Origin of the sequence: Staphylococcus simiae (assembly GCF_002902085.1) — a bacterium.
GTDB classification, from domain to species: domain Bacteria; phylum Bacillota; class Bacilli; order Staphylococcales; family Staphylococcaceae; genus Staphylococcus; species Staphylococcus simiae.
The window spans coordinates 1-57,671 of sequence record NZ_PPQR01000052.1 but is presented as its reverse complement, the minus strand read 5'-3'; the positions used below and the strand labels follow the sequence as shown (position 1 = coordinate 57,671).

Here is a 57,671-nt window from a genome sequence, read left to right as displayed (position 1 = left end):
TGAGTAATGTATTAAAACAAGCAGAATTAACTAAAGATGCAGATATAAGTAATATCAATTTGTCAGAGAAGTTAGTTGATCAAAAAATGATTGTTATACCTAAAAAAGGACAAAATAATAATTTAGTAGTAAATAATACTAGTAATAATAGTAGTTCAAAAGAAAAAGTTAATCTGAATTTAGCAACTGAAGAAAATCTCACACACATTCCAGGAATTGGTCAAACTAAGGCAAAGGCAATTATAGAATTTCGGACACAACATGGCTCTTTTAATAACATAGAACAATTACGTGATATTAAAGGATTCGGAAATAAAACCTATGATAAATTGAAAGAATATTTTACGCTTTGATTATTATTTTTCAGTTGAAATTCATTATAATATATTTAATCCTAATTAAGTTAGAATAAACAATCTTATGATTGTATGGAGGGTGAATCATTTGGAAAGAATTAAATGGGAAGAATACTTCATGGCTCAAAGTCACTTACTTGCACTTCGATCAACATGTCAAAGACTATCAGTTGGTGCAACTATAGTTAAGGATAATAGAATCATTGCCGGTGGATATAATGGTTCTGTAGCAGGGGAAGTTCATTGTATTGATGATGGTTGTTTAATCGAAGATGGACATTGTATCCGAACGATCCATGCTGAAATGAATGCTTTATTACAATGTGCTAAACAAGGTGTATCAACGGATGGCGCAACAATATACGTGACACACTTTCCTTGTTTGAATTGCACTAAATCAATCATACAGGCAGGAATAAAATATGTTTATTATGCACAAGACTACCATAATCATGAATATGCAATGAAATTACTAGAACAATCAGGGATAGTGTACAAAAAGATTCCTTTTTCACCAGAATATGTAGCTAAATATTTAACAAAAGGGTAAAGTTTATTGTGTTGTATATAATGATGTCAATATTGGTGGGAGTATTTTGGCAAACGTCTAAAATACTCTCGCTATTTATTTTATTACTAGTCATTCTATTGGTTTATAATAAGAGAAAATATATTTATATACCATGTATAGCAATAGTTATCATAACCTCATCTGAATATTATTATCACGCATCAATAAAACAAAAAGAGGAAGTCCAATATTATATAAATCATAAGGAATTTAAAAATCGAGTTAACTTTATATCAAGTCAAAAATATCAAGACGATACAATAAAGGGTAAGTTAAAGAGCGACAATAACAGTTTTGATTTCATTTATAAAGCTAACAACAAAGTTGTTTCAAACAAAATAGACGGTTTAAGTTGTTATGTGATAGGTCAATATTATAATCCTTATCCACAGCATGTTGCTTTAAGAATTACTCATATTGATTTTAAGAGTTGTACCACAACCCATCAATTCAATATATTAACGCAATATAGAGAGTATATTAATAACAAAATAAAATATTCTGGCATTAAATATCCTGAACGTATAATGAGTCTGATAAATGGTGATACCACTTTAATAGATGACAATTATAAAGATAATGTTAAAAATTTAGGAATATATCATTTATTAGCAGTCAGTGGATCACATATTGCGATTATTATTTTTTTAATTTATCAACCATTAGTTAGATTAAATGTTCCCATGATACTCATTAAGATGATAACGATCGTAATACTCATAGCTTTTGCATTTTATACAAATTTTGCTCCAAGTGCTTGTCGCGCAATCATTATGGCTATTATTGTTATGCTATTACCTAAAAATTATAAAGTGGCTCCCATCAATATTTTATCCACTGCCTTTGTGATCATGTTCTTAATCAATCCTTTAGCAACAAACGATATAGGCTTTCAATTTTCTTTTGTCATATCATTTTTTATTATCTTTTTATATCCGTATATTTCAAGTTTACCGAAATTTAAATCACTTATTGCATTAACTTTTATTGCTCAACTATCCTCATTAATTATTTCAATTCCTCATTTTAATCAACTACAATGGATTGGTTTCTTTTCTAACATCTTATTTGTACCATTTTACACCTTTATTTTATTTCCATGTACATTATTATTTTATATTATTTGCCATTTTATCCCACATATATCTCTGCTAAACGTATTTATAAATAAAATTTTTGATATTCATGATCATTTATTAAAACTACTACTAAAAATCAATAATTTTAATTGGTATATACCAAATATGAGTAATATTTTTTATATTGTTATTATAATATTGATAGTGCTAATTTTAATATTTTTGGCTCATCATTTATTTAAATATGTCATAATATTTTCGTTCATATTATTACTACTTTTAAATATTAATAGTTTTCAAAGTCATCACCGGCTAACTGCGTTAAATGTAGGACAAGGTGATAGTATTTTATTTGAAGGTGGAAGTAATCAGACTATGCTCATTGATACAGGAGGACAGTATGCCTCAAAACAGCATAAAAAACATTTGTCGATAGCAAAATATCATACTTTACCAGTGTTAAAGCAACGCGGTATTAATAAATTGAATTATTTAGTATTAACTCATCCTCATCAAGATCATATAGGTGAGTTACCTTTTATTAGTAGTCATATAAAAATTGAAAAGATTATCATAAATAGTAGAGGTTATCCAAAAGAAACTTTAAAAAATATCATGAGTTTATGTGATAAATATAATATCCAATTATTAGATGTTGAGAATGTGACGAATATAAATTTTAAGGATGCTACTATTCATTTTTTAAATGGTTATATTTATAGAAGTGACGATAAAAATGAATATTCTATAGTAACATTAATTAAGTACCATAATATTAATATTTTATTAATGGGGGATGCTACAAAGAATAATGAAAAGCTATTATTAAAAAAATATAATTTACCTAAAATTGATATTTTAAAAGTAGGTCATCATGGTAGTAAAACGAGTAGCAGTGAAAGTTTTATTAGAAAGATACAACCTACTATTAGCTTAATATCATCTGGTAAACATAATAGGTATCATTTGCCTAATAAAGAAGTGATAATGCTATTGAAAAGTATTAAAAGTAAAATTTATAATACTCAACAATCTGGTCAAATCACGATTGATTTAGATAAAAATTTTGAAATACAACAACAAGCATCTTAAAATCATTGTAGAGCATTAAACAGATATCATGATATAATCTACTAATGTCTAAGTGAATGAAAGGGTGTCATTAATGAGTGACAATATTGTAACTATATATGGAGATGTACCTGAATTAGTAGAAAAACAAAGCTCAGAGTTAATAGATCAGTATTTACAAGAAGAGAAAGATGATTTTAATTTCGTAAAGTATAATTTATTAGAAACAGAAATATCTCCAATTATAGAAGAAACGTTAACTTTACCTTTCTTTTCAGATAAAAAAGTAATTTTAGTCAAAAATGCATTTGTTTTTACAGGTGAAAAAGCTCCAAAAGAAATGAACCACAATATTGAACAATTAATAGAGTTCATTGAAAAGTATGATGGGGATAATTTAATCATATTTGAAGTATATCAAGCAAAATTGGACGAGAGAAAAAAATTAACTAAAACATTAAAAAAATATGCAAAAATAAAAAAAATCGAACAGATGTCAGAAGAAGATATAAAACATTGGATTCAAAGTAAATTAAATGACAATTTTAAAGATATCAAAAAGGATGCTTTAGATTTGTTTATTGAATTGACAGGCATTAATTATAATATTGTTTCTCAAGAAATTGACAAATTAATGTTATTTCTAGGAGATCGTCCAACAATAAATAAAAATGATGTAAATCAAATTATTAATAGAAGTTTAGAGCAAAATGTGTTTTTATTAACAGAATATATTCAAAAAGGACAAAAAGAAAAAGCTATTCACCTTGTTAAAGATTTAATAACTATGAAAGAAGAACCAATAAAATTATTAGCATTAATAACAAGTAATTATAGATTATTTTATCAGTGTAAAATTCTTAGTCAAAAAGGGTACAGTGGTCAACAAATTGCTAAAACAATTGGTGTACACCCCTATAGAGTTAAATTAGCATTAGGGCAAGTACGACATTATCAATTAGAACAACTATTAAATATTATTGACGCCTGTGCTGAAACCGATTATAAATTAAAATCTTCATACATGGATAAGCAATTAATTCTAGAACTATTTATCTTATCATTATAAAAAAGGTTGAGACAAAAGCATTCTATACTTCATAAAGTGCTATTGGCAGTAAATAGTTGGAAGTACGACAGAAATAATTATACAAAAAAAGTTCAAGCAGATGCTTGAACTTTTTTTAATAAAGACTATTTATTTGCAGTCATTAATTGTGATTTAATACGGTCAGCTTTGTTTGAATGTATTAAATTGCTTTGAGCAGCTTTATCAACTAATTTAGTTGCATAGCTTACTAATTCATTTTTATTGTCAGCGTTGTTTGAAACAGCTGTTTTTGCATTTTTAACTGCTGTACGCATAGCACTCTTTTGTGAAATGTTACGAGCTTCAGCTTTTTCAGTTGTTTTAACACGTTTAATTGCAGATTTGATATTTGCCATTTCTGTCACCTCCTAAAAGTGAGTTCATCTTATCAAATTTTTATTTGATTACAACAAGAAATATTTTATCAAAAGTCTATCCTTTGTGCAATCATTTATTTAATAGGTCTAATTAAAAGCAGAGTAATTCGTAAATTATGTTGGAAACACAAATAATACATTCTATAATTATAAGTACGTAATATACATCTTAACATACAGCTTGTTTGTATTTAAATAAAATTCAAGACAAATAATCAATTAATATACGATAATGCTGTTTGCATTTAATTACTAAAAACGTTATTATATCAAAGATACGAAAGATAATACGGGTTTATTTTATGAAAGTGAGAAGGATAACATGGATAAGCAGGAGCGTTTAAAAAGAAGAGAAAATATAAGGAATTTCTCGATCATTGCACATATAGATCACGGGAAGTCAACATTGGCTGATAGAATTTTAGAAAATACTAAATCTGTGGAAACAAGAGATATGCAAAATCAGTTACTTGATTCAATGGATTTAGAACGAGAACGAGGCATTACTATAAAATTAAATGCAGTGCGTTTAAAATATGAAGCTAAAGATGGAGAAACATATACATTTCATTTAATTGATACACCAGGACACGTCGATTTTACATATGAAGTTTCTAGATCATTAGCCGCTTGTGAAGGTGCTATTTTAGTAGTTGATGCTGCTCAAGGCATCGAAGCCCAAACATTAGCAAATGTTTATTTAGCTTTAGACAACGACTTAGAGTTATTACCAGTGATAAACAAAATAGATTTACCTGCAGCAGAGCCTGAGAGAGTAAAACAGGAATTAGAAGATATGATTGGTTTAGATCAAGATGATGTTGTGTTAGCTAGTGCTAAATCAAATATCGGAATTGAAGACATTTTAGAGAAAATTGTTGAAGTTGTTCCTGCGCCACAAGGTGACCCTGAAGCACCATTAAAAGCTTTGATATTTGATTCAGAATATGATCCCTATAGAGGTGTAATATCCTCAATTAGAATTGTTGATGGAATCGTCAAAGCAGGCGATAAAATTCGAATGATGGCCACTGGAAAAGAATTCGAAGTAACTGAAGTTGGAATTAATACACCAAAACAATTACCAGTTGAGGAATTAACTGTTGGTGATGTTGGTTATATTATTGCAAGTATTAAAAATGTTGATGATTCACGAGTTGGTGACACCATTACTCATGCTAATAGACCTGCAAGCGAGCCATTACAGGGCTATAAAAAAATGAATCCAATGGTTTATTGTGGTTTGTTCCCGATAGACAATAAAAATTATAATGATTTAAGAGAAGCACTTGAAAAATTACAATTAAATGACGCTTCACTTGAATTTGAGCCAGAGTCATCACAAGCGTTAGGTTTTGGATATAGAACTGGTTTCTTAGGTATGTTACACATGGAAATTATTCAAGAGCGTATTGAACGTGAGTTTGGTATAGAATTAATAGCTACTGCACCATCAGTTATATATCAATGTATATTAAAAGATGGTTCAGAAGTAACTGTTGATAACCCTGCTCAAATGCCTGAGAGAGATAAAATTGAAAAAATCTATGAACCTTATGTTCGCGCTTCTATGATGGTACCAAATGATTATGTTGGAGCAGTTATGGAATTGTGCCAACGTAAACGTGGTCAATTTATAAATATGGATTATTTAGATGATATACGTGTCAACATAGTCTATGAACTTCCATTAGCAGAAGTAGTATTTGATTTCTTCGACCAATTAAAATCTAACACTAAAGGTTATGCATCATTTGATTATGAATTTATCGATAATAAAGAAAGTAATCTTGTTAAAATGGATATTTTACTAAATGGTGATAAAGTAGATGCCTTGAGTTTTATAGTTCATAGAGACTTTGCTTATGAAAGAGGTAAAGCATTAGTAGAAAAATTAAAAACGTTAATTCCAAGACAACAATTTGAAGTACCTGTTCAAGCTGCAATTGGTCAAAAAATAGTTGCTCGTACAAACATAAAATCTATGGGGAAAAATGTTTTAGCTAAATGTTACGGAGGCGATATAAGTCGTAAACGTAAACTATTGGAAAAACAAAAAGCTGGTAAAGCGAAAATGAAATCTGTAGGTAATGTTGAAATTCCACAGGATGCCTTTTTAGCAGTGCTAAAAATGGACGACGAATAAAGCCTTTTTTTGTAAGGTTTTATAGTATACATTAATGAGTCCAGGACATTTACAAGTCCTGGATTCTCTTTTATTTTACGAATTAAAATGAAAACTTTAATAAAACCTGCAAAAATATGACACATAAGTGATAATAAAAATAGATTTCACAAAATATAGATATAGATAGAATCTGGAACAAAAAAGTATTATACACTCAAAATTAAACACTTGGCAGTATCTGTCTGTTTTTTAAAATGATGATAAATCTACATTTTAAAAACCTATTCAGTCTTGCTAAGGTGGGATTACGACATAATTTTGTAGACAATTTATGTCTGTTCGACTCCCGGATGTTTGCGAATTTTATCATGGAGGAATGATGATGGTAGTAAAAAGTGCATATATACATATTCCGTTTTGCGTACGAATATGTACCTATTGTGACTTTAATAAATATTTTATACAAAATCAGCCAGTAGATGATTATATTGATGCACTTATCAACGAAATGTCTCTAGCAAAAACTCGAAATTTAGAAACAATGTATGTTGGTGGTGGTACTCCTACAGCACTTTCAATAAAACAATTGGAAAAATTACTAAAAGCTATAAATGAAATGTTTAATATTAACGGAGAGTATACGTTTGAAGCTAATCCAGATGAACTAACTGCAGAAAAAGTTCAATTATTAAAAAACTATGGTGTGAATAGGATTTCAATGGGTGTACAGACCTTTAATCCTGAATTATTAAAACTTTTAGGACGTACACACCAAACATCAGATATATATCAAGCAGTTGATAATGCCACAACTGCTGGAATTGAATCAATTAGTTTAGACTTAATGTACCATCTTCCAAAGCAATCTCTTGAAGATTTTGCGGACAGTTTAGAAATGGCTTTAAAAATGAATATCAATCATATTTCTAGTTATGGACTAATCCTTGAACCTAAAACACAATTTTATAATATGTATAGAAAAGGTAACTTAAAATTACCTAATGAAGATTTAGGAGCAGAAATGTATCAATTTTTAATGTCACGCATGAATGCGTCTTCATTCCATCAATATGAGATTTCGAATTTTGCTAAAGATGGTTTTGAATCAGAACATAATAAGGTGTATTGGTTAAATGAAGAATATTATGGTTTCGGTGCAGGTGCTAGTGGTTATGTTAATGGAGAAAGATACACGAATATCAATCCTGTAAATCATTATATTAAAGCAATAAAAAATGATGGAAAAGCAATTTTGACTTCTAATGTTCCAACCTTAAACGAAAAAATGGAAGAAGAAATGTTTTTAGGTCTAAGAATGAATCAAGGAGTTAATGGTCAAAGATTTGCAGAAAAGTTTAATCAATCTATGGATAATATTTTTGGTCAAACAATTGAAAGATTAAAAAATAATGGTTTATTAGTCGAAGAGGGTAATTTTATTAAATTGACAAATCGAGGTAAAGTCATTGGTAACGAGGTTTTCGAAGCTTTTTTATTAAATGAATAAAAATTTTAAATTTCTGAGGCTTTAACATTGACTTACTTTGACCAATTTGTTAAATTATAATTAGCACTTGAAAGAAGTGAGTGCTAATGAGGTGGAAACATGATTACAGATAGACAATTAAGCATATTAAATGCAATTGTTGAAGATTATGTTGATTACGGACAACCTATTGGCTCTAAAACTTTAATTGAAAGACATAATTTAAATGTTAGTCCAGCAACTATCAGAAATGAAATGAAACAGCTTGAAGAGGCTAAATTTATAGAAAAGGTGCACAGTTCATCTGGAAGATCACCTTCACAGTTAGGTTTTAGATATTATGTAAATCGTCTTTTAGAAGAAACATCTCATCAAAATACAAATAAATTACGACGGTTAAACCAGTTGTTAATTGAGAACCAATATGATATGTCATCTGCCTTGTCATATTTTGCAGATGAGATATCTAGTTTATCTCAGTATACTACGTTGGTTGTCCATCCTAATCACGGACAAGATATAATTAAAGATATTCATTTGATTCGTGCAAATCGTAACTTAATCATTATGATAATTGTTTTTTCATCGGGATATGTTGAACATGTCCATCTTGTAGCTGATATATCATTTACTAATGATAAGTTAACTACTATATCTAATTTTGTAACTGAGAAATTTACTGAATATAATCATATAGTAAATGAAGAAATTGCTACCTTTGTACAATCAGAACAAGAGCGATTATTTATCGAACAGCTTATTGAAGCAATGAAAGAACAACTATCCAATCAAAGTAATAGCATTTATATGGGTGGAAAGGTTAAACTTATTGATGCATTAAATGAATCAAACGTTTCATCAATACAACCTATACTTCAGTATATAGAATCGAATAGAATTACTGATTTGCTTCGAGATATTTCATCCCCAAATATAAATGTGAAAATAGGAAATGAAATTGATGAAAGTTTAAGTGATATTTCTATTATTACTAGTCAATATCATTTTGATGAATCATTAAAAGGTCAAATTGCAGTAATAGGTCCTACTGCAATGCATTATCAAAATGTCATTCAATTGCTAAATAGAATTTGGTAATGATGATAAGAATTGTATTGGAGGGCAAAAAATGACAGAAAAAGATGAATCAGTTCAACAACCAACTGAAGATACTATAGATGAGAATCAAACAACATCAAATAGTGAAGATGAATCAGTTGATGAAACTGAACAAACAAATAACATAAATAATGACAATAATGAGTCATCACAAGACGACATCAGTGAAGACATTGATCCGAAAGATCAAAAAATAGAAGAATTACAACAATTAGCTGATGATAATGAAGAAAAATATTTAAGGCTTTATGCAGAATTTGAAAATTATAAACGAAGAATTCAAAAAGAAACTGAAACTAATAAAAAATATCAGGCACAAAGTGTGTTAACTGATATTTTACCAGCAATTGACAACATCGAAAGAGCGTTACAAATTGAGGGTGATGATGAAACATTTAAATCTTTACAAAAAGGTGTCCAAATGGTTCATGAAAGTTTAATTAATGCCTTAAAAGATAATGGTCTAGAAGTAATCGCTTCAGAAGGCGAATCTTTTGATCCAAATGTACATCAAGCAGTGATGCAAGATGATAATCCTGATTTGGAGTCTGGAGTAGTCACTCAAGAATTACAAAAGGGATATCGTCTTAAAGATAGAGTATTAAGACCATCAATGGTTAAAGTAAACCAATAATTTGGTTGAAAAAACATTGAACATTTAATTTTTAAAACAAATGGAGGAATTTTATTATGAGTAAAGTAATCGGTATAGACTTAGGTACAACAAATTCATGTGTAACAGTTTTAGAAGGAGATGAACCTAAAGTTATTCAAAATCCTGAAGGTGCACGTACAACACCATCAGTAGTTGCATTCAAAAATGGAGAAACTCAAGTAGGTGAAGTTGCTAAACGTCAAGCAATTACAAACCCTAATACAGTACAATCTATTAAACGTCATATGGGTACAGATTATAAAGTAGACATCGAAGGTAAATCATATACACCACAAGAAATTTCAGCTATGATTTTACAAAACTTAAAAAATACTGCTGAAAGTTATTTAGGTGACAAAGTTGACAAAGCAGTTATCACAGTTCCAGCTTATTTCAATGATGCTGAACGTCAAGCAACTAAAGATGCAGGTAAAATTGCTGGTTTAGAAGTTGAACGTATTATTAACGAACCAACTGCTGCTGCATTAGCATATGGTTTAGACAAAACTGAACAAGATGAAAAAGTATTAGTATTTGACTTAGGTGGAGGTACTTTCGACGTATCTATCCTTGAATTAGGTGATGGTGTCTTTGAAGTGCTTTCAACAGCAGGTGACAACAAACTTGGTGGTGACGACTTTGACCAAGTAATTATTGACTATCTTGTAGCTGAATTCAAAAAAGAAAATGGTGTAGATTTATCTCAAGATAAAATGGCATTACAACGTTTGAAAGATGCAGCTGAAAAAGCTAAAAAAGATTTATCTGGTGTATCTCAAACTCAAATTTCATTACCGTTTATTTCTGCAGGAGAAAATGGTCCATTACACTTAGAAATTAGCTTAACTCGTTCTAAATTTGAAGAATTAGCTGATTCATTAATTAAAAGAACTATGGAACCAACTCGTCAAGCATTAAAAGATGCTGGATTATCAAGTTCTGACATTGATGAAGTTATCTTAGTTGGTGGTTCTACTCGTATCCCAGCTGTACAAGAAGCTGTTAAAAAAGAAATTGGTAAAGAACCTAATAAAGGAGTTAACCCTGATGAAGTAGTTGCTATGGGTGCAGCAATTCAAGGTGGCGTTATCACTGGTGATGTTAAAGACGTTGTATTACTTGACGTAACTCCATTATCATTAGGTATTGAAATTATGGGTGGTCGTATGAATACGTTAATTGAACGTAATACAACTATTCCAACTTCAAAATCACAAGTTTACTCAACTGCAGCTGATAATCAACCAGCAGTAGACATTCATGTATTACAAGGTGAACGCCCAATGGCGGCTGACAACAAAACACTTGGTAGATTCCAATTAACTGATATTCCACCAGCTCCACGTGGAGTACCACAAATTGAAGTTACATTTGATATTGATAAAAACGGTATTGTAAATGTAACTGCAAAAGACTTAGGAACTAATAAAGAACAAAAAATTACAATTCAATCTAGCTCTGCACTTTCAGACGAAGAAATCGATCGTATGGTTAAAGATGCAGAAGAAAATGCTGAAGCTGACAAAAAACGTCGTGAAGAAGTAGACTTGAGAAATGAAGCTGACAGCTTAGTATTCCAAGTTGAAAAAACATTAACTGATTTAGGCGAAAATATTAGTGAAGAAGATAAAAAAGGTGCAGAAGATAAAAAAGATGCACTTAAAACAGCATTAGAAGGCCAAGATATAGATGAAATCAAAGCTAAAAAAGAAGAACTTGAAAAAGTAATTCAAGAATTATCTGCAAAAGTTTACGAACAAGCAGCGCAACAACAAGCTCAAGGATCAGAAGCTGGCCAAGATAATGGTAGCACAGTTGAAGATGCTGAATTTAAAGAAGTTAAAGATGACGACAAAAAATAATTGGTTAAAATACCAATAAGCTTTAAAGATTAGTTAAAAAGTCAAAGTCAATAGTGCATTGGCTTTGGCTTTTTATTTGGATAGTGTTAAATATTACGTTAAACTATAAAAGTTAATTGGAAAAGGAGAGATAGTTGTGGCCAAAAGAGACTATTATGAAGTCTTAGGGGTTAATAAAGAAGCCTCAAAAGATGAAATCAAAAAAGCTTATCGTAAACTTTCAAAAAAATATCATCCTGATATTAATAAAGAAGAAGGTGCAGATGAGAAATTTAAAGAGATTTCAGAAGCGTATGAAGTATTAAGTGATGATAACAAACGAGCAAACTATGATCAGTTTGGCCATGATGGTCCACAAGGATTCGGTGGTCAAGGATTTAGTGGCTCTGACTTTGGTGGATTTAGTAGCTTTGGTGGTGGCGGTTTCGAAGATATCTTTAGTTCATTCTTTGGTGGAGGTAGACAACGAGATCCTAACGCTCCACAAAAAGGTGACGATCTTCAATATACTATGACATTGACTTTTGAAGAAGCAGTTTTCGGAACTACAAAAGAAATTTCAATACGAAAAGATGTAACTTGTCATACATGTGATGGCGAAGGTGCTAAACCTGGCACAAGCAAAAAAACATGTAGTTATTGTAATGGTGCAGGACACGTTGCCGTTGAACAAAATACAATTTTAGGTAGAGTGAGAACAGAACAAGTATGTCCAAAATGTCAAGGAAGTGGTCAAGAATTTGAAGAACCTTGTCCAACTTGTCATGGTAAAGGAACAGAAAATAAAACAGTTAAGTTAGAAGTTACGGTACCAGAAGGTGTTGACAACGAACAACAAATTAGATTAGCTGGTGAGGGCTCACCTGGCGTGAATGGCGGACCTAGTGGAGACTTGTACGTCGTATTTAGAGTGAAACCGTCAGATACATTTAAACGTGATGGTGATGATATTTATTACAAATTAAACATTAGCTTCCCACAAGCTGCATTAGGTGATGAGGTTAAAATCCCAACACTTAACAATGAAGTTATGCTAACAATACCTGCTGGCACGCAAACTGGTAAACAATTCCGTTTGAAAGAAAAAGGAATTAAAAATGTTCATGGGTATGGACACGGAGATTTATATGTAGATATCAAAGTAGTAACACCTACTAAATTAACAGATAGACAAAAAGAATTAATGCAAGAATTTGCACAAATTAGTGGGGAAGACATTAATGAACAACCTACAAATTTTAAAGATAGAGCAAAACGATTCTTTAAGGGAGAATAATTTATGAATTGGACAGAGCTTTCAATTATAGTAAACCATGAAGTTGTAGATTTAGTTACCAATATATTAGAGAATAATGGGTCAAATGGTGTGGTCATTGAAGACTCTGACGACTTAGTAAATCAACCTGAAGATAAATTTGGAGAAATATATGCGTTAAAACAAGAAGATTATCCGACTAGTGGTGTTAGATTAAAAGCGTATTTTAATGAATTAAAATTTAATAACCATTTACGCCAAACGATTCAACAAGCTATTTTAGATTTACCGCAAATAAATAAAGACATGTTACAGCTTTCTGAGACTATATTGGAGGAATCAGACTGGGAAAATGAATGGAAAAATTATTTTCATCCCTTTAGAGCTTCTGAAAAATTCACTATTGTACCTAGTTGGGAAACATATTCAAAAGAATCAAATGAAGAACTATGTATTGAATTAGATCCAGGTATGGCATTTGGAACTGGTGACCATCCAACTACAAGTATGTGTTTAAAGGCAATTGAACAATATGTCAAACCAACCGATGCAGTAATAGATGTTGGAACTGGCTCAGGTATATTAAGTATTGCTTGTCATTTATTAGGAGTAAAACGCATCAAAGCATTGGATATTGATGACATGGCAGTGAATGTTGCTAAAGAGAACTTTGCAAAAAATCATTGTCAAAATGATATTGAAGCAGTTCCTGGGAATTTATTACAAGATGAAACTGAACAGTTTGATGTAGTAATTGCTAATATATTAGCGCACATTATTGATGAAATGATAGAAGATGCTTATAATACACTAAATAATGGTGGCTATTTTATTACTTCTGGTATCATAAAAGAGAAGTACGAAGAAATTGAATCACATATGAAGCGTGTAGGTTTTAGCATTATTTCAGTGCAACATGACAACGGTTGGGTTTGTCTAGTAGGCCAGAAAGTGAGTGAATAAAGTGCAACGTTATTTTATAAACCAAGACGCTGATGAAAATCAGCGTTTTTTTATTACTAAAAAAGAAGATATTCATCATATTACTAATGTTATGAGAAATGTAATTGGCGATAACATAATTTTGACATTTGAAAATCAACAAGTATATAAGTGTGAAATAATGTCAATGTCAAATGACAGCATCGAAGTTAAATTAAGTGAAAAACAAAATATTGATACAGAATTACCTGTAGATATCACTATATGTAGTGGATTAATTAAAGCAGATAAATATGAGTGGTTAATTCAAAAAGCAACAGAATTAGGTGCACACTCATTTATTGCAGTAGGTATGGACCGTTCTATTGTTAAATTAAACAATACTAAAATTGAAAAGAAATTAGAACGTTGGCAAAAGATTATTAAAGAAGCAGCAGAACAAAGTTATCGTTTGACTATTCCCTCAATAAAATATCAGTCGAATTTAAAAAATATTTATGATACTATAGATTATTATGACTATGTTCTTGTAGCTTATGAAGAACAGGCAAAAAATGGTGAAATAAGTCATTTTAAACAAGCCTTACAACAATTCAAACCACAGGATAAAGTATTAGTGATATTTGGTCCTGAAGGTGGATTATCAGAACAAGAGATAGCATTATTAAGTGATGTAAGTTCATTAATAGGTTTAGGACCTAGAATTTTACGGGCAGAAACTGCACCACTGTATGTATTAAGTGCACTAAGTTATGAAAAAGAATTATTGGGGTGAATATTATGTCAACAGTTGCGTTTCACACATTAGGTTGTAAAGTGAATCATTATGAAACTGAAGCAATTTGGCAACTATTTAAAGAAGAGGATTATGAACGAGTAGATTTTGAAACAAATGCTGATGTCTTTGTTATCAATACTTGTACAGTGACAAACACTGGAGATAAGAAAAGTCGTCAAATTATCCGTAGAGCAATTAGAAAAAATCCTGATGCTGTCATTTGTGTCACAGGTTGTTATGCACAGACATCATCTGCTGAAATTATGGAAATTCCAGGTGTAGACGTAGTAGTGGGGACACAGGATAGACATAAGCTTTTAGGTTATATTGAAGAATTTAGAAAAGAGCGTCAACCTATCAACGGTGTTGGTAACATTATGAAAAATCGTAAATACGAAGAACTTGATGTTCCATATTTCACAGATAGAACTCGTGCTTCATTAAAAATACAAGAAGGATGTAATAATTTCTGTACATTCTGTATTATTCCATGGGCACGTGGATTGATGAGATCTAGAGATCCTGAAAAAGTTGTAGAACAAGCTACACAATTAGTTAATTCTGGCTATAAAGAAATCGTATTGACTGGTATCCATACTGGTGGATATGGACAAGATTTGAAAGATTATAATTTAGCTCAGTTATTACGTGATTTAGAGACTATAGATGGTTTAGAAAGAATTCGAATTTCATCAATTGAAGCAAGTCAACTTACAGATGAAGTCATCGATGTGTTAGAACATTCTACTAAAGTAGTTCGTCATCTACATATACCTTTACAATCTGGCTCAGATACAGTATTAAAACGTATGAGACGTAAATATACTATGGAACGTTTTTCAGAAAGATTAACAAAATTACATCATGCATTACCTGATTTAGCAGTAACAAGTGATGTTATAGTTGGATTCCCTGGTGAAACGGAGGAAGAATTCCAAGAAACTTATGATTTCATCGTTAAGCATAAATTTTCAGAATTACATGTATTTCCATATTCACCAAGAATTGGAACACCAGCAGCAAGAATGGACGATCAAATAGATGAAGAAATCAAAAATGAACGCGTTCATAAATTGATTACCCTTAGTAATCAATTAGGAAAAGAATATGCTTCTAAATTTGATCAAGAAGTTCTTGAAGTTATTCCTGAAGAAGCAGGTGAAATTGATGGAACATTAGTTGGTTATGCAGATAATTATATGAAAGTTCAGTTTGAAGGTGATGAATCACTCATTGGACAAATTGTTAAAGTGAAAATTACTAAAGCTGATTATCCTATTAACATAGGCCAAGTGATTAAAGTAGTTGACCATGCATCAAATAAATCTGAGAGAGAAGTATTAGTATAAATTTGATTGCTATAATGGACCATTACAATCACTTAATATGAATACTGTCTAATAGATATAAATAAATAATCATAATTAAACAAAATAGATATTAATAAAAGCTGAATCAGTTGTTTTAAATGATTACATGTCTCTATTGTGAAATATGTTTCAAATAAAAAAGAATTTACTAATTGACCACAAATTGCATATATATTATACTTATTAATGCATAGTTTTACTATGCAAATGACTATAAAGTTCCGTTGATATTTGGAGGGAGGGAAATACAGATGTCTAAAACAGTAGTACGTAAAAATGAATCACTTGAAGATGCATTACGTAGATTTAAACGTTCAGTTTCTAAAAGTGGAACAATCCAAGAAGTACGTAAACGTGAGTTTTACGAAAAACCAAGCGTAAAACGTAAAAAGAAATCAGAAGCTGCGCGTAAGCGTAAATTCAAATAATTAATACCTCTGTTGACTCCCTCAACACGAATATTAATTATATAATTGAAGACACTATAGGCTAGTAAGTACTAGTTTATAGTGTCTTTTTCTTTGTTTGTAAAATGATATTGAAATCAAATGGTTAATTGGTATTTGTATCTAATAACTGTGTTAAGTTTAAAATTTTGAAATATTTATTTAGTTATATTTAAGTTTAAAGGTGTTACTAGTTTAATCATCGCTTTATAAATCTCATGGTTAAGCCAATTATAGCTTTATTATGCATAAGATGTTTGTCATCCATGACTTTTTAATAGCAAGTGTTAAGATCCATTAATAAATCAAGATATATAATAATAATTAAAATATTTAATGATATTTTTATATGTTTCTTTTTACTATTATATGTTTACGGTTTCATGTATAATATTATTGAGGGCGAGGTGAGATTTTGGATTATATCAATGTAATAAAAATGACTAAATTTTTGGCATTTACTATTGATAACGATTGGATTAAACAATTAAGCGAGGCGATTGTTAATCCAGTAATATCATTACTTCTTACATGTATAGTATTTTTAGGTTTTGTATACCAACTATATTCTAAACATATCAATGCTGCAGGAATTTTATCTTCAATTGCATTACTTCTTTTATTTTTTGGCTTTTTAGTTCAAGGGGACGTAAATCTTCATTCAGTTTTATTATTTTCTATAGGAGTAATATTGGTTGTTATTGAACTATTTGTTGTTGGAGCTGTCATCGGACTAATTGGAATGACTTTAATAACAATAAGTATTATAACATTAGGAGATAACTTACTTTTAATGCTTGGCAACGTAATAGTAGCTTTGATATTCACAATTATAGAATGGGTGATATTAGTGAAAATATTCAATAGAAAAATTCCATTTTTAGATAAAGTTATTTTAAAAGACTCAACTAGCTCTGAGGCAGGTTACATATCTCAAGATAATCGTTCGCACCTCGTTGGTAAGAAAGCTCAAACAGTTACTGACCTTCGACCTGCTGGCATTATTTTTTGTGAAAATGAAAGAATTGATGCTGTGTCTGATGGGAATTTTATTCTTCGTAATAAGACAGTTGAAATTTTAGAAGTTGAAGGTAGTAGAGTTGTTGTAAGAGAAACCAACTAAAAATAAGGAGAGATTATATGTTAAGTGTTAGCTTTATCGTTATTGCGGTTATCATCATAGTCGCATTATTAATTTTATTTTCATTTGTACCTATTGGGTTGTGGATTTCAGCATTAGCAGCAGGAGTTCATGTAGGAATTGGTACATTAGTAGGTATGCGTTTACGTCGTGTATCTCCAAGAAAGGTCATTGCACCTTTAATTAAAGCTCATAAAGCTGGCTTGGTACTTACTACAAATCAATTAGAATCACATTATTTAGCTGGTGGTAATGTTGATAGAGTAGTAGATGCTAATATTGCAGCTCAACGTGCTGATATAGATTTACCATTTGAACGCGCGGCTGCAATAGATCTTGCCGGAAGAGATGTATTAGAAGCAGTACAAATGTCAGTTAACCCAAAAGTGATTGAAACACCATTTATCGCTGGTGTTGCAATGAACGGTATTGAAGTTAAAGCGAAAGCACGTATTACAGTAAGAGCTAATATTGCACGTTTAGTAGGTGGTGCTGGTGAAGAAACTATCATTGCTCGTGTTGGTGAAGGTATCGTTTCTACTATTGGTTCAAGTGAGCATCATACACAAGTTCTTGAAAATCCAGACAATATCTCTAAAACTGTGTTAAGTAAAGGTCTAGACTCTGGTACTGCATTTGAAATTTTATCAATAGATATTGCTGACGTAGACATAAGTAAAAATATTGGTGCAGATTTACAAACAGAACAAGCATTGGCTGACAAGAATATTGCACAAGCTAAAGCTGAAGAGAGAAGAGCGATGGCTGTTGCAACTGAACAAGAAATGAAAGCACGTGTGCAAGAAATGCATGCCAAAGTTGTTGAAGCCGAATCAGAAGTACCTCTTGCAATGGCTGAAGCATTGAGATCAGGAAATATTTCAGTTAAGGATTATTACAATTTAAAAAATATTGAAGCAGATACTGGTATGAGAAACGCTATTAATAAGCGAACTGATCAAAATGATGATGAAACACCTGAACAATAAAAACGAGGTGGTTAAATGAATATCGGTATTATAATTTTTGTCATATCGGTAATCATTTCTATCATTACTACGATGCGTGAAAATAGTCATAAAGATAGACAAAATCAAAAACCACCTCAAAAAACACCTGAAGAAAAACGACCTGAAAAAGGTGGTTTCTTTGAACAAATTGAGCGTACATTTAAAGAAATTAGTGATGAGTTAAATGATGGGGAAGATAAAAAGAAATCAAAGCGTAAAATTGATGATACGTTACCCCCATTATTTGATAATGAATCAACAAAAGATTCAACAAAAGAACGTAAAGTTTTTACAGAGTCATCTAAACCTAGTCCAGAATATCAACCTACTATGACACAAAGTAAACCGAGTCATAAAGATAATCATAATAATCCAAGACAGTCTATGACTAGAGATGAAAATTCTGATGAAATCAAACGTCAATTAGAACAATCACTAAAAGATGACATTAAAATGATACGAAGCGACATTGATAAAGAGAAAGAAAAACAACTTGCTTTAATGGAAAAAAGAGCGCGTCATATCATTGAAGATAAATATTTATCTGAACGTACAAAACGCATAAAGTTAAAGCAATTATTAAATTCTCAAAATGTCGAAAAAAATATGACGCATTCACCATTCCAATTTGATAGTGATGAAATTATTAATGGCATGATATGGTCAGAAGTTCTTAATAAACCAAAACAATTATAATAGTGAAACTAATGAGGGGCTAAAGCTAATTTAGCTCCTTATTTTTTGACTGAAATTGTTGCTTTAATTCACAATTAAATTTAGTTAACTAACAATATGAGTAGTTATAATTGATAGAGTTTTAACATTTGTGAAACGATTCAGTCTCTAGTAGACTTTTAAATATAAAGAAATAATAATAACTAAAGTTAAAGACGTTAATTTACATACATTGCATGATATAATTAATAAGATATGACAATAATTAAAATAGTAGTTTAATAGAAAAGGAGCGCATGTATGCCTGGAATTATACAAATAGACAATATGAATCAATCTCAAGCTTTAATTGGTAATAACGATGAACATTTAAAAGCTATCGAGGAAAGTTTCGATGTTGTCATCCATGCAAGAGGTCAAGAAATTGCTGTAAAAGGTGCTAATGTCGAAAATGTTGAAAAAGCAGAATCAGTATTAAGGAATTTATTGAAAGTAATAGAGTTAGGTAATAATATTACTTTGAAAGATGTAGAAGCAGCTATTCAAATGGCTCATAACAATACGATACAACATTTAATAGATTTGTATGAGGAAGAAATCACAAAAGATGCCTATGGTAAAACTATAAGAGCCAAGACAATGGGTCAACGCATGTATATTAATGCCATGAAAAATAATGATTTGGTATTCGGTATTGGACCAGCAGGTACAGGTAAAACATTCTTAGCTGTAGTATATGCAGCACAACAATTAAGAAAAGGTAATGTTAAACGAATTGTATTGACTAGACCTGCAGTAGAAGCTGGTGAGTCATTAGGATTCTTACCTGGAGATTTAAAAGAAAAAGTAGATCCATACTTAAGACCTTTATATGATGGTTTAAACACAGTTTTAGGTAGAGAACAAACAGAACGTTTTATTGAACGTGGAATTATTGAAATTGCACCATTAGCTTATATGAGAGGACGTACATTAGATGATGCGTTTGTTATATTAGATGAAGCCCAAAATACAACACATGCCCAAATGAAAATGTTCTTAACACGACTTGGGTTTGGTTCTAAGATGGTTGTGACTGGGGATCAAACACAAATAGATTTACCTAAAGGTGTTAAAAGTGGTTTGAAAGAAGCTGTGAATAAATTACACGGTGTTAAAGGTATTAGTATTTTAAAACTAGATCAAAGCGATGTAGTGAGACATCCATTAGTAAGTAAAATAATTGAACAATATGAAGGAGAGGGCTAAATGTTTACTATTGATTTTAGTGACCATACTAACCTAGTAAAAGAAGAGTGGTATCATCAAATTGAAGAGCTATTGAATTTTGCTAAACAACAAGAACAAATTGATGAAGAAGCTGAATTATCAGTAACTTTTGTAGATAAAGAAGAAATACAAACAATCAATCGCACTTATCGTGATAAAGATAAAGTGACTGATGTCATTTCATTTGCGTTAGAAGAAGATGAACCAGAAATTGATTTTAATGATTTTGATATTCCTCGAGTACTTGGGGATATTATTATTTGTACAGACGTTGCTCAAGAACAAGCTGATAATTATGGACACTCATTCGAACGAGAATTAGGATTTTTAGCACTTCATGGATTTCTGCATTTATTGGGATATGATCACATGACTACCGAAGACGAACAACAAATGTTTGGTCGCCAAGATGCTATATTAAACGCTTATGGTTTAACGAGAGATGTATAATGAAACGCTTTAAATACGCTCTTGATGGATTGAAAGTATTATTGCAGAAAGATCACAAATTTTTATTGCATATATTTGTCATGATTGTTGCTATTGTATTTGGTTTTATTTTTAAAATTGATTCACATGAGTGGATATTTATTCTTATAGCCATTGCATTGGTATTAACTGTTGAAGCACTAAATACGTCAATTGAATATGTTGTTGATTTAGTAACAACTGAATATCATGAGTTTGCTAAATTTGCTAAAGATATTGCAGCCTTCAGTGTGCTAATTGTTTCTATTTTGGCTTTAATTATCGGTTTAATTGTATTTGTACCATATTTTATTGCGCTATTTTAGGAGGAGAATTGAATGAGTTACCAACCACATTATTTTCAAGAAGTTAGAAAAGCCCAACAAGAAGCTTATGCGCCATATAGTAATTTTAAAGTAGGTGCTTACTTAAAAGCTAAAGATGGTAGAACATTTTATGGTGTTAATGTCGAAAATGCATCATACCCATTATCAATTTGTGCAGAGAGATCAAGTTTAGTTGCAGCGATATCGCAAGGTTATCGACCAGGTGATTTTGAATCTATGACAGTAACCGTTGATGCTGATGAGCCGTCTTCACCATGTGGGGCATGTAGACAAGTGTTGAAAGAATTATGTGATGATGATATGCCTATCTATATGACTAATCATAACGGCGATGTAGTAACAATGACTGTAGAAGAATTATTACCATTTGGATTTTCAGGAAAGGATTTAAAATAGATGACAGAACATAAATCAGGATTTGTATCAATTATCGGTAGACCTAATGTTGGAAAATCAACATTTGTAAATAGAGTAATTGGTCATAAAATTGCAATCATGTCTGATAAAGCTCAGACTACTAGAAATAAAATTCAAGGTGTCATGACACGAGATGATGCGCAAATCATCTTTATTGATACACCGGGAATCCATAAACCTAAGCATAAATTAGGAGACTATATGATGAGAGTAGCTAAAAATACACTTTCTGAAATAGATGCTATCATGTTTATGGTTAATGCCAATGAAGATATCGGACGTGGCGATGAGTATATTATAGAAATGTTGAAAAATGTTAAAACACCTGTCTTTTTAGTCTTAAACAAAATAGATTTAGTCCATCCTGATGAGCTTATGCCTAAAATAGAAGCCTATCAAAAATATATGGACTTTACAGAAATTGTTCCTATTTCTGCCCTAGAAGGTTTAAATGTCGATCATTTTATAGACGTATTAAAAACATATTTACCTGAAGGTCCTAAATATTATCCAGATGATCAAATTTCTGATCATCCTGAACAATTTGTCGTAAGTGAAATTATAAGAGAAAAGATTTTACATTTAACTAGTGAAGAAATTCCGCATGCTATTGGTGTTAATGTTGATCGTATGGTTAAAGAAAGTGAAGATCGTGTACATATTGAAGCGACAATTTATGTTGAACGAGATTCACAAAAAGGAATTGTCATAGGTAAAGGTGGTAAAAAACTTAAAGAAGTGGGTAAACGTGCAAGACGAGATATTGAAATGTTACTTGGTTCAAAAGTTTATCTAGAGTTATGGGTTAAGGTTCAAAAAGATTGGAGAAATAAAGTAAACTTCATTCGCCAAATTGGATATATTGAAGATCAAGATTAATCTTGAGAGTGGTGAAGTGCAATGCTAATGCGACAAAAAGGCATTATAATAAAAGCTATTGATTATGGAGAATCTGATAAAGTAATTACTATATTAAATGAACATGGTGCTAAAGTACCCTTAATGGCAAGAAGAGCTAAAAAAGTTAAAACTGGCTTGCAAGCACAGACGCAAATGTTTGTGGATGGTTTGTTTATATATAATCAATGGCGGGGCATGGGAACTCTTAATTCTGTAGATGTAATCAATCAGCACTATAAACTACAAATGGATTTATATGTAAGTAGTTATGCTTCTTTAGCTGCTGAAACGATTGATCGTTCTATGGATGAAGGCGATATTTCTCCTTATAATTATCAATTACTACAATTTGTGTTAACAAAAATTGAACAAGACACGTCAGCACAATTATTATCTATTATTGTATTGTTGAAATGTATGAATCGATTTGGTTTCACAGCGTCATTTGACCATTGTATTGTTACTGGTAATGAAGATCAATCACAATTAGTTGGTTATAGTTTCAAATTTGATGGGACAATATCTAAAAACGTAGCTTATCAAGACCCACATGCAGTTATGATATCTAATAAAACATTATACTTATTAGACATACTACAAAAGTTACCAATCGACAAAATGAATTCTCTAAATATCGCCCAAGATATATTAGATGAAATGTCGGATTTGTTAATCATGCTTTATAGAGAATATGCAGGCATGTTTTTTAAAAGTCAAAAATTAATTAATCAATTAAAAAGATTAGAAAATCAATAAAAGCGTAAGACTTACCACGAAGGTGTATCTTACGCTTTTAATTATGCTATAACTTAAAATTTAATTTTTTCAGCTAAGAATGTTTCTAATTCTGAAATTGGCATACGTACTTGTTCCATTGAATCTCTATCACGAACTGTAACTTGGTTGTCTTCTAATGAATCGAAGTCAAAAGTAATACAGTATGGCGTACCGATTTCGTCTTGTCGACGATATCTTTTACCAATTGATTGTGACTCATCAAAATCGATTGAGAATTTAGAGCTTAACTCTTCAAAAATTTTAATCGCTTCACCAGATAATTTTTTGCTTAATGGTAATATAGCAGCTTTATATGGCGCTATTGCAGGGTGGAAGTGTAAGACTGTACGAGCATCTTTGCTACCTTCTACACCTTCTTCGTCATATGCATCACATAGGAATGCTAAAGTAACACGATCAGCACCTAATGATGGTTCAATACAATATGGGATGTATTTTTCATTTGTTTCAGGATCATGGTATCTGAAATCTTCACCTGAATGTTCTGCATGTTGGCGTAGGTCAAAGTCCGTACGACTTGCGATACCCCATAGTTCACCCCAACCAAATGGGAATTTATATTCGATATCAGTTGTTGCATTTGAGTAGTGTGATAATTCATCTTCATCATGATCACGTAATCTCATATTTTCACTGTTCATATTTAAATTTGTTAACCAATCACTTGCAAATGTTTTCCAATAATTTTGCCATTCGATTTCTTCACCTGGTTTACAGAAAAATTCAAGTTCCATTTGTTCAAACTCACGTGTTCTAAAGATGAAGTTGCCTGGTGTAATTTCATTACGGAATGATTTACCAACTTGTCCAATACCAAATGGTAATTTTTTACGCATTGAACGTTGAACGTTTTTATAGTTGACAAAAATACCTTGTGCAGTTTCTGGGCGTAAGAAAATTTCATTTGTTGAATCTTCAGTAACACCTTGGAATGTCTTGAACATTAAGTTAAATTGGCGAATGTCAGTCCAATTGGCAGTTTTACTTACAGGACATACGATATTTTCTTCATCAATAATACGTTTCATTTCGTCAAAGCTTAAACCATCAGCGATAAAGTTTTCATCACCTTTGACATCTTGCATATAATCTTCAATTAGTTTGTCAGCTCTGTAACGAATCTTACTATCTTTATTATCAATCATTGGGTCATTAAAGTTATTTAAATGTCCAGATGCTTCCCAAACTTTTGGATTCATTAGAATAGCGGCATCAATACCAACATTATAAGGTGATTGAGTAATAAATTTTTGCCACCAAGCTCTCTTAATATTATTTTTTAATTCAACACCTAATGGACCATAATCCCAAGTGTTTGATAAACCGCCATAGATATCACTACCTGGAAATACAAAACCTCTGTGCTTAGCTAGTGAAACAATTGTATCCATATCTTTTGTCATCATTTTCTCTCCTTATACATAAAAACGTCCCATGGAAAATAACAGTATTATTGCAAATACTTTACTTCCATGGGACGAGTTATTATTTTATTTGTATTAAATACAAAATAATTTACATTTTTTAACCCGCGGTTCCACCCAAATTAGTGAATACACTCGCTTTTAATTTATTATATATAGTATGCCAAAATAGTTGTTAAGCTTACACTATCCTTAACTCGCTGTACATATATTCTAATTGAAAGATATTTTAAAGGCAAGTAAAATTAATGTGATTGAGACAATCTCCAAATATAGGTATAATAATATGTGAATATAAGAGGGGTGAGGACCTATAGAACTTAATCAAAGACAAGAACGCATCATTGAAATTGTAAAAGATCAAGGACCTATTACAGGGGAACATATTGCTGAAAAGTTAAATCTCACTAGAGCTACATTACGACCAGATTTAGCTATATTAACGATGTCAGGATTTCTCGAAGCACGCCCGCGCGTTGGCTATTATTATTCTGGTAAATCAAAGGATAAATTATTTAATGACAAACTAAGACAATTTGAAGTTAAAGACTATATGTCTCACCCTGTAGTGTTAAAAGAAAGTACGACAGTATACGATGCAATATGTACTATTTTTTTAGAAGATGTCAGTACATTATTTATTATTAATGATAATAATGATTTTATAGGTGTCTGTTCTAGAAAAGATTTATTGCGCGCATCTATGATTGGTTCAGATATTCATCAACTTCCAATAAGTATAAATATGACACGTATGCCTAATGTGACATTTTTAGAAGAAAGTGAATTACTTATCTATGCAGCAGATCAGATGATTGAAAAAGAAATCGATTCAATTCCGATTGTTCGTAGAAAAGAGAATCATAAATATGAAGTGATTGGTAGAATATCAAAAACTACTATAACTAAATTAATCGTATCATTATATAAAGAATAGGTGGGGAATAATGGAAAATATTAAAATTTTAGTAGCTTCTGATTCTATTGGAGAGACTGCTGAATTAGTTGCTAGAGCAGGTATATCACAATTTAATCCAAAACAATGTAAAAATGAATTTTTAAGATATCCGTATATAGAATCCACCGATGATATAGATGAAGTAATTCAAGTAGCTAGAGATAAGAATGCAATTATTGTCTATACACTTATTAAACCTGAAATAAAGCAATATATGCTAGAAAAAGTAGCATTATATAAATTAAAATCAGTAGATATTATGGGTCCTTTAATGGATTTGTTATCACAATCAGTGGAAGAGGAACCTTATAATGAACCAGGTATTGTCCATCGCTTAGATGATGCCTATTTCAAAAAAATAGACGCTATAGAATTTGCAGTTAAATACGATGATGGTAAAGACCCTAAAGGTTTACCTAAAGCAGATATAGTATTATTGGGTATTTCTAGAACATCTAAGACACCTTTATCGCAATATCTTGCTCATAAAAGCTATAAAGTAATGAACGTTCCAATTGTTCCCGAAGTCACACCACCTGATGGTTTGTATGATATTGACCCTTCAAAATGTATTGCTTTAAAAATTAGTGAAGAAAAGTTGAATAGAATTCGTAAAGAAAGACTGAAACAACTTGGTTTAGGTGATTCAGCACGATATGCAACGGATGCACGTATTAAAGAAGAACTAGAATATTTTGAAAGTATCGTTAAAGATATTGGTTGCCCTGTTATAGATGTAACGGAAAAAGCTATAGAAGAAACAGCAAATGATATTATTCACTATATTGAAGAAAATAAATCGAAATGATTTCTTTTTCGCCATTAATTTTGTATAATATTATAACTACTGTGTAATGGGTGATTTAACGTGCGAATAGAACAATCGGTTATAAATGAGATTAAAGATAAGACAGATATTTTAGATTTGGTAAGTGAATATGTGAAATTAGAAAAAAGAGGACGCAATTATATCGGTTTGTGTCCTTTTCATGATGAAAAAACACCTTCATTTACTGTGTCTGAAGATAAACAAATTTGTCATTGTTTTGGTTGTAAAAAAGGTGGTAATGTATTTCAATTCACACAAGAAATTAAAGATATTTCATTTGTTGAAGCGGTCAAAGAATTAGGAGACAGAGTTAATGTTCATGTTGATATCAATGATAACGCTGAACAATCGCAAATACAAATAGCTTCTGATGATTTGAAGATGATAGAAATGCATGAATTAATGCAAGAATTCTATCAATATGCATTAATGAAATCTGTTGAAGGTGAAAAAGCTTTAGAATATCTCCAACAACGCGGATTTACTGATGACTTGATCAAAGAGAGAGGAATTGGCTTTGCACCTGATAACTCACATTTTTGTCATGACTTTTTACAAAAAAAAGGTTATGACACAGAATTGGCGTACGAAGCTGGTTTGCTTTCTCGTAATGAAGAAAACTTTAGTTATTATGATAGATTTAGAAATAGAATCATGTTTCCACTTAAAAATGCGCAAGGCAGAATAGTTGGATATTCAGGTAGAACCTATACAAATCAAAAACCTAAATATTTGAATAGTCCTGAAACACCAATATTTCAAAAAAGAAAATTACTTTATAATTTGGATAAAGCCCGTAAAGTAATTAGAAAAAATGACGAAATTGTATTATTAGAAGGTTTTATGGATGTGATAAAAGCAGATCAAGCTGGCGTAAAAAATGTCGTAGCAACGATGGGTACGCAATTATCCGATGAGCATATAACTTTCATAAAGAAATTGACTTCAAATATTACAATCATGTTTGACGGCGATTTTGCAGGTAGCGAAGCAACACTTAAAACTGGTCAACATTTACTTCAGCAAGGTATCAATGTCTTTGCAATCCAATTGCCAACTGGAATGGATCCAGATGAATATATTGGAAAATATGGTAGTGACACGTTCCAAGCGTTTATTACAAATGACAAAAAATCTTTTGTAAACTATAAGGCTAACATCCTTAAAGATGAAATTGAGCATAATGATTTGTCATATGAACGTTATCTAAAAGAACTATCTCAAGATATATCTTTAATGAAATCTTCAATTTTGAGACAAAAAGCATTAAATGATATAGCACCATTTTTTAATATTAGCCCTGAGCAACTAGCTAATGAAGTACAATTTAATCATTCATTTACTTCAGAATATCCAGACGTTTATTATGATTATAATTCTGCAAATATGCCTGTTGGGATGGCACAATTTGATAATTTAAGCCGACAAGAAAAAGCTGAACGCGCATTTATAAAACATCTTATGAATGATAAAGATATCTTTTTAAATTATTATCAACGTGTTGATTCAAATGACTTTACAAATGCACACTTTAAGTATATATTTAATCTCATGCATGATTATTATGCTGAGAATGATCGTTATGATATTAGTAATATTGTTCAAAATGTAGATTCGAGTGAGGTTAGAGAAACACTTATTAGTTTTGAACAGTATCATTTGAATGAAGAACCATTTGAAAATGAAATAGAAGATTATATTAATATTATTAATGAATCAAACGCAGAAACGGTAGAATCGTTGCAACAAAAATTAAGGGAAGCATCAAGAATAGGTGACTTAGAACTACAAAAATATTATTTAGAGCAAATTGTTGCTTTGAATAAGTCGCGAATGTAATTGAACAGTAATGTTGAATTATGATTAAGCCAATCGTATACGGGTAAAGTACTATTACCAAATTTGTATAATTGACATTAATTAAATAATTAATAAAGTAGTTCAAATTGTTAAATAAAATTTAAAATATGGATGAATAAATTAAGAATATAGTTTAGAATAGTAATATTGAATACATTTTAACTATTCATATTCAAAATCGGGAGGCCGTTTCATGTCTGATAATACAGTTAAAATTAAAAAACAAACAATTGATCCGACTTTAACATTAGAAGATGTTAAAAAACAATTAATTGAAAAAGGTAAAAAAGAAGGTCATTTGAGTCATGAAGAAATTGCTGAAAAACTTCAGAATTTTGATATAGATTCTGACCAAATGGATGATTTCTTTGATCAATTGAATGATAATGATATTTCATTGGTCAATGAGAAAGATAGTTCAGATACGGATGAGAAACTAAATCCTAATGACCTTAGTGCCCCTCCAGGTGTGAAAATTAACGATCCAGTTCGTATGTATCTTAAAGAAATTGGACGTGTAAATTTATTAAGTGCCCAAGAAGAAATCGAATTGGCAAAACGAATTGAACAAGGCGATGAAGTAGCTAAGTCAAGATTAGCTGAAGCAAACTTACGACTAGTTGTAAGTATAGCTAAACGTTATGTTGGTCGTGGCATGTTATTCTTAGATTTGATTCAAGAAGGAAATATGGGTCTAATTAAAGCTGTTGAGAAATTTGACTTTAATAAAGGATTTAAATTTTCAACATATGCGACATGGTGGATTCGCCAAGCAATTACACGTGCAATTGCAGACCAAGCACGTACAATTCGTATTCCAGTACACATGGTAGAAACAATTAATAAATTGATACGTGTTCAACGTCAATTATTACAAGATTTAGGTAGAGATCCAGCTCCAGAAGAAATTGGAGAAGAAATGGATTTACCTGCTGAAAAGGTTAGAGAAATTTTGAAAATTGCACAAGAACCAGTATCTTTAGAAACACCAATTGGTGAAGAAGATGATAGTCATTTAGGTGACTTTATTGAAGATCAGGAAGCTCAAAGTCCTTCTGATCATGCAGCATATGAATTATTAAAAGAACAACTTGAAGATGTTTTAGATACATTAACTGATAGAGAGGAAAATGTATTACGCTTAAGATTTGGTTTAGATGATGGTCGAACAAGAACACTAGAAGAAGTAGGTAAAGTTTTCGGTGTCACACGTGAACGTATTCGTCAAATAGAAGCTAAAGCACTTAGAAAATTAAGACATCCAAGTCGAAGCAAACGTCTTAAAGATTTTATGGATTAATAAGTCATAGATTAAAGGTTTTATTTTATAACTGAGGTTGATACATTTTACGATGTTTCAACCTCATTTTTATACATACGAAGGAGAGTCAGATGATTACTTTAAATGAACGATTAAAAATTGTCAGTAACTATATAACTCCAGGTAAACTAGTTGATGTTGGTTCAGATCATGCTTATTTACCAATTTATGCGATTCAACAACATATTTGTGATACAGCTATAGCTGGAGAAGTCATCAAAGGGCCGTTTCAGGCTGCACAAAAGAATGTTGCAGCTAATGAATTACGCGATGTTATAGATGTAAGGTTAGGCGATGGATTAAGTGTCATTAACAGTGATGATAAAGTAAATTCTATAACTATTTGTGGTATGGGTGGACCCTTAATTGCTAAAATTTTAAATGAAGGCCAGTCTAAATTAAATACACATCCACGATTAATTTTACAAAGTAATATTCAAACGCAAAGTATAAGAACCATGTTACAACAATTGAAATATGAAATTATAGATGAAATAATTATGGAAGAAAAGGGACATATATATGAAATCGTAGTTGCAGAATTCAACGAAAACTTGAGGCAATTAACTTGTGAAGAATTACAATTCGGTCCAATTTTATTAACAACAAAAAATGCCTATTTTTATAAAAAATGGCAACGTGAACTATCAGCGTTAGTTAAAATTAAATCACATCTAAATGAGCAACAACATAAAGAACGATTAAATGAATTAAATGCAGATATTGCTGTTATTGAAAGGGTGTTGAAGAATGACAATTAAAGAACTAATGATGCTATTAGATAGTAAAGTTCCTTTTAACACTGCAGAATCATGGGATAATGTGGGGTTATTAATTGGTGATGAAACGGAAAAAGTAAGAGGTATACTTACAGCATTAGATTGTACTGAAGCAGTTGTAGATGAAGCCATTGAGTTAAACTATAATACCATTATTAGTCATCATCCTCTCATTTTTAAAGGAGTTCAAAGTATAGAGAATAAAGGTTATGGTAAAATCATTCGCAAATTAATACAACATAATATTAATTTAATTGCGATGCATACTAATTTAGATGTTAATCCTGTTGGTGTTAATTATATGTTAGTCAATACATTAAAATTAAAGCACATTCGTCAAATTAACCAGCAACAACATCGTTATTTTAAAGTGCAAACTTATATACCTAAAGTAGATGTTAAAGCGTTTAAAGATCGTTTATCACAGGCAGGTTTAGCACAAGAAGGTAATTATGAGTATTGCTTCTTTGAAACTGAAGGATTAGGACAATTTAAACCTGTGGGAGATGCCAATCCACATATTGGCGACATAGACAAAATAGAATGTGTTGAAGAAGTAAAAGTGGAATTTATGATTGATTATGGACAACAAGATTTAACTGAACAATTGATTAAAGCATATCATCCTTATGAAACGCCAGTTTATGATTTTATTGAGATAGTTGATAAATCAGATTATGGATTAGGCATAATGGGAGAACTTACTAATCCTATGTCAATTCAACAATTTTCAGAATATGCTAAAAATCAACTTCAAATTCCTAGTGTTCGATTTGTTGGTCCCTATGATCAACAAATTAAATCAATTGCAATTATTGGAGGCAGTGGCATTGGCTTTGAATATAAAGCTAAATGCCAAGGTGCAGATATTTTTGTTACTGGTGATATCAAACATCACGATGCACTAGATGCTGCTATTCAAGGTGTTAATTTGTTAGATATTAATCATTATAGTGAATATATTATGAAACAAGGTTTAAAAGCTTTATTAGATAGTTGGCTTGAAGATTTGAATATAGACGTTAAAGTAAAAGCATCACAAATAAACACTGATCCATTTCATTATGTTTAATCATTCATTGCTTGTGATTTCGTGTATCTGAACAATCGATATAAGTCAAATTTATAGAGTTAGTATCATCTAATTAGCTTATATATTACTGTATAGTTCTAACAACGTCATTGTCACTAAAAATAAGTTTCAATGACTCAAGTGTACAAATATCAACACAATCAGTTAAATTTAACCATCCTTTGATTGATTAATCTAGTACTACAAACTCGAGATTTCTAATTGTTGAAATTTCGAGTTTTTTATTGTTTTTATTTAAAATAGTAGATATATACTTTATAATAGTTAAGATGAACTTATAAGGAGGCCAAATCATGGCAAAACATCCATTTGAACAATTTAATCTAGATTCTAGTTTAATTGACGCTGTGAAAGACCTTAATTTTGATAAACCAACAGAAATTCAAAATCGTATCATTCCAAGAATTTTAAAAAGAACTAATCTAATTGGTCAATCTCAAACAGGTACAGGAAAATCTCATGCATTTTTATTACCATTAATGCAATTAATAGATAGCGACATTAAAGAACCACAAGCCGTCGTAGTAGCACCAACACGTGAATTAGCACAACAATTATATGATGCTGCTAACCATTTAAGTAGCTTTAATAAAGATATCTCAGTTAAATTATTTATTGGTGGAACTGATATTGAAAAAGATAAGCAAAAAACGACAAATCAACCACAATTAATTATTGGTACTCCAACTAGAATTAATGATCTAGCTAAAAGTGGTCATTTACACGTCCATTTAGCTAGTTATTTAGTAATAGATGAAGCGGATTTAATGATAGATTTAGGTTTAATTGAAGATGTAGACTATATTGCATCTAGATTAGATGACAATGCTAATATTGCTGTCTTTAGTGCTACAATTCCACAACAATTACAACCATTTTTAAGAAAATATTTAAATCAACCAGAATTTGTTGAAGTTGATAGCAAACAGCAAAATAAAAAGAACATAGAATTCTTTTTGATACCAACTAAAGGTACAGCTAAAGTTGATAAAACGTTGAAATTAATTGATATTTTAAATCCATATTTATGTATTATCTTTTGTAATAGTCGCGATAATGCAGATGAACTTGCTCGTAATCTTAACGAAGCTGGGGTTAAAGTAGGCATGATTCATGGTGGTTTAACTCCTCGTGAACGTAAACAACAAATGAAGAGAATTAGAAATTTAGAATTTCTATATGTCATTGCCAGTGATTTAGCGTCAAGAGGTATAGATATAGAAGGTGTTAGTCATGTCATTAATTTTGATGTACCTAATGACATTGATTTCTTCACACATCGCGTTGGTAGAACTGGAAGAGGTAATTATAAAGGTGTAGCAATTACACTATATAGTCCAGACGAAGAGCATAATATCGCATTAATAGAAGATCGAGGTTATAGTTTTAAAAATGTCGATATTAAGAATGATGAACTAACAGAAATTAAAGCGCATAATGCAAGACAACGTCGTACGCGTAAAGATGATCATTTAACAAATCAAGTTAAGAATAAAGTGCGTAGTAAAACTAAAAATAAAGTTAAACCAGGATATAAAAAGAAATTCAAACAAGAAGTCGATCGTATGAAACGTCAAGAGCGTAAACAATTCAGCAAACAGCAGAATAGACAAAAACGTAAACAAAATAAAAAAGGTTAGGTGTAGTTAATGTTATTAGGATCACATGTTTCAATGAGTGGTAAGAAAATGTTAGAAGGTTCTGCTGAAGAGGCACATAAATTTGGCGAATCAACATTTATGATTTATACAGGAGCACCACAGAATACAAGACGAAAAAGTATTGAGGATTTAAATATTGAAAAAGGTCATGAAGTAATGGATAAGTACGGCTTATCGAATATTGTCGTACATGCACCTTATATCATTAATATTGCCAATACTACTAAACCCGAAACGTTTAACCTTGGTGTTGATTTCTTACAACAAGAAATTGAAAGAACACAAGCAATAGGTGCAAAAGATATTGTACTTCATCCTGGTGCGCATGTTGGTGCTGGTGTTGACGCAGGAATCAATAAAATTATCGAAGGTTTAAATGAAGTTTTAACTAATGATAATAATGTTAGAATTGCGCTTGAAACTATGGCTGGTAAAGGAACAGAAATTGGTCGTTCATTTGAAGAATTAGCTAGAATCATTGATGGAGTGCAAAATAACGAACGTTTATCAGTATGCTTTGATACATGTCATACACATGATGCTGGTTATAACGTTAAAGAAGATTTTGATGGTGTTTTAGCAGAATTCGATAAAATTATTGGTGTCGATCGAATAAAAGTAGTTCATGTTAATGACTCTAAAAACGAGTGTGGAGCTCATAAAGACCGCCATGAAAATATTGGCTTTGGTTATATCGGCTTTGATGCATTAAACGATATCGTTCATCATAATCAATTTAAAGATATACCAAAGATATTAGAAACACCATATGTAGGTGTTGACAAAAAAGATAAAAAACCACCTTATAAATTTGAAATTGAAATGCTCAAATCACAACAATTTGATCCACAACTTAAAGAAAAAATTATGGCGCAATAATTTTTTATGCTCTCGATTAGATACAATACTCAATGTATTTATCTATTAGGGAGTATTTTTTGGGATTTTTTACAGGCGAAAACATTACTATTTACATAATTAACTATGCATTGTATAGTTAAATGCGAGGTGAAAATACAAATGACACCAGTCTTTGAATTGAAAAATGTAAATTATTATTATGATGATAAGCAAGTATTGGAAAATATAAATATTAAAATAAATAAAGGTGAATTTTTAGCTATTGTGGGACCAAACGGAGCAGGTAAATCTACATTGTTAAAATTAATATTAGGTTTATTGCCCTTACAAAACGGCGAAATATATGTTGATGGAATCAATTATAAAAATAAAAAATCATCAATAAAACTAAGTTATGTTTCCCAAAAAGCAAATGCCTTTAATTCAGGCTTTCCAGCAAGTGTCAAAGAAGTCGTTTTAAGTGGATTAACTAAAACTAAGAGATTATTTCAAAAATTTAATAGACAAGATATTGATAAGGTCGAACAGGTATTACATAGGTTAAACATTGCTAATTTGATGAATAAGAACATTGCAGAATTATCTGGAGGTCAACAACAAAGAGTGATGATAGCGAGAGCATTAATTTCTGAGCCTACAGTGTTAGTTCTAGACGAACCTACGAATGGTATAGATGCTAAACATGTCAATGAATTCTATGATACTTTAGAACAATTGAAACAAGAAGGTATCACAATAATACTTGTTACTCATGATATTGGAGTAGTTGCAGATACCGCTACTGAAGTAGCATGTTTAAATAAACATTTACATTTCCACGGTACAACAGAGGATTTTAAATCACTTGATGAAGTTGAAATATCAAAAATATATGGTCATCCTGTTAGATTTGTTGACCATCAACATAATCGTGAATGTTGTAGTTAAAATAAATTAGTATTAGCGAAGGAGTGGCATTATTGATTGATGCATTATTAAATTTTGATTTTATGAGGTACTCCTTGATTAGTGGTATCTTAATAGGTTTTATTGCGCCTTTGATTGGTGCTTTTATTGTGGTTAGGCGTCTATCTTTAATTGCTGACGCACTTAGTCATGTGACCTTAGGTGGTATATCATTTGGCATGTTTTTATTAACTATTTTACCTGCTGCATCATTTATCAACCCGATGTGGTTTGGTATCTTGTTTGCTATAATTGGTGCGTTGTTAATTGAAGAACTAAGAACATCTTATAAATCCTATCAAGAAATTGCTATACCAATCATTATGAGTGCAGGCATTGCATTAAGTGCAATTTTTATTTCGTTAGCAGATGGATTTAATCAAGAAATTGTTGGACTACTCTTTGGTTCGATTAGTGCTGTTAACTTGAGTGACTTAACTACAATCATCATAATTACAGTGCTAGTATTACTATTTATTGCATTCTTTTATAAAGAATTATTTATTTTGTCGTTTGACGAAGAATACAGTAAAGTTATTGGAATTCCTAAATGGATTCAATTTTTATTTATTGCAATAGTAGCTATGGTGATTTCTGCATCTATGAGAGTAGTGGGAATATTATTAGTAAGTGCACTAATTACATTACCTATAGCTATAGCTATGCGATTGACAAAAAGTTTCAAACAATTAATTATATTAAGTGTTATTTTAGGTGAATTTGCTGTAATTGTAGGTTTAGTTTTAGCATTTTATATGAATATTTCACCTGGTGGTGTTATTGTAGTATTATTAGTTATTCTATTAATATTAACGATGATGTATCAAAAGGTTAGAGTTAAGTTGAAAAAGGGAGTAAGTAGTAATGAATACAAATGATGCAATTAAAATTTTAAAAGATAATGGACTAAAATATACTGATAAACGTAATGATATGGTAAATTTATTTGTCAAAGAAGATAAATATATCAATGCAAAATTTATTCAACAAGAAATGGATAAAGATTATCCGGGTATATCATTTGATACAATTTATAGAAATTTACATCTATTTAAAGATTTAGGCATTATTGAAAGTACTGAATTAGACGGGGAAATGAAGTTTAGAATTGCTTGTACGAATCATCACCATCATCACTTTATTTGTGAAATATGCGGTGATACAAAAGTTATTGAGTACTGCCCAATCGAACAAATAAAATCTTCATTACCAGGTGTGGACATTCATCAACATAAATTAGAAGTTTATGGTGTTTGTGAAAGTTGTCAACAATAATTTATTAAGACTCATACAAAGATTTTCAATTGTATGAGTCTTTATTTTTTGGCTCTATAATATTTTTTACATAAGATACATAAAACAAAGAGAATTACAATTGATAAAACTATTGCATAAATCCTACTAAATTTTATTTTCACATTATAAAATTCATTAAAGGATTACATTTGTTTAAACAAATGCATAAGATGGGAGGGGGATAAAAATAATTATTTCATAACAAATTATTTCATAATCCTCCCAGCAAGACTGACTAGTGTTATAAAACGTTGATTTATCACCATTTTATAACACAGACAGATACTGTCATATGAATAATTTGAAGTGTAAAATACTTATTATCTCAGCCACTTCTTTATACTCCATTGGTATGATTTATTTATTAATTATGACTTTTTTACTAATAAAATGTTTAAAAATTTGTCATTTGAGTTATATTAAAGATATAGGAATAATAATAAGTTACTAATAAGCATAAACTTTGTTGTTAATATTAGAGCTTGTTATTATAGTTATATAGACATTTTAGGAGGATGATTATTTATGGCTTTTGAATTACCAAAATTACCATATGCATATGATGCATTAGAACCACATATTGACAAACAAACTATGGAAATTCACCATGACAAACATCATAATACGTATGTAACAAAATTAAATGCAGCAGTAGAAGGAACTGATTTAGAATCTAAATCAATCGAAGAAATCGTAGCTAACTTAGATAGCGTACCTTCTGATATCCAAACAGCAGTACGTAATAATGGTGGAGGTCACTTAAACCATTCATTATTCTGGGAAATGTTATCTCCAAACTCAGAAGAAAAAGGTACAGTTGTTGAAAAAATTAAAGAACAATGGGGTTCTTTAGATGAATTCAAAAAAGAATTCGCAGACAAAGCAGCTGCACGCTTCGGTTCTGGATGGGCATGGTTAGTAGTAAATAACGGTAACTTAGAGATCGTTACTACTCCAAACCAAGATAACCCATTAACTGAAGGTAAAACACCTATCTTAGGTTTAGATGTTTGGGAACATGCATACTACCTAAAATATCAAAACAAACGTCCTGATTATATCAGTGCATTTTGGAATGTTGTTAACTGGGAAAAAGTTGACGAATTATACAATGCAGCTAAATAATAGATGTTTTTCAGCGGTCTCTTTGTGAGACCGTTATTTTTTTGTTTAAAAAGATAGAAAAATTGAGCAAATTCATATATCATTTAAGATGAAAGACTTTGAATAGAGGTATGTTGCTTTGCTAAAAAGACTAAAAGAAAAATCAAATGATGAAATTGTTCAAAACACAATCAATAAAAGAATTAACTTTATATTTGGCGTAATTATCTTTATATTTGCAATAATGATCTTGAGGTTAGGTTATTTGCAAATTGCACAAGGCAGCCATTATAAGCAAATTATAAAAAGTGATGAAAATATAACAGTAAATGAATCTGTTCCACGTGGACGCATATTAGATCGTAACGGGAAAGTACTTGTAGATAATGCATCTAAAATGGCGATTACATATACTAGAGGTAGAAAAACAAGTCAAAGTGAAATGTTAGATACAGCTGAGAAACTATCAAAATTAATTAAAATGGATACCAAAAATATAACTGACAGAGATAAAAAAGATTTTTGGATTCAACTTCATCCCAAAAAAGCTAAACAATTGATGACGAAAGAGCAGTCATTACTTTTAGATGGAAGTATTAGTCAAGAACAGTATGATAAGCAATTACGCTCAAAAATTAGCAAAAAACAACTTGATGACTTATCTAAAAAAGACCTTCAAGTTTTAGCCATTTATCGTCAAATGAATGCTGGATCTGTTTTGGATCCACAGATGATAAAAAATGAGGATGTTAGCGAGAAAGAATATGCTGCTGTATCTCAACAATTATCTAAATTACCAGGTGTAAACACATCTATGGATTGGGATAGAAAATATCCATATAAAGATACTTTACGTGGTATTTTTGGAGATGTGTCTACACCATCAGAAGGTCTTCCTAAAGAATTAACCGAGCAATATTTATCAAAAGGCTACTCTAGAAATGATAGAGTAGGTAAATCTTATCTTGAATATCAATATGAAGATGTATTAAGAGGTAAGAAAAAAGAAATGAAATATACTACAGATAAATCAGGTAAAGTGATTTCGTCCGAAGTAATTAATCCAGGTGCTCGTGGTAATGATTTACAACTAACGATTGATATAGACTTACAAAAAGAAGTTGAATCATTGTTAGACAAACAAATTAGCAGACTTCGAAGTATGGGTGCTAAAAATATGGATAACGCTATGATCGTTGTGCAAAATCCCAAAAATGGTGACATCTTAGCAATGGCAGGTAAGCAAATAAGCAAAAGCGGCAAGTTAACTGATTATGACATAGGCACATTTGCTTCTCAATTTACTGTTGGTTCATCTGTAAAAGGTGGAACATTACTTGCTGGTTATCAAAATAAAGCTATCAAAGTTGGAGAGCAGATGGTTGATGAACCATTACATTTCCAAGGTGGTTTAACAAAACGTTCATATTTCAATAAGAATGGACACATAACAATTAATGATAAAGAAGCATTAATGCATTCTTCTAACGTTTATATGTTTAAAACGGCATTAAAATTAGCTGATAGTTCATATTATTCTGGTATGCCTCTACCAACCGACATTACAGAAGCTGCACAAAAATTAAGAAAAGGTTTAAATCAAGTTGGTTTAGGTGTTAAGACTGGTATAGATTTACCAAATGAAACTAAAGGGCAAATTGAGCCATTAACAAATAATCCAGGTAATTATTTAGATTTATCTATAGGACAATATGATACTTATACACCGTTACAACTTTCTCAATATGTTTCAACAATCGCTAATAATGGTTATAGAATTCAGCCACATTTAGGAATGACAATACATGATTCTACTAACAAAGATGAACTTGGACCAGTGAAACGTAAAATTAAAGGACATGTATTAAATAAAGTAAACAATTCTGAAGATGAAATTAAAGAAGTTCAAGAAGGATTCAAGATGGCTTTCAATAATAAAGATGGAACTGGCTATGCTAGCTTTAAAGATACTGTTGTGCCATCAGCAGGAAAAACTGGTACTGCTGAAGTTTTCCAAGATGGAGAGCCAAGAGTAAACTCAACTTATATTGGTTATGCACCAATCGATAATCCAAAGCTTGCATTTTCAATTGTCTATACTAACCAACCTGTTCCACCACCTTGGTTACCGGGTGGAGATTTAGGTAAAGATGTGATTAATTATTATTTTAAACATCAAGGTAAAGATAGCGCACAAAAAGATAATAATAAATAGTAAAAATAATAAATTATACTAAACTGTCTGTATAAAATTTTAACTTTGCAAATATTATAGTTATTGGTATAATGATAAAGTCGTATTTAGAAATGGTAAGGAGGAATAATCATGCGCGTAAACGTTACATTAGCTTGTACAGAATGTGGTGACAGAAACTACATTACAACTAAAAACAAAAGAAACAATCCAGAACGTATTGAAATGAAAAAGTTCTGTTCACGTGAAAACAAACAAACTTTACATCGTGAAACTAAATAATTTTTAATTATATTTAATAACAGTTAAAAGTGGAATCTCTTAATTAAGAGGTTTCACTTTTTTTATACAATAGACAATTAAAATGAATCAAAAACAAGTTATTGTTTAAATAATTTCACAAGACAACATAGTTCAACACGTAATTTTATAAATTATTAAAATGGCGTATTATTTTTTATAATTTATTACATAAGTATTAAATACAAAAAAACTTCTTGCTATTAAAATAGCAGATTAGAGGATTACAATTAGCTGCTTAGGTACTAATTGCATAAGAGCTTCCAGCTATTAAAATAGCAGATTAGAGGATTACAATTAGCTGCTTACGAACTAATTGCATAAGAGCTTCTAGCTATTAAAATAGCAGAAGCTCTAAAATTTCAACTTAATGACATTAAAAGGTATAAACGTTATAATAATATTGAACAAAGTGGGTGTTTAAATGAATAAGAAGGAAATAAGGCAACAAATTTTACGGCGGTTGAAAGAATTTAATGGTAATAAAAAAAGGCAGGCTGATAAATATTTAGCAGATCAGTTATTTGCAACAAGTGAATATCAACATGCACAAACTATTGCTTTAGTTTTATCGTTCAATCATGAAGTAAATACTTTTCCAATTATTGAGCAAGCATTACAAGATGGAAAAAGTGTTTATGTTCCAGAAATGGATTATAAAAGTCGTCTAATGACATTCAAAGAAATAGATAATATAAATGAAATAGCAAAAGATAAAAAAGGCATATATTATGCAACATCAAATGGTCAGACAACAAATGAACTTGATTTAATTGTTGTTCCAGGTGTGGGTTTTCAACAGGATGGCTATAGAATTGGTTATGGTGGAGGCTATTATGATAAGTTTTTAAGTGCTTTTCCAACTAGTACTATTAGTCTCTTATATGATTTTCAATTGACAACTTTTGATCCAGAATCATTTGATCAAGTTGTTGATAAATTAATAATTTACAGAACTTCTTAACGGAGGAACAAATGGATATTGATAAACAATTTTGGAAGACGATATATTATTGGATTAGGTATTTAAAATTTGATGTGGTAAGTTCTGAAAAAGAAGATAGTGAAGTATGGTTAGCAAATAAAAGGAAGAAACAAATTGCTATATTTAAAAAGTCAGAAATAACTACACAAGAAATAAGATTTGATAAAGCAAGAGTATTAGAACATACACAAGAAATAAATCAATTTATAGATTTTGAGCTTCAAAGCGTTGATATCTATTATTTTACAGATACAGATATTATGCCCGAGCAATATAATGAAAATGGACCATTAAAAATAAAGTTTAAGGTTATAAAAAATAAAGTTGATTTACAAAAGTTAATGCCCAATATTTTCATGTCTAAGTTAATTGCCGAAGATAACGATAAGAAGACCTATATGTTTTATAAAAAGAAAGTGTTATCGACCAACTTTTTAGATACATATATGCAAAAATTCACGCCAGCAACGTATTTATTAATTTTAATTAATGTTTTTATATGGCTATGTATGATTCTCTATTTGAACAACTTTTCAAATGTAAAGTTATTAGAAGTTGGCGGATTAGTTCATTTTAATGTTGTACATGGAGAATGGTATAGATTAATTACATCTATGTTTCTACATTTTAATTTCGAACATATTTTAATGAATTTATTGTCACTTTTTATTTTTGGTAAGATTGTCGAAGCAATATTAGGTTCATGGAGAATGCTAGGTATTTACTTTATAGCAGGCCTATTTGGTAACTTTGTATCATTGTCATTTAATACTACAACCATTTCAGTAGGTGCTAGTGGTGCAATATTCGGCTTAATTGGCTCAATTTTTGCAATGATGTATTTATCAAAAACATTTAATCGAAAAATGTTAGGACAACTATTAATTGCTTTAGTTATTTTAATTGGTATATCACTATTTATGTCAAACATTAATATAGTTGCACATTTAGGTGGCTTTATTGGTGGTTTATTAATTACGTTGATTGGCTATTATTATCATCATAATCGTAATGTGTTTTGGGGATTAATCATATTTTTACTTATATTATTTGTGGCGATGCAAATAAGAATTTTTACTATTAAAGAAGACAATATTTATAATAAACTTATTAAAGATGATATGTTGGATGGACAATATGAGAATGCACAAAATCTTGTTAAAAAAACAATTAATAAAGATTATGCGGATGATGAAACATATTATTTAAGTGGCTTAATAATGGCTACTGAAAATTCAAGATCAGAAGGAATGACAGAATGGGAAAAAGGTCTTAGATTATTTCCTAAGTCAGGAATCTTAAATTATGAATTGGCTATTGCAAATAGAGCATTAAATGACAATGACAAAGCTTTAAAATATGCACGCAAAGCTGTTAACGTTGATCGAAGTAATAGTGACTATGTAAATTTAGAAAAAGAGTTGACGAAGACACATGACTCGAAACATTAACAATTTTTATGATGTTCAACAATTATTAAAAAATTATGGGTTTATTATTTATTTTAAAAATAAAGCTGATATGTATGAGATGATGCAACAAGAAATTAGTTCGTTATATAATTATGAGTTATTAACAAAAGATGAATACTTACAATGTAAACTAATAATCAATCAAAGAAGGAATGAAGAATAATGACAAAAATAATTTTAGCTGCAGATGTTGGTGGGACAACATGCAAATTAGGAATCTTCTCATCTGAATTAGAACAATTACATAAATGGTCAATTCATACTGATACTAGTGATGAAACTGGTTATTTATTATTAAAAGGTATATATGATTCATTTGTAGAAAAAGTAAAAGAAAATAATTATGATATGTCAGATGTCATAGGTGTTGGTATGGGCGTTCCTGGACCCGTTGATTTTGAGTCAGGTGTTGTAAATGGAGCAGTCAATTTATATTGGCCTAATAAAGTCAATGTTAGACAAATATTTGAAAAATTTGTAAATTGTCCAGTATATGTAGATAATGATGCCAATATTGCAGCACTTGGAGAAATGCACAAAGGTGCAGGTGAAGGTGCTGATGATGTCGTAGCAATCACTTTAGGAACTGGTTTAGGTGGTGGTATCATTTCAAACGGAGAAATCGTTCATGGACATAATGGGTCAGGAGCTGAAATAGGACATTTTAGAGCTGATTTTGATCAAAGATTCAAATGTAATTGTGGACGCTCTGGATGTATTGAAACTGTGGCATCAGCGACAGGTGTTGTTAATTTAGTGAATTTTTATTATCCTAAGTTAACATTTAGATCTTCAATTCTAAACCTTATTAAAGAAAATAAAGTTACTGCAAAAGCTGTATTTGATGCTGCAAAAGAAGGTGACCAATTCTGTATTTTTATTACAGAAAAAGTTGCTAATTATATCGGTTATTTATGTAGTATTATCAGTGTAACGAGTAATCCAAAATATATTGTTTTAGGCGGGGGCATGTCTACTGCCGGACCAATTTTAATTGAAAACATTAAAACAGAATATAATAATTTAACATTTAAACCAGCTCAATATGAAACAGAAATCGTTCAAGCGAAATTAGGTAATGATGCAGGTATTACAGGTGCTGCGGGACTAATTAAAACATATGTAATAGATAAAGAGGGGGTAAAATAATGGCTATCGTAGATGTTGTTGTTATACCAGTTGGTACAGAAGGTCCAAGCGTAAGTAAATATATTGCAGAAATTCAAAAAAAATTAGAAGAATATAAAGAAATGGGGAAAATTGACTATCAATTAACACCAATGAACACCCTAATAGAAGGTGAATTATCAGATTTACTAGAAGTAGTTAAAGTAATTCACGAACTACCATTTGATAAGGGGTTAAATCGAGTTTGTACAAATATCCGTATAGATGATAGACGTGATAAAGATCGCAAAATGAATGACAAGCTTACTTCTGTCCAAAAACATTTAGAAAAAAGTGGTGAATAAAATGAGAATTTCTAGTTTAACATTAGGTTTAGTAGATACTAACACATATTTTATTGAAGATGATAAAAGTGTCATTTTAATAGATCCATCAAGTGAAAGTGACAAAATCATCAAGAAATTAAACCAAATAAATAAACCACTTAAAGCAGTATTATTAACTCACGCACACTATGATCATATTGGTGCATTAGACGATATTATTGAAAAATATGATGTACCAGTATACATGCATGAAGAAGAATTCGATTTTTTAAAAGACACCAAGAAAAATGGCGCAGATAAATTCAAACAATTTGGACTTCCTAGTGTAACAAGTAGTGCAAAACCAAAAAGTTTGTCTGAAGGCTCTGCTGACATAGCTGGATTTAAATTCGATGTGTTACACACGCCTGGACATTCTCCAGGAAGCTTAACATTTGTTTTTGACCAATTTGCTGTTGTTGGAGATACTTTATTCAACAATGGAATTGGTAGAACAGATTTATATAAAGGTGATTATGAAACGTTAATTGATTCAATCCAAGATAAAATTTTTAATTTAGATGGTGACTTACCATTATTCCCAGGTCATGGTCCGTATACTACTGTTGATGATGAACAGTTAAATCCATTTTTACATGGTTAAATTAAAGAAAAATATTTCCCTCCTACGTGTATATTTGTAGGAGGTATTTTTATGAAGATTTTATTTCAAACTATAGTCAATAAAGCCATAGACAAGGGGGCGAGTGACATTCACTTTATACCAGTGAAAAGTGACATTCATATTAAATTTAGGATCAATGATAATTTAGAAGAATATGAACAAATAAATCTAAATGTTTATCAGAAATTAATAGTATATATGAAGTTCCAAGCTGGATTAGATGTTTCAACATATCAAGTTGCTCAAAGTGGACGTTATAGTTATCAGTACAATAAACTTTATTTTTTAAGAATATCAACTTTGCCGTTATCATTGGGTTTAGAAAGTTGTGTTATCCGTATTGTTCCTCAATATTTACAAAACCAACAATCACCTTATAATTTTAATGATTTTAAACATTTAATGAACAAAAAACAAGGATTATTACTATTCAGTGGTCCAACTGGTTCAGGTAAGACAACTTTAATGTATCAAATGGTTGCATTTGCCAATAAAGAATTAAATTTGAATGTTGTTTCAATCGAAGATCCTATAGAAATTCAATTACCTGGAATTGTCCAAGTAAATGTAAATGAAAAAGCAGGTATCAATTATGTTAATACATTTAAGGCGATTTTACGATGTGATCCCGATGTTATATTAATAGGAGAAATTAGAGATAAAGAAGTTGCTAAATGCGTGATACAAGCAAGTTTAAGTGGTCATTTAGTGTTAACAACATTACATGCTAACGATTGCAAAGGTGCTATATTACGTTTACTAGAAATGGGTATTTCAGTCCAAGAATTACTACAGTCGACTAATTTAATCATTAATCAGCGCTTGGTGACAACAACATCAAATGATAGACAGTTGGTATGTGAAATTATGACTCAGCAACAAATGCATTATTTTTTTGATAATAATCAATCTTTACCACGTACCTTTGAAAAATTAGAAAGTAAACTAAGTGATATGACAAGAGCAGGTGTCATTTGTGAGAAAACAATGGATAAATATATTTAAATTTCAACATACAACTCGGCAATTAAGTAAAGATAAGCAAATTGATCTGTTATTAAATCTTAATAAACTATTAGCATTTGGATTTACGTTATATGATAGTTTTCAATTTTTAAATCTACAATATGATTACAAAAATAAAAATCTTCCAAATAATATTCTTCAACAAATATCTAATGGTGCAACTTGTCATGATATATTAAAATTACTAGGATTTAACAACGCCGTGCTTATGCAAGTATATTTAGCAGAACGATATGGCAACTTAATTGATACATTAGAAGAAATTGCTAATTATTTACAAACAAATAGAGCTTCTGAACAACAATTTATCAAAACCTTACAATATCCTTTCATTCTCATCTCTATTTTCTTAGGAATGATCATATTGTTGAATCATACGATTATTCCGCAATTCCAACAATTATTTAATTTAATGAATGTGAAACTCTCTTCATTTCAACAACTTCTATTAGCTGTGATTACGGCGTTACCCTCGATGATTTTATACTTCACAAGTCTACTTATTTTAATACTAATTGCGATAAAGTTGATTTATCAACAGTTTTCAGTTCATAGAAAAATTCAATTTATTACCAAAATACCAATATTGTCTAGTTATTATAAATTATTAAAAACTTATTATATTACCAATGAATTATGCTTATTTTTAAAAAATGGGATCAATTTACAATCCATTGTTGATGTTTATATAAACCATAATAACGATAAATTCAGACAGTATTTAGGTGAATTTATTTTAGTTCAATCAGAAAAAGGACTAACGCTTCCTCAAATTATATCTAAGTTACCATGTTTTAATAAGTTACTTATAAAGTTTATCAATCAAGGTGAGAAGCGGGGTAAATTAGATATCGAATTAAAACTCTATAGTCAAATATTAATTAAACAATTACAACTCAAAATGCATAAAGATATAAAAATTATTCAACCAATTATATTTTTGTTTTTAGCTGTTTTTATTATGGCAATTTATTTAGTTATTATGTTACCTATGTTTCAAATGATGCAAAATATTAACTAGTGAGGAGATAGTTATGAAGAAATTTTTATTTAAAACTAAAGCTTTTACCTTAATCGAGATGTTACTTGTTTTATTAATTATCAGTTTATTATTAATTTTAATTATACCTAATATAGCTAAACAAACAGCACATGTTCAAACGACTGGTTGTAAAGCTCAAGTGAAAATGGTGAATAGTCAAATAGAAGCATATTTATTAAAGCATAATAGTAATCCATCAACGATTGATGATCTTGTAGCTGAAGGCTTTATTAAAGAAGACCAAAAGACATGTAAATCTGGTGAAAAAATTACAATAAGTAATGGAGAAGCAGTTGCCAATTAACAAAGTTAAAGCATTTACAATGATAGAAATGTTATTTGTGCTGTTAATGGTTTCGATTATTTTATTGACTACATTAACTTCAAAAAGTCTCAGGAATCTTGAAACAATGAATAGTGAAATGCAACTATCATCATTTATTTTACAACTGGATTATCTGAAATCTAAAGCTATTATAACCCAAGGTCCCATTTTAATTCAGTTTGTTAAACATTCAAATCAAGTTAAAGTAACTGAAAACAATAAAACTTCATATTTTTTATCAATAAATAATGCTGAAATAATTAGTATAAATAAAGTAAATTATTTATATTTTGACAAGAGGGGTAATATTAAGCCATTTGGGAGCATAACTATTAAAGTGAATAAAGCATATTATAAAGTTATATTTCATATAGAAAAAGGTAGGATTCGTTATGAGAAATTATAGAATTAAAGCCTCATTTATATTAGATGGTTTAGCTAGTTTTAGTATCATCATAATAATAACGACATTAATTGTTCCATTTGTGCAACAGTTAAATCATTCTTATCAATATCAATTAGAGAAACTAGATGATAAAAAAACAATATTAGTAGCAGTAAGTCACTATCACAGCGAGCAATTAAAGAAAGGAGTCAACCTAGGGGTGCATAAAATAATTCAACAAGGAAATCAAGTATGCACAACTAAATATGCAACAAATGAGACGACTTGCATTAAATTTTAAAGTTAAAGCTTTTACCTTAGTAGAAATGTTATTTGCTATGGTACTTATCATGTCAATATTACAATTCACACCTCAATTATTAATTTATTGTCAATATATTAAATACCAAGCTAAAGAGACATATACGATAGATTATGAGTTCTTTTCTAGAGACTTTATAAAAGAACTTAAAGATATCAAGCATAAAAATATAACCATTAGTAATAACTCAATTTATGTGAATGCTGGGAAAGATAATATTGAGTATAAGTTGTTAAATCATAAAATTATTAAAATTATAAATCATAATGGTAACATCACATTATTGAATAACGTAGAGAAATTTAAAGCTACAGTAATTAATGAAAATGTAATTAAAATAGATATTGAAATTCATAGAGGAAGGTATTTCAAAAATCAAACAATTTATTTATAATAAACCTGCTTATTTCACTCCTTTTTTACTTATTTTATTAGCTATTTATTTTTCGATTTTCACTTTTTATATTAGTCAGTATAGTATAAAATTAAAAACAATACATAATCTTGAAAGTGATTACGATGAACAAATAGTTAAGTCGTTGAAAGAAGGAAATAAGTATGATAGAAAACGATAATACAATAATATTAATTGGTTTTATGGGCAGTGGAAAAACTACAATAGGCAACTATTTTGCACAAAAACAAGATTTAACTTTTGTCGACTTAGACCAATATATAGAAAGACAAGAAAGCAAGACAATACCTAATATATTTAATGAATATGGTGAACAATATTTTCGTCAATTAGAAAGTAAATATTTACAAGAGTGCATCAGTAAATATGAAGTCATAGCAACTGGTGGAGGTATTGTTGAAAGTGAAGACGCATTTAAGCAATTAAAGAAACAAAAATATGTTATTTGGCTAGATGGTAATATTAAAACACTTTATGACAGAGTAATAAATGATCCACATCGACCTAACGCCCAAAATAAAACGTTAGAGCAATTAAATAACTTGTATTCTTCTAGATATTTAAGATATAATGAAATCGCATTCACGAAGTTGCAAAGTGATTTACTAACAACTTCAGAAATATATAATGAATTGCTAAATTTAATAAAAGCGACTGATCAATATTAGAGAGAATGACTTTGAAACATAGCTAAAACGTTTTAAGGCTCATCGCCGAAGGTGCAAGTAATAAATACGAAACTCTCAGGCAAAAGGATAATATTGTAACGCGTTCCTGAATTAGTGATTTTAAACAGGGTAGCATAAGCTATCCTGTTTTTTTAAAATTTAAGGGGGTATTTCAATGTCAAGCGATTTAAAACAAACACCTTTATATCAAAATTATGTTGATAGAGGAGCGAAAATTGTAGAGTTTGGTGGATGGGCAATGCCTGTTCAATTTTCTAGTATTAAAGAGGAGCATAATGCTGTTCGATATGAAATTGGCCTATTTGATGTAAGTCATATGGGAGAAATTAAAATATCTGGACAAGATGCTAGTGAATTTGTTCAATACCTTTTATCTAATGATACAAACAACTTAACTGAATCTAAAGCATTATATACTGCACTGTGTAATGAAGAAGGTGGAGTAATTGATGATTTAGTAATATATAAACTAGACGATAATGAATATTTATTAGTCGTTAACGCTGCAAATACTGATAAAGATTATAATTGGATTAACAAAAATAATAATAATTTCCAAGTTCAAATTGAAAATGTTTCGGATCAATTCGGTCAACTAGCACTGCAAGGACCCAAAGCACGAGACTTAATGAATCAATTAGTAGATGTTGATATTTCTGACATGACGATGTTTGAATTTAAACAAAATGTAGAGTTATATCGAACAAAAGTGATATTATCTCAATCTGGTTACACAGGCGAGGACGGTTTCGAAATATATTGTGATATTAAAGATACTGAAAAAATCTGGAATGGTTTATTAGAGTATGATGTTGTACCTTGTGGTTTAGGCGCAAGAGATACGTTAAGACTTGAAGCAGGATTACCATTGCACGGACAAGATTTAACCGAATCAATCACACCATATGAGGGCGGTATTGCTTTTGCAGCTAAACCATTAATTGATGCTGATTTTATTGGTAAATCTGTATTAAAGGATCAAAAAGAAAATGGTTCACCTAGACGTACAGTGGGACTTGAACTTTTAGAAAAAGGGATTGCTAGAACTGGCTATGAAGTTATGGATTTAGATGGTAAAGTTATAGGAGAAGTAACTTCTGGAACTCAATCACCATCATCTGGTAAATCAATTGCTTTTGCTATTATTAATAGAGATGAATTTGAAATGGGTAGAGAGTTACTTGTTCAAGTAAGAAAGAAACAGTTGAAAGCAAAAATTGTCAAAAAAAATCAAATTGAAAAATAATTTTACTAAGGGGTGTGCATTGTGAGTCATCGTTATATACCTTTAACTGAAACTGATAAAAAAGAAATGTTACATACAATAGGTGCAGAATCAATAGGCGAACTTTTTGGTGATGTTCCAGGGGATATATTATTAGATAGAAATTTAAATATTGCAGAAGGTGAAGCAGAAACAACTTTACTAAGAAGACTGAATAGAATTGCTAGTAAAAATATAACGAAAGAAACACATACTTCGTTTTTAGGAGCAGGAGTATACGATCATTACACACCTGCTGTAGTAGATGCTATGATTTCTAGATCAGAATTCTATACTGCCTATACACCATATCAACCAGAAATTTCTCAAGGTGAACTTCAAGCAATATTTGAATTTCAAACTTTAATTTGTGAATTAACTAATATGGATGTAGCAAACTCATCTATGTATGATGGTATGACAAGTTTTGCAGAAGCATGTATTTTAGCATTTAGCCAAACTAAAAAAAATAAAATTGTTGTTTCAAAAGGGTTACATTATCAAGCTTTACAAGTATTAAAAACGTATGCTAAAACTCGTGAAGAGTTTGAAATAGTAGAAATAGATTTAGATGGTACTGTGACTGATTTAGATAAGTTACAGCAGGCTGTAGATGATGATACAGCAGCAGTAGCAGTGCAATATCCTAATTTTTATGGTTCAATAGAAGATTTAGAAAAAATCCATAGTTTCATTGAAGATAAAAAAGCTTTATTTATAGTTTATGCAAATCCATTAGCATTAGGATTATTAACACCTCCAGGTTCATTTGGTGCGGATATAGTAGTCGGAGATACACAACCTTTTGGTATTCCAGCACAATTTGGTGGTCCACATTGTGGATATTTTGCTACAACTAAAAAATTAATGCGTAAAGTACCTGGTCGTTTAGTTGGTCAAACACAAGATGACGAGGGTAACAGAGGTTTCGTATTGACATTACAAGCTCGTGAACAACATATTCGTCGTGATAAAGCGACTTCAAATATTTGTTCAAATCAGGCTTTGAATGCACTGGCATCATCAATAGCAATGTCAGCTCTTGGCAAACAAGGACTATATGATATTGCCGTTCAAAATTTTGAGCATGCAAATTATGCTAAACAACAATTTAAAAATAAAGGTTTTGAAGTTTTAGATGGTACCTCATTTAACGAATTTGTCGTTAAATTTAATAAACCTATCCATGAAATTAATGAAGAATTAGTTAAATTTAACATGATTGGTGGTTTTGATTTAAGTGTAGTTTCTGAAGACTTCGATAACCATATGTTAATTGCGGTAACAGAATTAAGAACTAAAGAAGAAATTGATACATTTGTTGAGAAAGCTGGTGAGCTAAATGATAAGTAAATCAAGCCCATTAATTTTTGAGAGATCAAGAGAAGGTAGATATGCCTACTCATTACCACAAAGTGATATTAATGATAATGCTGTTGAAAAATTATTAGATAATAAATTTATTCGTAAAGATAAAGCTGAATTTCCTGAAGTTGCTGAATTGGACTTAGTGAGACATTATACAGAACTATCTAATAAAAATTTTGGTGTAGATAATGGTTTTTACCCATTAGGTTCATGTACTATGAAATATAATCCTAAAATTAATGAAAAAGTAGCTAGAATACCAGGATTTAGTGAATCACATCCGTTGCAAGATGAAGAACAAGTTCAAGGGTCATTAGAAATTATTTATAGCTTACAAGAAGAGCTAAAAGAAATCACTGGTATGGATGAAGTAACTTTACAACCTGCAGCTGGTGCTCATGGAGAGTGGACAGCATTAATGATTTTTAAAGCTTATCATCAAAATAATGGTGAAGGACATCGTGACGAAGTTATCGTTCCTGATTCTGCTCATGGTACAAATCCAGCATCTGCATCTTTCGCAGGATTTAAATCCGTAACTGTAAAATCGAATGAACGCGGTGAAGTTGATATAGAAGATTTGAAAAAAGTTGTAAATGAAAACACAGCAGCTATTATGTTAACTAATCCTAATACATTAGGAATTTTCGAAAAAAATATAATGGAAATTCGTGAAATTGTTCATAATGCTGGTGGATTATTATATTATGATGGTGCTAACTTAAATGCCATTATGGATAAAGTTCGTCCTGGAGATATGGGATTTGATGCAGTACATCTTAATTTACACAAAACATTTACAGGTCCTCATGGTGGAGGAGGTCCTGGTTCAGGTCCAGTAGGTGTAGTAAAAGAACTTGCTAGTTATTTACCTAAACCAATGGTAATTAAAGATGGAGATACTTTTAAATACGATAATGATATCAAGAATTCCATAGGTCGTGTTAAACCATTTTATGGTAATTTCGGTATATATCTAAGAGCCTATACGTATATTCGAACTATGGGTGCTACAGGATTAAAAGAAGTATCTGAAGCTGCAGTTCTAAATGCTAATTATATTAAAGCACGTCTATCTGAACATTTCGACATTCCATATACTCAGTATTGTAAACATGAGTTTGTATTAAGTGGCTCAAAACAAAAAGAATTTGGTGTTAGAACATTAGATATGGCGAAGAGATTATTAGATTTTGGTGTACATCCACCAACTATCTATTTCCCACTTAATGTAGAAGAAGGTATGATGATCGAACCAACTGAAACTGAATCTAAAGAAACATTAGATTACTTTGTAGATACATTAATTCAAATAGCAAATGAAGCTAAAGAAGATCCAGATAAAGTTTTAGAGGCACCTCATACAACGATTATTGATCGTTTAGATGAAGCCACTGCAGCACGTAAACCTATTTTAAAATTTGAAAATCTGAAAAGTGAAAAAGAATAACAAAAGCAACGATTAAATTTTAAATAAAAGGATTTTACAATATTAAATGACCTATTACCGTATTTACTATGGTAGTAGGTCATTTTTTTGATTTTAAGAATTGTTAGTAACCATTTTAAATTTGATAGACTCATAAACGATTTTATAAAATGACACATTATTGCAATAATGTTGTTGTTAAAATTTTCTGTAAACGAACATCATTATTACAAGAAAAATAAAAAGCCAATGAATATGGCATAACCCAATCACTGACTTTTAATGAACCTTAATAATAATTTGTTAATCCCTAAATTTTAATTGGAATGAATAACTAATGCTCAAGCTACTTTTTAGACTTAATTTTACCAGTCCATTTTTTGTAACCGCCTTTAAGCATATAAATATCACTATATCCATTCTTTTTAAGAATACGAGCAGCTCTGTAACTAGCTATTCCATTAGCATCACATAGATATATCGGTTGGTCTTTACGTAAACCCTGAAATCTTTGCTTAAACATTGTAATCGGAATGTTACGAGAACCATTAATATGACCGTAATCATAATCTACTTTTTCCCTAACATCAATGACTTGAGCTTTTCTTAGACCTTCATGGAATTCATTTTGATCTAACTCTTTAACAGCTCTTTTATTAAGAATTTGTTGGACGATCATGTATACAATAATTGCTACTACTAGAATTATTGCAATGTACAAACTAGCACTCATCTTGCATCCTCCCTAATTAAACGATAATATAATTATAAAGCTGTTAAGTTAAATTATCAAAATATTTCACTAAAGTTTTGAAATTATTTCTATTGATAAACAACAATTAGCGAAATAAAAATAAATCATTTGTTGATAGGGGAATTTTCAATGACTGAAACTTGGAATTTTATTAATACTGGAAGTCAAGATCCATACTATAATATGGCAATGGATGAAGCTTTGTTAAACTTTGTCTCAAGAGGCGAGATTGATCCAGTAATTCGATTTTATACGTGGAATCCAGCGACATTATCTGTTGGATATTTTCAACGCTTACAAAAAGAAATAGATATTGAAAAAGTAAAAGAAAAAGGCTTTGGTTTAGTAAGACGTCAAACTGGTGGTCGAGGTGTCTTACATGATAAAGAATTGACATATAGTGTTATAGTCCCAGAATCACATCCAAATATGCCTTCGACGGTTACAGAAGCTTATAAGGTTATTTCTCAAGGTTTACTTGAAGGTTTTAAAAATCTTGGGTTTGAAACGTATTTTTCTGTTCCTAAAACACCTGAAGAAAGGCAAAAATTAAAGCAACCTAGAAGTTCCGTTTGTTTTGATGCCCCAAGTTGGTATGAGTTAGTTGTTGAAGGTCGTAAAATCGCCGGGAGTGCACAAACAAGACAAAAAGGTGTTATCTTACAACATGGATCAATTTTGCAAGATATAGATATAGATGAATTATTTGATATGTTTATATATAAAAATGAAAGATTAAAACAAAAAATGAAAGATGCATTTATTGAAAAAGCAGTTGCAATAAATGATATCTCGGAAGAACATATAACGATTAAACAAATGGAAAAGGCATTTGAGCAAGGATTTAAAACAGGTTTAAATATTGATTTAAAACCGTTTAAATTAACTGAACAACAATTGAAAGAAGTAGAAGAATTAGCCGAAAAATACCGTTCAGGTGAATGGACTTATAGAAAATAAACAAGATAATTATAATTGTAAAGTACTAATTAACATTTAAAAATTTCTGATTATGAATTAAGCACCTTGAACCTTAATTTAGTGTAAATCACAAATAAGCAGCAAAAAATGAATTCAAAAGATTCATTTTTTGCTGCTTTATATTATTTTCGTCTTTGATTTTTTTTATATTTTCTCATAGCTTTACGATATTTTCGTTGATCCTCTGTTAGGAAGAAGAAATAATAAATTAAATATATAATTCCTGCTATAACTGCTAAACTAATTAGCATTCTTGCAATAGAAAATAAAAATTCATCTATATTCATCACAAGACCAATAGCAGCAATAATTAAAACTATATAAAATAATATATTACGCATAATAAAACTCCTATTTTTATTGTGAATTGATATTAAGTTTAGCTAGCTTCTTTTGACCTCTCTGTATTTGCTTTTTATCTTTATTTTGATAACCAGTAGAAATATCATCAAAAGCTGATGTTAAATTTTTGTTTAATTTATTGATAACTTTAGCGTCTTTCTTTTCGTTACTACTTAATTTATGACCATCAAGATCTTCTGTATATTGGTCATGTGCATCAGTAATATTGTTAGATATTTTATCTAGCTTTTGTTGGATATTCTTTTGACCTTTATTTTTAGAGACATCTTGTTCGATATTGTTATAAGATTGAAGCGCAGTTGCAAGACTATCATAATAATGTGATGATGCATTTAATTTCTTGATTTTAGTATTATTAGTTGCTGTTTTTTTATTGTCTTTTTTATCTTTTTCTAAACCTTGGATTTTTGATTTTGCATCACTTATTTGTTGATCTAATTCTTGAATATCAAGTTTGAGTTGATGGTTGCTATCACGTAAGTCAGTTGTTTTGTCTTCTAATGGTGCTAAGTGTTGTGTACCACATCCGGCAAGTAAAAAAGTCACACCAACAATTGAAATCAATTTTTTCATTACAATCTCCCTAAACCAAAATCTGTTATTTATTTCACGTATTATGATATTATTTTAATGTAAAAAGGTGGAATGTACAAACATTTCACAAGGAGGATATAAATATGACTAGAATAAGTAAAGTAAGAGAAATATTAAATCAGAAACACCTTGATGCAATTATAATTATGTCTGATTATAATCGTAGATATTTATCTGGTTTCACAGGTACTAGTGGTGCATTAATTATTTCGAAAGATGAACAATATTTAATTACTGATTTTAGATATATTGAACAAGCTTCATCGCAGGCTAAAGATTTTACTATAATTAATAGAACAAATTCAATAATCGAGGAAGTTAAAAACTTGTTACATGACAACCAATATGATGATATCGGTTTTGAAGGTCATGATGTAAGCTATGATACTTATGTTGAACTTAATAAAAGTCGTTTAACATTAATTAGTATTTCTAACGCTGTAGATAAAATACGTGAAGTTAAAGATGAAGAGGAAATTGCTTTAATTAAGAAAGCAGCAACAATCGTAGATGATACGTATGAATATATTTTAACAATAGCTAAAGCAGGTATGACAGAAAAAGAATTGAAAGCCAAACTTGAAAGTAAAATGCTAGAATTAGGAGCAGAAGGACCTTCATTTGATACTATCGTTGCATCTGGTTATAGAGGTGCTTTACCACACGGCGTTGCTAGCGACAAAGTCATTGAGCAAGGTGATATGATCACCCTAGACTTTGGAGCGTATTATAACGGCTATTGTTCAGATATTACTCGTACGTTTGCTATTGGTGAGCCTGATCCAAAACTTAAAGAGCTCTATCAAATTGTATTAGAGTCACAACTAAAAGCTATTAATGAAATAAAACCAGGTATGACTGGCAAAGAGGCCGACGCATTAGCAAGAGATTATTTAAAAGATAAAGGTTATGGTAAAGAATTTGGTCATTCATTAGGACACGGTATAGGTTTAGAGATTCATGAAGGTCCTATGCTTGCTAAAACGGTTAATAATAAATTACAAGTTAACAATTGCGTGACAATTGAACCAGGTGTCTATATTGATGGTTTAGGTGGTATAAGAATAGAAGATGATATTTTAATTACAGAAAATGGCTGTGAAGTCTTTACTAAATGTACAAAAGACCTTATAGTTTTATCATAAGCGTGTATAATGAGGAGGAAACTGAATGATTTCGGTTAATGATTTTAAGACTGGTTTAACTATTTCTGTTGATAATGCAATTTGGAAAGTAATTGACTTCCAACATGTTAAACCTGGTAAAGGTTCTGCATTTGTACGTTCAAAATTACGTAATTTAAGAACTGGTGCAATTCAAGAAAAAACATTTAGAGCTGGTGAAAAAGTAGAACAAGCAATGATTGAAAACCGTCGTATGCAATATTTATATGCTGATGGTGACAATCACGTATTCATGGATAATGAAACATTTGAACAAACAGAACTTTCAAGTGACTACTTAAAAGATGAATTAAACTACTTGAAAGCAAACATGGAAGTTCAAATTCAAACTTATGAAGGCGAAACAATTGGCGTTGAATTACCTAAAACTGTTGAATTAGAAGTAACTGAAACTGAGCCTGGTATTAAAGGTGATACAGCAACAGGTGCTACAAAATCTGCTACAGTTGAAACTGGTTATTCATTAAATGTTCCATTATTCGTTAATGAAGGTGATGTATTATTGATTAATACAAGTGATGGAAGTTATATTTCAAGAGCGTAATAATCGTCTCAAACTAGCAATTAACATTTAACACAAATTACAATGAATTCTCGTGATAATATTATTATTCATTTTTAATGATTATAATTATATTGTTACGAGATTTTTTTGGCCTATCTTTAGTACTGATAAATAAAGGTTCTCTGGTTCTCTGTTTTTTAGGACTGATAATTAAA

Annotated in this window: 60 protein-coding genes, 1 pseudogene and 1 riboswitch (1 of these 62 running past the window's edge); of the genes and pseudogenes, 56 read left to right on the top strand and 5 right to left on the bottom strand. The window is 30.3% G+C overall.

The features are described from left to right. From CD113_RS06985 to holA, 4 genes are all read left to right on the top strand, one after another. Positions 1 to 353 carry the 3' portion of a helix-hairpin-helix domain-containing protein gene (locus CD113_RS06985; RefSeq protein WP_095092736.1) on the top strand. The gene continues 307 nt to the left of window position 1, outside the view, so only the last 353 of its 660 coding nucleotides appear in the window; its start codon lies off the left edge, out of view; the stop codon is at positions 351 to 353. A gap of 91 nt (positions 354 to 444) precedes the next feature. Next, positions 445 to 906: a ComE operon protein 2 gene (locus CD113_RS06980; RefSeq protein WP_002462164.1), complete on the top strand. Its 462-nt coding sequence runs from the start codon at positions 445 to 447 to the stop codon at positions 904 to 906. Between the two features lie 380 nt (positions 907 to 1,286). After that, complete coding sequence (locus CD113_RS06975) at positions 1,287 to 3,098, top strand: DNA internalization-related competence protein ComEC/Rec2 (protein WP_157738309.1); 1,812 nt, start codon at positions 1,287 to 1,289, stop codon at positions 3,096 to 3,098. Between the two features lie 73 nt (positions 3,099 to 3,171). Then, complete coding sequence (gene holA / locus CD113_RS06970) at positions 3,172 to 4,146, top strand: DNA polymerase III subunit delta (RefSeq protein ID WP_095092733.1); 975 nt, start codon at positions 3,172 to 3,174, stop codon at positions 4,144 to 4,146. A 125-nt stretch (positions 4,147 to 4,271) separates the two neighbouring features. On the opposite strand, the gene rpsT is transcribed toward holA, so the two are convergent. Beyond that, positions 4,272 to 4,523, bottom strand: coding sequence for a 30S ribosomal protein S20 (rpsT, locus tag CD113_RS06965; RefSeq protein ID WP_095092732.1), 252 nt, complete (start codon positions 4,521 to 4,523; stop codon positions 4,272 to 4,274). 343 nt (positions 4,524 to 4,866) lie between these two features. On the opposite strand from rpsT, the gene lepA reads away from it, so the two are divergent. From lepA to recO, 19 genes are all read left to right on the top strand, one after another. Beyond that, a complete protein-coding gene (lepA, locus tag CD113_RS06960; protein WP_095092730.1) occupies positions 4,867 to 6,690 on the top strand; it encodes a translation elongation factor 4 in 1,824 nt (607 codons plus the stop codon). 364 nt (positions 6,691 to 7,054) lie between these two features. Continuing rightward, positions 7,055 to 8,179, top strand: a complete 1,125-nt coding sequence (gene hemW / locus CD113_RS06955; protein WP_002465123.1) for a radical SAM family heme chaperone HemW — start codon at positions 7,055 to 7,057, stop codon at positions 8,177 to 8,179. A gap of 99 nt (positions 8,180 to 8,278) precedes the next feature. After that, on the top strand, positions 8,279 to 9,256 hold the full coding sequence (hrcA, locus tag CD113_RS06950; protein ID WP_002465124.1) for a heat-inducible transcriptional repressor HrcA: 978 nt from the start codon (positions 8,279 to 8,281) through the stop codon (positions 9,254 to 9,256). Positions 9,257 to 9,287: 31 nt separating this feature from the next. Continuing rightward, the gene (gene grpE / locus CD113_RS06945) at positions 9,288 to 9,911 is read left to right on the top strand and encodes a nucleotide exchange factor GrpE (protein WP_002465125.1); all 624 of its coding nucleotides are present in this window, start codon (positions 9,288 to 9,290) and stop codon (positions 9,909 to 9,911) included. 56 nt (positions 9,912 to 9,967) lie between these two features. Continuing rightward, positions 9,968 to 11,794: a molecular chaperone DnaK gene (dnaK, locus tag CD113_RS06940; protein ID WP_002465126.1), complete on the top strand. Its 1,827-nt coding sequence runs from the start codon at positions 9,968 to 9,970 to the stop codon at positions 11,792 to 11,794. A 136-nt stretch (positions 11,795 to 11,930) separates the two neighbouring features. Then, positions 11,931 to 13,070: a molecular chaperone DnaJ gene (gene dnaJ, locus CD113_RS06935; RefSeq protein WP_002465127.1), complete on the top strand. Its 1,140-nt coding sequence runs from the start codon at positions 11,931 to 11,933 to the stop codon at positions 13,068 to 13,070. 3 nt (positions 13,071 to 13,073) lie between these two features. After that, positions 13,074 to 14,012, top strand: a complete 939-nt coding sequence (prmA, locus tag CD113_RS06930) for a 50S ribosomal protein L11 methyltransferase (protein ID WP_002465128.1) — start codon at positions 13,074 to 13,076, stop codon at positions 14,010 to 14,012. A 1-nt stretch (position 14,013) separates the two neighbouring features. Then, a complete protein-coding gene (locus CD113_RS06925; RefSeq protein WP_040802389.1) occupies positions 14,014 to 14,766 on the top strand; it encodes a 16S rRNA (uracil(1498)-N(3))-methyltransferase in 753 nt (250 codons plus the stop codon). Between the two features lie 5 nt (positions 14,767 to 14,771). Continuing rightward, the gene (mtaB, locus tag CD113_RS06920; protein WP_002465130.1) at positions 14,772 to 16,118 is read left to right on the top strand and encodes a tRNA (N(6)-L-threonylcarbamoyladenosine(37)-C(2))-methylthiotransferase MtaB; all 1,347 of its coding nucleotides are present in this window, start codon (positions 14,772 to 14,774) and stop codon (positions 16,116 to 16,118) included. A 272-nt stretch (positions 16,119 to 16,390) separates the two neighbouring features. Continuing rightward, entirely contained in the window at positions 16,391 to 16,567 is a 177-nt protein-coding gene (rpsU, locus tag CD113_RS06915) for a 30S ribosomal protein S21 (RefSeq protein WP_000048060.1), read from the top strand. Positions 16,568 to 17,024: 457 nt separating this feature from the next. Further along, positions 17,025 to 17,708 (top strand): NfeD family protein, encoded by a 684-nt coding sequence (locus CD113_RS06910; RefSeq protein WP_088177523.1) that lies wholly within the window; start codon positions 17,025 to 17,027, stop codon positions 17,706 to 17,708. Positions 17,709 to 17,725: 17 nt separating this feature from the next. Beyond that, entirely contained in the window at positions 17,726 to 18,715 is a 990-nt protein-coding gene (gene floA, locus CD113_RS06905; protein WP_002465132.1) for a flotillin-like protein FloA, read from the top strand. 15 nt (positions 18,716 to 18,730) lie between these two features. After that, positions 18,731 to 19,432 carry a hypothetical protein gene (locus tag CD113_RS06900; RefSeq protein ID WP_002465133.1) on the top strand — a complete coding sequence of 234 codons (702 nt, stop codon included), beginning with the start codon at positions 18,731 to 18,733 and terminating at the stop codon, positions 19,430 to 19,432. A gap of 279 nt (positions 19,433 to 19,711) precedes the next feature. Beyond that, positions 19,712 to 20,659, top strand: coding sequence for a PhoH family protein (locus tag CD113_RS06895; RefSeq protein ID WP_002465134.1), 948 nt, complete (start codon positions 19,712 to 19,714; stop codon positions 20,657 to 20,659). Next, positions 20,660 to 21,130, top strand: a complete 471-nt coding sequence (gene ybeY, locus CD113_RS06890; RefSeq protein ID WP_002465135.1) for an rRNA maturation RNase YbeY — start codon at positions 20,660 to 20,662, stop codon at positions 21,128 to 21,130. It abuts the gene before it with no gap. Continuing rightward, entirely contained in the window at positions 21,130 to 21,474 is a 345-nt protein-coding gene (locus tag CD113_RS06885) for a diacylglycerol kinase family protein (protein ID WP_002465136.1), read from the top strand. The genes ybeY and CD113_RS06885 overlap by 1 nt, the downstream gene beginning before the upstream one ends. Positions 21,475 to 21,486: 12 nt before the next feature. Then, positions 21,487 to 21,891 carry a cytidine deaminase gene (gene cdd, locus CD113_RS06880; protein ID WP_002465137.1) on the top strand — a complete coding sequence of 135 codons (405 nt, stop codon included), beginning with the start codon at positions 21,487 to 21,489 and terminating at the stop codon, positions 21,889 to 21,891. Further along, a complete protein-coding gene (era, locus tag CD113_RS06875; RefSeq protein WP_002465138.1) occupies positions 21,892 to 22,791 on the top strand; it encodes a GTPase Era in 900 nt (299 codons plus the stop codon). 27 nt (positions 22,792 to 22,818) lie between these two features. Next, positions 22,819 to 23,568, top strand: a complete 750-nt coding sequence (recO, locus tag CD113_RS06870; protein WP_088177524.1) for a DNA repair protein RecO — start codon at positions 22,819 to 22,821, stop codon at positions 23,566 to 23,568. 53 nt (positions 23,569 to 23,621) lie between these two features. Here recO and CD113_RS06865 read toward each other — a convergent pair whose 3' ends face one another. After that, positions 23,622 to 25,013: a glycine--tRNA ligase gene (locus CD113_RS06865; RefSeq protein ID WP_002465140.1), complete on the bottom strand. Its 1,392-nt coding sequence runs from the start codon at positions 25,011 to 25,013 to the stop codon at positions 23,622 to 23,624. Between the two features lie 334 nt (positions 25,014 to 25,347). On the opposite strand from CD113_RS06865, the gene CD113_RS06860 reads away from it, so the two are divergent. The 30 genes and pseudogenes from CD113_RS06860 (at position 25,348) to gcvPB (ending at position 53,096) form a co-directional block, all read left to right on the top strand. Further along, positions 25,348 to 25,971, top strand: a complete 624-nt coding sequence (locus CD113_RS06860) for a helix-turn-helix transcriptional regulator (RefSeq protein ID WP_088177522.1) — start codon at positions 25,348 to 25,350, stop codon at positions 25,969 to 25,971. Positions 25,972 to 25,981: 10 nt separating this feature from the next. Then, positions 25,982 to 26,800 (top strand): pyruvate, water dikinase regulatory protein, encoded by an 819-nt coding sequence (locus tag CD113_RS06855; RefSeq protein WP_002465142.1) that lies wholly within the window; start codon positions 25,982 to 25,984, stop codon positions 26,798 to 26,800. A gap of 60 nt (positions 26,801 to 26,860) precedes the next feature. Beyond that, a complete protein-coding gene (gene dnaG, locus CD113_RS06850; protein ID WP_002465143.1) occupies positions 26,861 to 28,660 on the top strand; it encodes a DNA primase in 1,800 nt (599 codons plus the stop codon). A 214-nt stretch (positions 28,661 to 28,874) separates the two neighbouring features. Beyond that, positions 28,875 to 29,981 carry an RNA polymerase sigma factor RpoD gene (gene rpoD / locus CD113_RS06845; protein WP_002465144.1) on the top strand — a complete coding sequence of 369 codons (1,107 nt, stop codon included), beginning with the start codon at positions 28,875 to 28,877 and terminating at the stop codon, positions 29,979 to 29,981. Positions 29,982 to 30,073: 92 nt separating this feature from the next. Continuing rightward, positions 30,074 to 30,763 carry a tRNA (adenine(22)-N(1))-methyltransferase gene (locus CD113_RS06840; RefSeq protein ID WP_002465145.1) on the top strand — a complete coding sequence of 230 codons (690 nt, stop codon included), beginning with the start codon at positions 30,074 to 30,076 and terminating at the stop codon, positions 30,761 to 30,763. Next, positions 30,753 to 31,853, top strand: a complete 1,101-nt coding sequence (locus CD113_RS06835; RefSeq protein ID WP_002465146.1) for a Nif3-like dinuclear metal center hexameric protein — start codon at positions 30,753 to 30,755, stop codon at positions 31,851 to 31,853. The genes CD113_RS06840 and CD113_RS06835 overlap by 11 nt, the downstream gene beginning before the upstream one ends. Positions 31,854 to 32,167: 314 nt before the next feature. Next, on the top strand, positions 32,168 to 33,514 hold the full coding sequence (locus tag CD113_RS06830) for a DEAD/DEAH box helicase (protein WP_095092729.1): 1,347 nt from the start codon (positions 32,168 to 32,170) through the stop codon (positions 33,512 to 33,514). A 9-nt stretch (positions 33,515 to 33,523) separates the two neighbouring features. After that, positions 33,524 to 34,414: a deoxyribonuclease IV gene (locus CD113_RS06825; protein ID WP_095092728.1), complete on the top strand. Its 891-nt coding sequence runs from the start codon at positions 33,524 to 33,526 to the stop codon at positions 34,412 to 34,414. A gap of 122 nt (positions 34,415 to 34,536) precedes the next feature. Next, positions 34,537 to 35,323, top strand: a pseudogene (locus tag CD113_RS06820) (metal ABC transporter ATP-binding protein). 32 nt (positions 35,324 to 35,355) lie between these two features. Beyond that, positions 35,356 to 36,219, top strand: a complete 864-nt coding sequence (locus CD113_RS06815; RefSeq protein WP_095092724.1) for a metal ABC transporter permease — start codon at positions 35,356 to 35,358, stop codon at positions 36,217 to 36,219. Beyond that, entirely contained in the window at positions 36,206 to 36,616 is a 411-nt protein-coding gene (locus CD113_RS06810) for a Fur family transcriptional regulator (RefSeq protein ID WP_002465017.1), read from the top strand. Before CD113_RS06815 ends, CD113_RS06810 begins: the two co-directional genes overlap by 14 nt. Positions 36,617 to 37,162: 546 nt before the next feature. Continuing rightward, entirely contained in the window at positions 37,163 to 37,762 is a 600-nt protein-coding gene (locus tag CD113_RS06805) for a superoxide dismutase (protein WP_002465016.1), read from the top strand. A gap of 118 nt (positions 37,763 to 37,880) precedes the next feature. Beyond that, positions 37,881 to 39,956 (top strand): peptidoglycan D,D-transpeptidase FtsI family protein, encoded by a 2,076-nt coding sequence (locus CD113_RS06800; RefSeq protein WP_095092722.1) that lies wholly within the window; start codon positions 37,881 to 37,883, stop codon positions 39,954 to 39,956. 111 nt (positions 39,957 to 40,067) lie between these two features. After that, on the top strand, positions 40,068 to 40,217 hold the full coding sequence (gene rpmG / locus CD113_RS06795) for a 50S ribosomal protein L33 (protein ID WP_002464344.1): 150 nt from the start codon (positions 40,068 to 40,070) through the stop codon (positions 40,215 to 40,217). Between the two features lie 442 nt (positions 40,218 to 40,659). Further along, positions 40,660 to 41,199, top strand: coding sequence for a 5-formyltetrahydrofolate cyclo-ligase (locus CD113_RS06790; protein WP_002464343.1), 540 nt, complete (start codon positions 40,660 to 40,662; stop codon positions 41,197 to 41,199). Positions 41,200 to 41,210: 11 nt separating this feature from the next. Further along, positions 41,211 to 42,671 carry a rhomboid family protein gene (locus tag CD113_RS06785; RefSeq protein ID WP_095092720.1) on the top strand — a complete coding sequence of 487 codons (1,461 nt, stop codon included), beginning with the start codon at positions 41,211 to 41,213 and terminating at the stop codon, positions 42,669 to 42,671. Next, complete coding sequence (locus CD113_RS06780; protein WP_095092718.1) at positions 42,655 to 42,855, top strand: YqgQ family protein; 201 nt, start codon at positions 42,655 to 42,657, stop codon at positions 42,853 to 42,855. Before CD113_RS06785 ends, CD113_RS06780 begins: the two co-directional genes overlap by 17 nt. Further along, the gene (locus CD113_RS06775) at positions 42,855 to 43,841 is read left to right on the top strand and encodes an ROK family glucokinase (RefSeq protein WP_002464341.1); all 987 of its coding nucleotides are present in this window, start codon (positions 42,855 to 42,857) and stop codon (positions 43,839 to 43,841) included. The genes CD113_RS06780 and CD113_RS06775 overlap by 1 nt, the downstream gene beginning before the upstream one ends. Beyond that, positions 43,841 to 44,164 (top strand): MTH1187 family thiamine-binding protein, encoded by a 324-nt coding sequence (locus tag CD113_RS06770; protein WP_002464340.1) that lies wholly within the window; start codon positions 43,841 to 43,843, stop codon positions 44,162 to 44,164. Before CD113_RS06775 ends, CD113_RS06770 begins: the two co-directional genes overlap by 1 nt. 1 nt (position 44,165) lies before the next feature. After that, positions 44,166 to 44,789 (top strand): MBL fold metallo-hydrolase, encoded by a 624-nt coding sequence (locus CD113_RS06765; RefSeq protein ID WP_002464339.1) that lies wholly within the window; start codon positions 44,166 to 44,168, stop codon positions 44,787 to 44,789. 51 nt (positions 44,790 to 44,840) lie between these two features. Continuing rightward, positions 44,841 to 45,815 (top strand): competence type IV pilus ATPase ComGA, encoded by a 975-nt coding sequence (comGA, locus tag CD113_RS06760; RefSeq protein WP_002464338.1) that lies wholly within the window; start codon positions 44,841 to 44,843, stop codon positions 45,813 to 45,815. Next, positions 45,787 to 46,857 (top strand): competence type IV pilus assembly protein ComGB, encoded by a 1,071-nt coding sequence (gene comGB, locus CD113_RS06755; RefSeq protein ID WP_002464337.1) that lies wholly within the window; start codon positions 45,787 to 45,789, stop codon positions 46,855 to 46,857. Before comGA ends, comGB begins: the two co-directional genes overlap by 29 nt. A 13-nt stretch (positions 46,858 to 46,870) precedes the next feature. After that, positions 46,871 to 47,182: a competence type IV pilus major pilin ComGC gene (gene comGC, locus CD113_RS06750; protein ID WP_002464336.1), complete on the top strand. Its 312-nt coding sequence runs from the start codon at positions 46,871 to 46,873 to the stop codon at positions 47,180 to 47,182. Then, positions 47,172 to 47,609, top strand: a complete 438-nt coding sequence (gene comGD, locus CD113_RS06745) for a competence type IV pilus minor pilin ComGD (RefSeq protein ID WP_002464335.1) — start codon at positions 47,172 to 47,174, stop codon at positions 47,607 to 47,609. The genes comGC and comGD overlap by 11 nt, the downstream gene beginning before the upstream one ends. Then, the gene (locus CD113_RS06740) at positions 47,596 to 47,889 is read left to right on the top strand and encodes a hypothetical protein (RefSeq protein ID WP_002464334.1); all 294 of its coding nucleotides are present in this window, start codon (positions 47,596 to 47,598) and stop codon (positions 47,887 to 47,889) included. Before comGD ends, CD113_RS06740 begins: the two co-directional genes overlap by 14 nt. Next, on the top strand, positions 47,855 to 48,304 hold the full coding sequence (locus CD113_RS06735) for a competence type IV pilus minor pilin ComGF (RefSeq protein WP_002464333.1): 450 nt from the start codon (positions 47,855 to 47,857) through the stop codon (positions 48,302 to 48,304). The genes CD113_RS06740 and CD113_RS06735 overlap by 35 nt, the downstream gene beginning before the upstream one ends. A gap of 164 nt (positions 48,305 to 48,468) precedes the next feature. After that, positions 48,469 to 48,993, top strand: a complete 525-nt coding sequence (locus CD113_RS06725; protein WP_002464332.1) for a shikimate kinase — start codon at positions 48,469 to 48,471, stop codon at positions 48,991 to 48,993. Beyond that, a riboswitch (glycine riboswitch) is annotated at positions 48,980 to 49,094 on the top strand. It overlaps the preceding gene by 14 nt. A 74-nt stretch (positions 49,095 to 49,168) precedes the next feature. Then, on the top strand, positions 49,169 to 50,260 hold the full coding sequence (gcvT, locus tag CD113_RS06720) for a glycine cleavage system aminomethyltransferase GcvT (RefSeq protein WP_002464331.1): 1,092 nt from the start codon (positions 49,169 to 49,171) through the stop codon (positions 50,258 to 50,260). Between the two features lie 21 nt (positions 50,261 to 50,281). Beyond that, positions 50,282 to 51,631: an aminomethyl-transferring glycine dehydrogenase subunit GcvPA gene (gcvPA, locus tag CD113_RS06715; RefSeq protein WP_002464330.1), complete on the top strand. Its 1,350-nt coding sequence runs from the start codon at positions 50,282 to 50,284 to the stop codon at positions 51,629 to 51,631. Beyond that, positions 51,621 to 53,096, top strand: coding sequence for an aminomethyl-transferring glycine dehydrogenase subunit GcvPB (gene gcvPB / locus CD113_RS06710; RefSeq protein WP_002464329.1), 1,476 nt, complete (start codon positions 51,621 to 51,623; stop codon positions 53,094 to 53,096). The genes gcvPA and gcvPB overlap by 11 nt, the downstream gene beginning before the upstream one ends. A gap of 325 nt (positions 53,097 to 53,421) precedes the next feature. Here the strand turns inward: gcvPB and CD113_RS06705 are convergent, their stop codons facing one another. Next, positions 53,422 to 53,808, bottom strand: a complete 387-nt coding sequence (locus tag CD113_RS06705) for a rhodanese-like domain-containing protein (RefSeq protein WP_002464328.1) — start codon at positions 53,806 to 53,808, stop codon at positions 53,422 to 53,424. Positions 53,809 to 53,958: 150 nt separating this feature from the next. Here CD113_RS06705 and CD113_RS06700 point away from each other — a divergent pair, with 150 nt between their 5' ends. Further along, entirely contained in the window at positions 53,959 to 54,789 is an 831-nt protein-coding gene (locus tag CD113_RS06700; RefSeq protein WP_002464327.1) for a lipoate--protein ligase family protein, read from the top strand. A gap of 143 nt (positions 54,790 to 54,932) precedes the next feature. Here CD113_RS06700 and CD113_RS06695 read toward each other — a convergent pair whose 3' ends face one another. Together CD113_RS06695 and CD113_RS06690 are read right to left on the bottom strand one after the other, a co-directional pair. Beyond that, the gene (locus tag CD113_RS06695) at positions 54,933 to 55,151 is read right to left on the bottom strand and encodes an SA1362 family protein (protein WP_002464326.1); all 219 of its coding nucleotides are present in this window, start codon (positions 55,149 to 55,151) and stop codon (positions 54,933 to 54,935) included. Between the two features lie 16 nt (positions 55,152 to 55,167). Further along, a complete protein-coding gene (locus CD113_RS06690; protein ID WP_002464325.1) occupies positions 55,168 to 55,746 on the bottom strand; it encodes a hypothetical protein in 579 nt (192 codons plus the stop codon). 104 nt (positions 55,747 to 55,850) lie between these two features. On the opposite strand from CD113_RS06690, the gene CD113_RS06685 reads away from it, so the two are divergent. Continuing rightward, the gene (locus tag CD113_RS06685; protein WP_002464324.1) at positions 55,851 to 56,912 is read left to right on the top strand and encodes a M24 family metallopeptidase; all 1,062 of its coding nucleotides are present in this window, start codon (positions 55,851 to 55,853) and stop codon (positions 56,910 to 56,912) included. A gap of 25 nt (positions 56,913 to 56,937) precedes the next feature. Further along, on the top strand, positions 56,938 to 57,495 hold the full coding sequence (gene efp / locus CD113_RS06680) for an elongation factor P (protein ID WP_002464323.1): 558 nt from the start codon (positions 56,938 to 56,940) through the stop codon (positions 57,493 to 57,495). The last annotated feature ends 176 nt before the right edge of the window (positions 57,496 to 57,671 follow it).

Coding starts and splice junctions, on each gene's coding strand:
- holA (WP_095092733.1), top strand. CDS start 3,172: ATGAGTGACAATATTGTAACTATATATGGAGATGTACCTGAATTAGTA.
- rpsT (WP_095092732.1), bottom strand. CDS start 4,523: ATGGCAAATATCAAATCTGCAATTAAACGTGTTAAAACAACTGAAAAA.
- lepA (WP_095092730.1), top strand. CDS start 4,867: ATGGATAAGCAGGAGCGTTTAAAAAGAAGAGAAAATATAAGGAATTTC.
- hemW (WP_002465123.1), top strand. CDS start 7,055: ATGGTAGTAAAAAGTGCATATATACATATTCCGTTTTGCGTACGAATA.
- hrcA (WP_002465124.1), top strand. CDS start 8,279: ATGATTACAGATAGACAATTAAGCATATTAAATGCAATTGTTGAAGAT.
- grpE (WP_002465125.1), top strand. CDS start 9,288: ATGACAGAAAAAGATGAATCAGTTCAACAACCAACTGAAGATACTATA.
- dnaK (WP_002465126.1), top strand. CDS start 9,968: ATGAGTAAAGTAATCGGTATAGACTTAGGTACAACAAATTCATGTGTA.
- prmA (WP_002465128.1), top strand. CDS start 13,074: ATGAATTGGACAGAGCTTTCAATTATAGTAAACCATGAAGTTGTAGAT.
- mtaB (WP_002465130.1), top strand. CDS start 14,772: ATGTCAACAGTTGCGTTTCACACATTAGGTTGTAAAGTGAATCATTAT.
- rpsU (WP_000048060.1), top strand. CDS start 16,391: ATGTCTAAAACAGTAGTACGTAAAAATGAATCACTTGAAGATGCATTA.
- CD113_RS06910 (WP_088177523.1), top strand. CDS start 17,025: ATGACTAAATTTTTGGCATTTACTATTGATAACGATTGGATTAAACAA.
- floA (WP_002465132.1), top strand. CDS start 17,726: ATGTTAAGTGTTAGCTTTATCGTTATTGCGGTTATCATCATAGTCGCA.
- CD113_RS06900 (WP_002465133.1), top strand. CDS start 18,731: ATGAATATCGGTATTATAATTTTTGTCATATCGGTAATCATTTCTATC.
- CD113_RS06895 (WP_002465134.1), top strand. CDS start 19,712: ATGCCTGGAATTATACAAATAGACAATATGAATCAATCTCAAGCTTTA.
- ybeY (WP_002465135.1), top strand. CDS start 20,660: ATGTTTACTATTGATTTTAGTGACCATACTAACCTAGTAAAAGAAGAG.
- CD113_RS06885 (WP_002465136.1), top strand. CDS start 21,130: ATGAAACGCTTTAAATACGCTCTTGATGGATTGAAAGTATTATTGCAG.
- cdd (WP_002465137.1), top strand. CDS start 21,487: ATGAGTTACCAACCACATTATTTTCAAGAAGTTAGAAAAGCCCAACAA.
- era (WP_002465138.1), top strand. CDS start 21,892: ATGACAGAACATAAATCAGGATTTGTATCAATTATCGGTAGACCTAAT.
- recO (WP_088177524.1), top strand. CDS start 22,819: ATGCGACAAAAAGGCATTATAATAAAAGCTATTGATTATGGAGAATCT.
- CD113_RS06865 (WP_002465140.1), bottom strand. CDS start 25,013: ATGACAAAAGATATGGATACAATTGTTTCACTAGCTAAGCACAGAGGT.
- CD113_RS06855 (WP_002465142.1), top strand. CDS start 25,982: ATGGAAAATATTAAAATTTTAGTAGCTTCTGATTCTATTGGAGAGACT.
- rpoD (WP_002465144.1), top strand. CDS start 28,875: ATGTCTGATAATACAGTTAAAATTAAAAAACAAACAATTGATCCGACT.
- CD113_RS06840 (WP_002465145.1), top strand. CDS start 30,074: ATGATTACTTTAAATGAACGATTAAAAATTGTCAGTAACTATATAACT.
- CD113_RS06835 (WP_002465146.1), top strand. CDS start 30,753: ATGACAATTAAAGAACTAATGATGCTATTAGATAGTAAAGTTCCTTTT.
- CD113_RS06830 (WP_095092729.1), top strand. CDS start 32,168: ATGGCAAAACATCCATTTGAACAATTTAATCTAGATTCTAGTTTAATT.
- CD113_RS06825 (WP_095092728.1), top strand. CDS start 33,524: ATGTTATTAGGATCACATGTTTCAATGAGTGGTAAGAAAATGTTAGAA.
- CD113_RS06810 (WP_002465017.1), top strand. CDS start 36,206: ATGAATACAAATGATGCAATTAAAATTTTAAAAGATAATGGACTAAAA.
- CD113_RS06805 (WP_002465016.1), top strand. CDS start 37,163: ATGGCTTTTGAATTACCAAAATTACCATATGCATATGATGCATTAGAA.
- rpmG (WP_002464344.1), top strand. CDS start 40,068: ATGCGCGTAAACGTTACATTAGCTTGTACAGAATGTGGTGACAGAAAC.
- CD113_RS06790 (WP_002464343.1), top strand. CDS start 40,660: ATGAATAAGAAGGAAATAAGGCAACAAATTTTACGGCGGTTGAAAGAA.
- CD113_RS06785 (WP_095092720.1), top strand. CDS start 41,211: ATGGATATTGATAAACAATTTTGGAAGACGATATATTATTGGATTAGG.
- CD113_RS06780 (WP_095092718.1), top strand. CDS start 42,655: ATGACTCGAAACATTAACAATTTTTATGATGTTCAACAATTATTAAAA.
- CD113_RS06775 (WP_002464341.1), top strand. CDS start 42,855: ATGACAAAAATAATTTTAGCTGCAGATGTTGGTGGGACAACATGCAAA.
- CD113_RS06770 (WP_002464340.1), top strand. CDS start 43,841: ATGGCTATCGTAGATGTTGTTGTTATACCAGTTGGTACAGAAGGTCCA.
- CD113_RS06765 (WP_002464339.1), top strand. CDS start 44,166: ATGAGAATTTCTAGTTTAACATTAGGTTTAGTAGATACTAACACATAT.
- comGA (WP_002464338.1), top strand. CDS start 44,841: ATGAAGATTTTATTTCAAACTATAGTCAATAAAGCCATAGACAAGGGG.
- comGC (WP_002464336.1), top strand. CDS start 46,871: ATGAAGAAATTTTTATTTAAAACTAAAGCTTTTACCTTAATCGAGATG.
- CD113_RS06740 (WP_002464334.1), top strand. CDS start 47,596: ATGAGAAATTATAGAATTAAAGCCTCATTTATATTAGATGGTTTAGCT.
- CD113_RS06735 (WP_002464333.1), top strand. CDS start 47,855: ATGCAACAAATGAGACGACTTGCATTAAATTTTAAAGTTAAAGCTTTT.
- CD113_RS06725 (WP_002464332.1), top strand. CDS start 48,469: ATGATAGAAAACGATAATACAATAATATTAATTGGTTTTATGGGCAGT.
- gcvT (WP_002464331.1), top strand. CDS start 49,169: ATGTCAAGCGATTTAAAACAAACACCTTTATATCAAAATTATGTTGAT.
- gcvPB (WP_002464329.1), top strand. CDS start 51,621: ATGATAAGTAAATCAAGCCCATTAATTTTTGAGAGATCAAGAGAAGGT.
- CD113_RS06705 (WP_002464328.1), bottom strand. CDS start 53,808: ATGAGTGCTAGTTTGTACATTGCAATAATTCTAGTAGTAGCAATTATT.
- CD113_RS06700 (WP_002464327.1), top strand. CDS start 53,959: ATGACTGAAACTTGGAATTTTATTAATACTGGAAGTCAAGATCCATAC.
- CD113_RS06695 (WP_002464326.1), bottom strand. CDS start 55,151: ATGCGTAATATATTATTTTATATAGTTTTAATTATTGCTGCTATTGGT.
- CD113_RS06690 (WP_002464325.1), bottom strand. CDS start 55,746: ATGAAAAAATTGATTTCAATTGTTGGTGTGACTTTTTTACTTGCCGGA.
- CD113_RS06685 (WP_002464324.1), top strand. CDS start 55,851: ATGACTAGAATAAGTAAAGTAAGAGAAATATTAAATCAGAAACACCTT.
- efp (WP_002464323.1), top strand. CDS start 56,938: ATGATTTCGGTTAATGATTTTAAGACTGGTTTAACTATTTCTGTTGAT.